This is a genomic window from Pseudomonas sp. SED1 (assembly GCF_034044025.1).
GTDB lineage: Bacteria > Pseudomonadota > Gammaproteobacteria > Pseudomonadales > Pseudomonadaceae > Aquipseudomonas.
Genome location: NZ_JAXCIS010000233.1, coordinates 1 through 42,872 on the forward strand (window position 1 = coordinate 1; position 42,872 = coordinate 42,872).

The window sequence follows — 42,872 nt, forward strand, 5'->3', positions numbered from 1 at the left end:
TTTCAAAGTTTCCTTTGTAACTTCAACCACTTGCGCTTCCGATCTCTCGTTAGCGGGAGGCGAATTCTACAGCGTTACACGCTGCTGTCAACACCTCTTTTTCTCCGCTTTCGACCGAGAAGATCGAACCGTTAATAGGGCTAAACAACACTGCCTTATTAACTCCTTCTGGGCTTCGATGATCTGAAGCAGCTCGCTGTCGAAACCTACATAACTCTTTGTTTACCAAGGAGTTTTCCGTTTCGACTGCGCCGGAAGTGGGGCGAATTATAGACTTCCAGAATCTGCCGTCAACCCTTAATTTAGGATTTCTATCAAATAGGCACTTCTGACTAAAATTCGACCAACCCCCTCCTATATAGAGAGCCTAAACAGCCCTCTATATAGAAGAGAGTCTTCAGATAACTCCAGCGTCCCTAAGTGCCGACACACTCGCCGGCGTCAAACCCAGCACCTGCTGTAGCACCTGATGGGTATGCTCACCCAATAGGGGCGGCGCACTACGGTATTCAACGGGCGTCTTGGACAGGCGCATAGGGCTGGCCACCTGGGGCACCATTCCCGCCAGCGCATGAGGCAACTCCATTGCTAAGCCGCGCGCCTTCACCTGCGGATCGGCAAACACCTGCGCCAAATCATTGATCGGCCCGCAAGGCACGCCCACCCGCTCCAACTGAGCGACCCATTCAGCAGTTGTCTTGAATACAGTCGCTTGGCGAATCAACGGGATCAGCGCCGCCCTATTGGCCACTCGCAGCTTATTAGTGGCAAACCGAGGATCATCTGCCCACTGCGGTTGCCCGGCCACCTCTGCAAACTTGCGGAACTGCCCGTCGTTACCCACAGTAAGGATGAAGTCGCCATCCGCCGTAGGAAAATCCTGATATGGCACGATATTCGGATGAGCGTTACCCAGACGCTTGGGAGAGACACCCGTCGTCAGGTAGTTCATCGCCTGATTGGCCAGACAAGCCACCTGTACATCCAGCAGCGCCATATCGATATGCTGACCGCCGCCGTCATGGTCTCGATGAGCCATGGCAGCCAGAATCGCAACCGTCGAATAGAGCCCCGTAAGGATATCCGTCAGCGCTACACCCACCTTGACCGGCCCGGCGCCGTCCTCACCCTCCGGGCGGCCAGTCAGACTCATCAGCCCGCCTAGCCCCTGAATCATGAAGTCGTAGCCCGCCCGCGTCGCATAAGGGCCCGTCTGGCCAAACCCGGTAATCGAGCAGTAGATCAACTCCGGATTGATCTCCTTGAGCGACTCATAGTCCAGCCCATAAGCCGCCAAGCCTCCCACCTTGAAATTCTCGATCAGAATGTCGGACTTCGCCGCCAGGTCACGCACCAGCTTCTGACCCTCCGGCCGCGTGAAGTCGATGGTCACCGATTCCTTGTTGCGATTGGCCGACAGGTAATACGCCGCCTCAGTGGTGTTCTCCCCATAGGCATCCTTGAGGAAAGGCGGCCCCCAGGCACGCGTGTCGTCGCCGTTGCCGGGCCGCTCGACCTTGATCACTTCAGCGCCAAGGTCCGCCAGTATCTGCCCGGCCCAAGGGCCCGCCAGCACTCGCGACAAATCCAGTACCCGCAGGTGCGATAGCGCGCCCATGGTCGCTCTCCTATTAATAGAACGCCTGAATACCGGTTTGCGCGCGCCCCAGGATCAACGCATGCACGTCGTGAGTACCCTCATAGGTATTCACCACCTCAAGGTTGACCAGGTGGCGGGCAATACCGAACTCATCGGAGATGCCGTTACCACCGAGCATGTCCCGAGCCATCCGGGCAATGTCGAGGGACTTGCCACACGAGTTGCGCTTCATGATGGAGGTGATTTCCACAGCCGCAGTGCCTTCATCCTTCATACGGCCCAACCGAAGGCAACCTTGCAGGGCGAGGGTGATCTCAGTCTGCATATCTGCCAGCTTCTTCTGGATCAACTGGGTAGCTGCCAAAGGTCGCCCGAACTGCTGACGATCAAGGGTGTACTGGCGCGCGGTATGCCAGCAGAACTCCGCAGCACCCAGCGCGCCCCACGAGATCCCGTAGCGCGCCGAGTTAAGGCAAGTGAACGGTCCTTTCAAGCCGCGCACATCCGGGAAGATGTTTTCTTCAGGCACAAACACGTTGTCCATAACGATCTCACCGGTGATCGACGCGCGCAGCCCGACCTTGCCGTGAATCGCTGGAGCACTCAGGCCTTTCCACCCCTTTTCCAGAACGAAGCCGCGGATGTCGCCTGCATCGTCCTTGCCCCACACCACGAATACATCGGCAATCGGGCTGTTGGTGATCCACATCTTGCTGCCGGTGAGGCTGTAGCCGCCATCCACCTTACGCGCACGAGTAATCATCGCGCCCGGGTCGGAACCATGGTTAGGCTCGGTCAGACCAAAGCAGCCAATCCATTCGCCAGAGGCCAGCTTCGGCAGGTATTTCTGCTTTTGCGCTTCGGTGCCGAACTCATTGATAGGCACCATCACCAGCGAGGACTGCACACTCATCATCGAACGGTAGCCAGAGTCCACACGCTCGACCTCACGTGCGATCAGGCCATAGCTGACGTAGTTCAAGCCGCTGCCACCGTACTGCTCTGGAATCATCGCCCCCAGCAGGCCGGTCTCACCCATCTCGCGGAAGATCGCAGGGTCGGTCTTTTCATGACGGAAGGCTTCGAGCACACGCGGCGCCAGCTTGTCCTGAGCGAACTGCTCGGCACTGTCGCGCACCATGCGTTCTTCTTCGGTGAGCTGTGAATCCAGCAGCAGTGGATCGATCCAGTTGAAGCTTGCCTTACCGCCCATGAGTGAGTCCTCGCGAAGTAAATCAAAAGTCGTGCATGGAGCCTAGGCCGGGCAGGCGAAGAGGGCAAACGAGGTTTTTGCATAGCCTTGTGCTAATTTCTCACTCCGTAACATCCATAAGCGCTATAGATGCTCTTTACTTGTGAGGCTACGGTACATGCGCAGAAAGATTCCCAGCACGACAGCCCTGGTCAGTTTTGAAGCAGCAGCCCGCCACGAGAGCTTTACCAAGGCTGCGCAGGAGCTTTCAATCACCCAAGGCGCAATCTGCCGACAGATCGCCAGCCTTGAGGAGTTTTTGAGTGTCGAGCTGTTTCGACGCTCGCGCCGAGGCGTAAAACTGACAGAAGCCGGGCTTTCCTACAGCCGCCGGGTGGCTACACAGCTGGACGCGGTCGAGCGCGACACCTTGTCGGTCATGGGCCAGCAGGGCACCAACGTTATCGAACTGGCGGTGGTCCCGACCTTCGGCACCCAATGGCTGATCCCGCGCCTCAAGGACTTCCAGCGCCAACACCCCGAAGTCACCGTCAACCTCACCAACCGCACACGGCCTTTCCTGTTCGCCGATACCGAATTTGATGCCGCGATCTACTTTGGCGATGCCGACTGGTCCGGTACCGAATCCCACAAACTGATGGGAGAAAACCCACTCCCGGTGTGCAGCCCTCGCTTGCTGGGCGAGCGCACGCACTTCACCGCGCAGGAAATCGCCGAACTGCCTCTTCTGCAGCAAACCACACGACCCTACGCCTGGCGCCAGTGGTTCAACGCGCAACAGCTGGACATACCCCGCGACATGACAGGGCCGCGTTACGAGCTATTCTCCATGTTGTCCCAGGCAGCCATACACGACATGGGCATTGCACTGATCCCACCGTTCCTTATTCAGAGAGAACTGAGCGAAGGGCACCTGGTGGTCGCCAGCCCTCAGATATTGGCGAGCTCAAAGGCTTACTACCTGATGATTCCCGAGAGAAAAGTCGAATCTGCCTCTCTCCACGCATTCAGAGACTGGCTGATTGATCAGTCACAACGCTATAACCCCAATATCTAAAGGATAAAATCAATAAGCTGACCCTGTAGTCAAACAATACAAATACCTACATATGTATATATATGTCGCAATTTAGAAGACCGTAACTTTCATCCAAAAACAAGGCTTAAAGCCATGTTTATATTGGCCTGTAGCCATAAAGTCCCGGCGATACACAGCCATTCACATCGGCGATGGAAAAAAGCGCTGATATCAGCTGGAACCCTTTAACTGTATGTATTTTAAAGGTTTATAACCAAGCGTTGCGACAATCAGTCACAGGGTGACTTGTAGTTAATTTTTCGTCACCCGTCATAATCTCTTGAAGGCCGTAAAGTTCGCCTGCAAAATGCCGCGCCCCGCTGTGTTTCAGCGGGATCGTGCTGATCGGCCGCCCAGATGTGCCTCTTGCGGTGCACTGGCCTTTTTACAAAATCAAAGCAAAAAGATCATGCAGGAGATTTGACGTGCACATTGGTGTTCCTCTCGAAACCCAGACCGGTGAAACGCGGGTGGCTGCCACCCCGGAAACCATCAAGAAGCTGATCGGCCAGGGCCACAAGGTCACTGTGCAAAGCGGAGCAGGCGTCAATGCCAGTGTCGTCGACAGTGCCTATGAAGCGGCAGGCGCAACCATTGGCAGCGCCAGTGATGCATTCGGCGCCGAGTTGATCCTCAAGGTGGTCGCCCCCAATGACAGCGAACTGACGCTGATCAAAAGTGGCGCCGTGCTGGTGGGCATGCTCAATCCGTTCAGCAACGAAACCATCACCCGGCTGGCCGAGCATGGCGTCACAGCCTTTGCCCTTGAGGCCGCGCCGCGTACCTCCCGCGCGCAGAGCCTGGATGTGCTGTCTTCCCAAGCCAACATCGCCGGCTACAAGGCCGTGTTGCTCGCCGCCCATCACTACCCTCGCTTTATGCCAATGCTGATGACTGCCGCCGGCACAGTGAAAGCCGCCCGCGTGCTGATTCTCGGCGCAGGCGTAGCAGGACTGCAGGCGATCGCTACCGCGAAGCGTCTGGGCGCGGTCATCGAAGCGTCCGACGTGCGTCCGGCCGTAAAGGAACAGATCGAATCCCTGGGCGCCAAGTTCGTCGACGTGCCATACGAAACCGATGAAGAGCGTGAGTGCGCCGTCGGTGTTGGCGGCTACGCGCGCCCGATGCCAACAAGCTGGATGCAGCGCCAGGCCCTGGCCGTGCATGAGCGCGCCAAGCAAGCCGACATCGTCATCACCACCGCACTGATCCCGGGCCGCAAGGCACCGACCCTGCTCAGCGCCGAGACCGTCGCACAGATGAAGCCAGGCTCGGTGGTCATCGACCTCGCCGCAGCCCAAGGCGGCAACTGCCCGCTGACTGTGGCAGACCAGGTGGTCGTGGAAAACGGCGTGACCATCTGCGGCCCGACCAACCTGGCAGGCGCCGTCGCAGCCGACGCCTCGGCGCTGTACGCACGTAACCTGCTGGACTTCCTGAAGCTGGTCTTCACCAAGGAAGGGCAGTTTGAAATCAACCTCGAAGACGACATCGTCGCCGCGTGCCTGATGTGCCGCGACGGCCAAGTCATCCGCAAAAACGCCTAAGCAGGGATTCAGACGATGGAAGAGCTTATCTCCCCCGGTATCTACAACCTGATCATCTTCGTGCTGGCAATTTATGTCGGTTATCACGTGGTCTGGAACGTCACCCCGGCCTTGCATACCCCGCTGATGGCCGTGACCAACGCGATTTCGGCGATCGTGATCGTTGGCGCCATGCTGGCTGCCGCGCTCACCGTGACGCCGCTGGGCAAGACCATGGGCACCCTGGCTGTGGCCCTCGCTGCGGTCAATGTGTTCGGTGGCTTCCTGGTTACCCGCAGGATGCTTGAGATGTTCAAGAAGAAAGCCCCGAAAGTAAAAGAAGAGGCGCCGAAGTAATGAGCATGAATCTGGTTACGACGCTCTACCTGGTCGCGTCGATCTGCTTTATCCAGGCCCTCAAGGGCTTGTCACACCCAACCACTTCGCGGCGCGGCAACCTGTTCGGCATGCTCGGCATGGCACTGGCGGTGCTCACGACTGTGGGCCTCATCTATAAGCTCGGCGCCGAGCTGGCAACGGCTGGCATCGGCTACGTCATCGTCGGCCTGCTGGTCGGCGGCACCGCGGGCTCGATCATGGCCAAGCGCGTGGAAATGACCAAGATGCCGGAGCTGGTGGCGTTCATGCACAGCATGATCGGCCTGGCCGCGGTGTTTATTGCCATCGCCGCAGTCGTGGAGCCGCAATCCCTGGGCATCGTGAAACACCTGGGGGATTCGATCCCCGCCGGTAACCGCCTGGAATTGTTCCTCGGTGCAGCCATCGGTGCAATTACCTTCTCCGGCTCGGTCATCGCCTTCGGCAAGCTGTCGGGCAAGTACAAGTTCCGCCTGTTCCAGGGCGCACCGGTACAGTTCAGCGGCCAGCACAAGCTGAACCTGGTGCTGGGACTGTTGACGCTGGGCCTGGGCCTGGCCTTCATGTTCACCGGCAACCTCGGCGCCTTCGCATTGATGCTGGCCCTGGCATTCGTGCTGGGCGTGCTGATCATCATCCCGATTGGCGGTGCCGACATGCCGGTGGTCGTCTCGATGCTCAACAGTTACTCCGGCTGGGCAGCAGCGGGTATCGGCTTCTCGCTGAACAACTCGATGCTGATCATCGCCGGCTCGCTGGTGGGTTCAAGCGGCGCGATCCTCTCGTACATCATGTGCAAGGCGATGAACCGCTCCTTCTTTAATGTGCTGCTCGGCGGTTTCGGCAATACGGCAGACGCCGCCGGCCCGGCCAGTTCGAAAGAAGCGCGCCCGGTGAAGTCCGGTTCGGCTGACGATGCGACCTTCCTGCTGACCAACGCCGACACCGTGATCATCGTCCCAGGCTACGGCCTGGCGGTAGCCCGGGCACAACATGCGCTGAAAGAGCTGACCGAGAAGCTGACTCACCGCGGCGTGACCGTGAAGTACGCGATCCACCCGGTTGCCGGTCGCATGCCTGGCCACATGAACGTGCTGCTGGCCGAGGCAGAAGTGCCTTACGACCAGGTGTTCGAGATGGAAGACATCAATTCCGAGTTCGGCCAGGCCGACGTGGTGCTGGTACTTGGCGCCAACGACGTGGTCAACCCGGCAGCCAAGAACGATCCCAAATCGCCCATTGCGGGCATGCCGATCCTCGAAGCGTTCAAAGCCAAGACCATCATCGTCAACAAGCGCTCTATGGCCAGCGGCTATGCCGGCCTGGACAACGAACTGTTCTACCTGGACAAGACCATGATGGTCTTCGGCGACGCCAAGAAGGTCATCGAAGACATGGTCAAGGCCGTCGAATAAACACTGCGCCAGCGCAATACCCAAAACCCTGGCCTTTAGTAGGCTGGGGTTTTTTATTACCGATAGAAAACCGACAAAAGGCTCTAAATCGCTGCCTGGCATTCGACCATGGTAGCGGGACGAAACTTTTTGAAATCACTAGACTGCGCATCTTGCTTCCGTAGCCCGAGATAACAATCCATGTACCGTGATCGTATCCGCTTGCCTTCGTTGTTGAACAAGGTCATGAGCGCGGCTGACGCTGCTGCACTGATCCAGGACGGCATGACCGTCGGCATGAGCGGCTTCACCCGCGCCGGTGAAGCCAAGGCCGTGCCGCACGCCTTGGCCGAACGCGCCAAGACATCACCGCTGAAAATCACTCTGATGACCGGCGCCAGCCTGGGCAACGACCTGGACAAGCAACTGACCGAAGCCGGCGTACTGTCGCGACGCATGCCATTCCAGGTGGACAGCACGCTGCGCAAGGCGATCAACGCCGGCGAAGTGATGTTTATCGACCAGCACCTGTCCGAAACCGTCGAGCAACTGCGCAACAATCAGCTCAAGCTGCCCGACATTGCGGTGATAGAGGCCGTGGCGATCACCGAGCAAGGCCACATTGTTCCGACCACGTCTGTGGGTAACTCCGCCAGTTTCGCGATTTTCGCCAAGCAGGTGATCGTCGAGATCAACATGGCGCATAACCCGAACCTGGAAGGTCTGCACGACATCTATATCCCGAGCTATCGCCCGACCCGTACGCCAATTCCGTTGGTGGCCGTGGACGACCGTATCGGCAGCACCGCGATCCCGATCCCGCCGGAGAAGATCGTCGCCATCGTCATCACTAACCAATCGGACTCGGCCTCCACTGTGACGCCGCCCGACAGCGACACCCAGTCGATCGCCAATCACCTGATCAACTTCCTTAAAGAAGAAGTGGACGCCGGGCGCATGACCAACAAGCTGGGTCCGCTGCAGGCCGGCATCGGCAACATCGCCAACGCGGTGATGTGTGGCCTGATCGAGTCGCCGTTCGAAGACCTGACGATGTATTCGGAAGTCCTGCAGGACTCCACGTTCGACCTGATCGACGCCGGTAAACTCAGCTTCGCCTCCGGTAGCTCGATCACGTTGTCGGAGCGTCGCAACGCCGACGTGTTCGGCAACCTGGAACGCTATAAAGAGAAGCTGGTGCTGCGGCCTCAGGAAATCTCCAACCACCCGGAAGTGGTGCGGCGCCTGGGCATCATTGGTATCAACACCGCACTGGAGTTCGACATCTACGGCAACGTCAACTCCACCCATGTCTGCGGCACGCGGATGATGAACGGGATTGGCGGCTCGGGCGACTTTGCGCGTAACGCGCACCTGGCGATCTTTGTCACCAAGTCGATCGCCAAGGCTGGCGCGATTTCCAGCGTGGTGCCGATGGTCAGCCATGTGGATCATACCGAGCATGACGTCGACATCCTCGTGACCGAGGTCGGCCTGGCGGATCTGCGGGGCCTGGCGCCGCGGGAGCGGGCTCGGGTCATCATCGACAACTGCGTGCACCCGGCGTACCGCGATGCCCTGAACACGTACTTCACCCAAGCCTGTGCTCTAGGCGGTCACACCCCGCATATCCTGCGAGAAGCCCTGAGTTGGCACATCAACCTGGAAGAAACCGGGCATATGCTGAAGGCGTGATTGATACAGATTCGGACTGATGCAAACACAGCTTCATCAGTCCGGGTTTCCAAACCCAATTTTTATAAAAAACTGTACTGCTGTACCGGTCATTTCCTACCGAAAAATCCTACCCGCACCTCAAAAATCACCTAAAACGCACCATTAAAGTGCTCATAGGTACAGTTGCCCCAATTTCGTACAGTACAGCCTCTATAAACAGTTAACTGGCCCCTCACAATACAGGTGAACTGTATCTAGAGAGTCTTGCGCCGGAGGAGGATCATTGGCATCAGTTAAACCACTACCTAATCCCGCCACAAGCGGAAGGATGTCATCATGGAACGTACACTCAGTTCCGATCTGTTCTTCGAAGAAAAAGCTGTAAACACCCAGGCTTCCCTGCCTCTGCGCGTTCTCGCCAACCTGATGTTGTGGCAGCGCCGCATCTCCAGCCGCCATCAACTGGCTCGCCTGGATTCGCGTCTGCTGGCTGACGCCGGTATCAGCGAAGCACAACGCTACGAAGAGCTGAGCAAGCCGTTCTGGCGCTAATTAGCGTCCGCTGGCCCTGACCCACCGGGTCCACCGCCAGCACTCCGAATTGTTGAAGCAAAACCCGCCCCGGGTAACCGGAGGCGGGTTTTGTGGTTTCTGGGGTTTGGATTTTCAAGGGCGAAAACAGTAGGCTCTCATACGGACAGGTACAGTTTAAAAACCATAACAATTAATCAGTACAATTAATCCTTGGTGTATCTGTACCGGTAATACCTTCCGGCCCAACATGGTGTTCCAGAACCTCATGAAAGGCGCTCGTCATGACGATCCAAATTCAGCAACGCCCGCTGTTGATACGGCTACTCAAGCGCACGACCGCGGCGCTCGCCCGGTGGGGGCAACGTACCCGCACACGCAGGCTGCTGGCTCAACTGGATCCGCGGGAATTATCTGACGCGGGAATCAGTCACGGGGACCGAGCATCTGAGCTGTCCAAATCGTTCTGGAGCGAGTAATCAGCTCGGGTGGCTATCCGAACGGATAAACGGCGGCTTAATATCCGGTTACCACGTGGCGAACCCTGTAGAACGGGCGTCTGATGCCCATGGTCCCGCTGCTCACTTAGCGGCTTTGTGCCACCTTTATTCGTTCATCCACAGGAGTCACCCCATGTCCCGTCTTCGCCTGCTAAGCACTGCAGCCCTGCTGGCCCTGGCTGCCAATGCCAACGCCTCCAGCCTGATCGTGACCACGGACTCGATCGTCGGCGCACTGAAAGCCACCTCAGATGCGACCTCCGACGCCACATCCTCCCTGCGTGACAACAAAGTCGTACGTGCCGCCCGCGACGACGCCGCCAGCTTTGTCGCCAGCGAAGGCGCCATCCGTGGTGTGAAACTGGAAAGCGCCCTGGCCCAGATCCGCCAACAGGCCCCACAACTGAACATCGCGACTGACGCTCAACTGGCCCAGGCGATCCTGGCCATCTGACCGCAGGCGAGGAAGAAGGGAGCGCCAAACGCTCCCTGAAACCTCCGCGCTGGCTCTCGCACGGGCATTGCGCTAGCCTTGGCGCTCGCTTTCAGTTGTCGAGTCCCATGGCTTTTTCATACCGCCTGTTGATCGTTCCCGTAATGTTTTGCGCCTGCTGGTCCACGCAAGTTCTGGCCTTTGACCTGTCCACCCAGAGCCTCGTTGTCAGTGCGTACGCCACCAGCAAAGTGACCTCCGCACCGTTCGACCATAAACTGATACTGGCCGCCCAGGATGACGCTGCCGCTTTCATTGCCACTGACGGCCAATGGCGGGGAGCCCGACTGGAATCAGCGCTGGATTATCTGCGCCATGCCCAGCCAAAACTTAAAGCCAGTGACCTTGAACTGGCGCAAGCAATTCTCGTCCAATAATCATCTTTGTATTTCGGAGTCTTTCCATGCGTAGCCCGCTGATCGCCGCCGCTCTCGGCCTGCTGTTGTTGGCCGGTGTTGCCCAGGCACAAACCCTGAAGGCCACCAGTAACATCATCGTCCGCGCCTCGGCCCGCACCATTGATTTTACCTCGGACACCACCACATCCATCCGCGACTCGAAAGTCGTACGCGAAGCCCACGACGACGCCGCCAGTTTCGTCGCCAGCGATGGCGAGATTCGTGGCGCCCAATTGGAAGCTGCTTTCGACACCCTGCGAACCCGCGTGCCAGAAGCCCGCGACGCCAGCGACCAGGTCCTCGCCGAAGCTATCCTCTCTCTGTGAGGCAAATCGCCGCCTGGCTACTGGCCGGCACGCTGCTGCTCGGCGCCAGCGCGGCTCAGGCCGACCTGCAACTACGGCTCAAGACCGATGGCTTGAGCCCTGCTCAGCAGCAAGCCAGCCAGGCATTGCTGGATGAAGCGATGCAGGCGTTACCCCCGCGGTTCATCCAGCAACTGGACCGGACCATCGACGTCGGCTGGACCGACAAGATGCCCGAGAACGCCTACGGCCAGGCCTCGCTGGTGTCCGAACTGGACCTCAACAGCAACCTGCTGGACAGCCTCACCGACGGCAGCGCCGCAACCCAAAAAACCAATCGCCCCCACGGTACCGTGCGCAGGGAAATGCTCGCCACCGTGCTGCATGAACTGACCCACATTTACGACCGCGCCCGCCTGTGGCCCAGCGCCGACCGCAAGCTGATCCAGCGCTGCAGTCGCCAGAACAACATCACTGGCCTGATCGGCCTGCCCGATCAATGCCGTGGCCAGAACGACCGCCGCTTTACCCTCAGCGATGACCCACGCCTGTTGGACCTCGCCGGGTGGCCGCAATACGTCGGTCGCCGCGGCGAACGTGAACAGAACAACCATCAGGTCGCCCGCAGCCCGGACATCTACGAAACCACCAGCCCGCTGGAATTCGTCGCGGTCAACATGGAGTACTTCCTCCTCGACCCGAGCTACGCCTGCCGCCGGCCTTCGCTGTACCGCTATTACAAGGAACACTTTGGCTGGGCGCCGCCGGCCAAGGACACCTGCGCCAAAACCTACGCCTTCCTGAATGCCGGCAACGACTTCGCCAAGACGCCACTGGGCCAGGTCGATCCCGAGCGGGTCTATGAAATCGACTACCTGCTGGCCGAAGCCAACCAGAACCTGGTGAGCCGCTGGGGCCACAGCATGTTGCGCCTGGTGATCTGCGCCCCAGGCCGGCCACGCGGCCCGGACTGCCGACTGGACCTGGACCAGCACCTGGTTCTGTCTTACCGCGCGTTTGTCGGGGACGTACAGCTTTCAAGCTGGGACGGACTGATCGGCAAGTACCCATCGCGGCTGTTCGTGCTGCCGCTGTCCCAGGTCATCGACGAGTACACCAAGACCGAACTGCGTGGCCTGGCCTCGGTGCCCCTGACACTCACGCGCCAGGAGATCAACGACACCGTTGAACACGCCGCCGAAATGCACTGGAGCTATGACGGCAACTACTTCTTCATCTCCAACAACTGCGCAGTCGAAAGCCTGAAACTGCTACGCAGCGGCAGCGCCAACCCGCAACTGACCGGCCTGGACAACATCACGCCGAATGGCCTGCTGGAAGTCCTCAAGGGCCGGGGCCTGGCCGATACCAGCGTGCTGGATGACAAAAAGCGCGCACTGCGCCTCGGCTATCACTTCGATTCCTTCCGCGAGCGTTACCAGGCGATGTTCGAGGTGCTGAAAAAGCGCCTGCCGATCAAACAGGCCGAGGTGGAAGATTGGTTGTCCCTGAGCGCGGAGGAACGTCGCCCATGGTTCGCCGAAGCGGACCTGCGCGCCAGCGCGGCCTTGCTGTTGCTGGAGCAGGCGAGTTTTCGCAAGCAGCTCATGCTGGCCCAGGATGAAGTCAAACAACGCTACCTCGGCGCCCGCGAACTGAAAAACGGCGGCATGGAGAAAGCCAACGCCACCTTGCAGCAGATCCTCGCCAACAGCGGCTTCCTCAGTCGCCCGGCAGAGCTGCTGGGCACCAGCGGTTACGGCTTGCCACAGCCCACGGAATCCCAGCGCCTGGAATCGGAAAGCGCCGCGCGCCAGAAGCAATTGCAGTCGCTGACGGGCGACCTGGACAAAGAGGTGAGGGCGCTGCTGGAGCCGTCACGCGCCGCAGAGATTGCCGCGTGTGAAGCCAACCTCAAGCTGCTGGGCGAGCACTTGCGCGCCTTGCACAAGGCCTCCGGCGGATTCGAGCTGCCCTAGAGCACCTCTTCATCCTCTTCCGGCAACTGCTCATCCAGATGCAACCACGGCAGTCGGCTCTCTACCCAGATATGCCGATCTGCCGGGGCGCGCTCCGGGTGATCCAGGGTCGCGATGGTCACATCGATACTCTCGGGGCTCAGGCGGGTCACCAATGCCAGGTGCGCCCCACAGTTCGAACAGAAATACCGCACACACGTCGATGACGATTCGTACTGGGCCGGCGTTCCCGCCACCCAGGCAAATGCGGAACGGGGCAGGGTGATCCAGGTGGTCACCAACCCTCCACTGACCCGCCGGCAAATCGAACAGTGGCAGTGGGCAATGTCCACCAACGCCCCGCTGAACTCATAGCGCACCCGGCCGCAATGGCAGCCGCCTTGGTGTTGCTCATGCATGCTTTGTCTCCCATATCCTCATTTCATATAGGACCAGTCGTCACTCAACGTAGCCTGTTTCTTAAGCGAAAGCTGGCTGAAAGCTTCCGGGACTAGGATCGCCCACCACTACCGGCAACAGACCGGTTATTAACAACAACAATGGTGATTCCCGATGTCCGCTCGTACCCGCCTGTTTGCCCCAACTCCACCCGTACGCCTCGTGCTGTTCGTTCTGCGCTGACCCCAACCGGTTCGCCATTCCCTAGCCGCGCTACGCCTGGAGTATTCCTATGCTGACTTTCCTTGGCTTTGCCATGGTCATCACGTTCATGTTCCTGATCATGACCAAGCGCCTGTCCGCGCTGATTGCCCTGATCATCGTGCCGATCCTGTTCGCGCTGTTCGGCGGCTTTGCGCCGAAGATCGGCCCGATGATGCTCGAAGGCATCACCAAGCTCGCGCCGACCGGCGTGATGCTGATGTTCGCCATTCTCTACTTTGCCCTGATGATCGACTCCGGCCTGTTCGACCCGGCCGTGCGCAAAATCCTCAAGCTGGTCAAAGGCGACCCGTTGAAGGTCTCGGTCGGCACCGCCGTACTGGCGTTGGTGGTCTCGCTGGACGGTGACGGCGCCACCACCTACATGATCTGCGTGGCCGCCATGCTGCCGCTGTACAAGCGCATCGGCATGAGCCCGCGGATCATGGCCGGCCTGATCATCCTCGCCGGCGGCGTGATGAACATGACCCCGTGGGGCGGCCCGACTGCCCGTGCAGCCAGTGCGCTGCATGTAGACCCGTCGGACATTTTCGTGCCGATGATCCCGGCGATGCTGGCGGGCGTGGTTGCGATTCTGGTGATTGCCTACATGTACGGCAAACGCGAACGTGCGCGCCTCGGCGAACTGCACCTGCACGGCGACGAGATCGACCACAGCGAAATCAGCGTTTCACAGTACCCGGATGCACGCCGTCCGAAGCTGATCTGGTTCAACGGCGCGCTCACCCTGGCCCTGATGTGCACCCTGATCGCCGGCCTGCTGCCGCTGCCCGTGCTGTTCATGGTGGCCTTCAGTATCGCGATGATCGTCAACTACCCATGCCTGCAAATGCAGAAAGACCGCGTCGCCGCCCACGCCGGCAGCGTACTGGCGGTGGTCGGGTTGATCTTCGCCGCCGGTATCTTCACCGGTATTCTGTCCGGTACCGGCATGGTCGACGCCATGTCCAAGAGCCTGCTCGCAGTGATCCCTGACGCCCTCGGCCCTTACCTGGCGGTGATCACGGCGCTGGTGAGCATGCCGTTTACGTTCTTCATGTCCAACGATGCCTTCTACTACGGCGTACTGCCGGTACTGGCCGAAGCTGCCAGCCATTACGGCATCACCGCCGTGGAGATGGCCCGCGCCTCGATCGTTGGCCAACCCGTGCACTTGTTGAGCCCACTGGTTCCATCGACCTACTTGTTGGTGGCGCTGGCGGGTATCGAATTTGGCGATCACCAGCGCTTCACCCTCAAGTGGGCGGTGCTGGTGTGCCTGTGCATAATGGTCGCAGCGTTGCTGATGGGGATTTTTCCGCTGTTCAGCACTCTGTAATCGTACAACTCACCGCGCCGGATCTTAAGGCTGGCGCGGTCCAAACTCGTTCAAAGGACTACACATGGAATGGCTGACCAATCCAGAAATCTGGATTGCCTTCTTCACCCTGACTGCCCTCGAAATCGTCTTGGGCATCGATAACATCATCATGATTTCGATCCTGGTCAGCCGCATGCCCAAGCACATGCAGGCCCGCACCCGGATCTTCGGCCTGGCCCTGGCCATGGTCACGCGAATCCTGTTGCTGCTGTCGATTACGTGGGTGATGCGCCTCACCGACGACCTGTTCATGGTGTTCGGCCAAGGCATTTCCGGCCGCGACCTGATCCTGTTCTTTGGTGGCCTGTTCCTGCTCTGGAAAAGCTCCCAGGAGATGTACCACGCGCTGGAAGGTGAAGACGAAACCCACGACGAACCGAAAGGTGCCGGTGGCCAGTTCATCTACACCATCATCCAGATCGCGATCATCGACATCGTGTTCTCGCTGGACTCGGTGATTACTGCCGTTGGTATGGTTTCCCACGTACCGGTGATGGTGGCCGCGATCATCGTCGCCGTACTGGTGATGATGATGGCCGCTGGCACCATCAGCGATTTCATCGACAAACACCCGTCGTTGAAAATGCTGGCGCTGTCGTTCCTGCTGGTGGTGGGTACCGTGCTGATCGCCGAGGCCTTCGACGTACACGTGCCAAAAGGCTACGTTTACTTCGCCATGGCGTTCTCCCTGGCGGTAGAAGCGGTGAACATCAAGATGCGCACTGCCATCAACAAAAAGAAGAAACAGCAGGACCCTGTGAAACTGCGCAAGGACATTCCGGGTCAATAACCTGGAACCCCTGTAGGAGCGAGCCTGCTCGCGAAGATCGCCAACGATAACGCGCGCAGTCTGATTGAACGCGTTGTCCTTGAGTGCTTCGCGAGCAAGCTCGCTCCTGCAAAGCCCCTTTTTTTCATCTGCAAAAAGCTGATTTCATGACAGTTTTGTTTCAATCCCGACTTTAGCTATGCGATGCTGGCGCAGAGCCCATTCGCCAACTACAGCTTAAGTACAAGACGTAGAAAGGCACGCGGCACTATTCACTTGCTCCGATTGGGGCACGACTCAACACAGGGGGCCCAGCATGCTGACCCTGCTCAATCTGCTTTCCGCGGTAACCCTGCTGATCTGGGGCACGCACATCGTCCGTACCGGGATCCTGCGGGTTTACGGCTCAAACCTGCGCCAGGTCATCGGGCAGAACATGTCCAAGCGTTGGCTGGCGTTTATCGCCGGCATCCTGGTAACGGCCATGGTGCAAAGCAGCAACGCCACGGCGATGCTGGTGACCTCGTTTGTCGGCCAGGGCTTGATGGGCCTGATGCCCGCCCTGGCGACCATGCTCGGTGCCGACGTCGGTACCGCGCTGATGGCCCGGGTGCTGACCTTTGACTTGTCGTGGCTGTCGCCGCTGTTGATTTTTCTCGGGGTGATTTTCTTCCTGTCGCGCAAACAGACGCGTGCCGGGCAGATGGGCCGCGTCGGAATCGGCCTCGGGCTGATCATCCTCGCACTGCAACTGATCGTCGAAGCTGCGGGCCCGATTACTCACGCGCAGGGCGTTAAAGTCCTGTTCGCCTCGCTGACCGGCGACATCTTGCTCGATGCCCTGGTCGGCGCACTGTTCGCGATGATTTCCTACTCCAGCCTGGCCGCCGTCCTGCTGACCGCGACCCTGGCCGGTGCCGGCGTGATCGGCCTGCACGTGGCCATCGGCCTGGTGATCGGCGCCAACATCGGCAGCGGCGTGCTGGCCTTTCTCAGCACCAGCATGCAGAACGCCGCCGGGCGCCAGGTGGCCTTGGGCAGCCTGCTGTACAAGCTGATCGGCTTGCTGCTGATCATCCCGGTACTCGACCCGCTGGTCGGTTGGATGGACGGCCTGGACTACAGCGCCCAAGGCATGGTGATCACCTTTCACCTGCTCTATAACGTCACTCGCTGCCTGATCCTGCTGCCCACCATTGGCCCGATGTCCCGCTTGTGCGCCTGGTTGCTGCCGGAGCGCGAGGAGGTCAACGGCCTGGCCAAGCCACGCCACCTGGACCTGGCAGCACTCGCCACCCCAAGCCTTGCACTGGCCAACGCCGCCCGCGAAACCCTGCGCCTGGGCGACCTGATCGACAACATGCTGACCTCAATGCTGGAAGTGCTGCGGGGCAAGCAGACCGCCATCACCCAGGAAATGCGCAGCCTGAGCGACGATGTCGAGGCGCTTTACAGCGCGATCAAACTCTACCTCGCGCAAATGCCCCGGGAAGACCTCAGCGAGCAAGACAGCCGGCGCTGGGCCGAGATCATCGAACTGTCGATCAACCTGAAACTGGCCGGCGACCTGATCGAACGCATGCTGCGCAAGGTCCAGCAGCAAAAAACCTCCCAGCGCCGCTCGTTCTCCGAAGTCGGCCTGGAGGAGCTGGCCGGCCTGCAATCTCAGTTGATCGCCAACCTGCGCCTGGGCCTGTCGGTGTTCCTCAGCGCCGACCCGGAAAGCGCCCGGCAATTGCTGCGGGAGAAACGTCGCTTTCGCGCCCAGGAGCGTCGCCTGGCCCACGCCCACGTCAGCCGCTTGCAACGTAAAATCGTACAGAGCCTGGAGACCAGTTCCCTGCACCTGGAGCTGATTGCTGACATGAAGCGTCTCAATTCTCTGTTCTGCAGCAGCGCTTATGTGGTGCTCGAAACCACCGACACCGGCGCGCTCTCGGCGGACGATATTGCCGACATCACGCATTCGCCCTGAACGTACGACGGCGAGTGAAGTCAGTTAACAACGGACCTCATTCGCCAGGAAGCCTGTTATGCGTCGCCTGCTATTCGCCTGCCTGCTCATCGGCTCGGCCCACACCTTTGCCTTTGACCGCCTGCAAGTCGAGGGCTACACACTGCCCAACGGCCTGCAATTGCTGCTCAAACCGGGCACTGAGCGCGGCCACGTAGCCATTCGCCTGGTGGTGGGCGTGGGCCTGGATGACTTCAGTTGCGAAGACAAGGAGCTGCCGCACCTGCTGGAACACCTGCTGTTCAGCGGTATCGACGGCGGTGGCGAAGGTGAGCTGGAAGAACGCATGCAAGCCCTCGGCGGCGACTGGAACGCCTACACCAGCAACGCCGACACCACCTTCGTCATCGAGGCCCCGGCGCAAAACCAGCGCAAGGTGCTCGACCTGCTGCTGGCCATCGTCACCCGCACCGAACTGACCGACGCCAACATCAACGCCGCCAAACAAGTGGTGGAACGCGAAGACGGCGGCCATTACTCACACCTGCAACGCCTGCTGGATCGCCAGGACCTCGGCCACAAGGCCAGCAGCCAGCTTGCCGTAGAGCTGGGCCTCAAATGCGCCGAGCGGGCCGAAGTTGAGCACCTGACCCGCGACCAGTTGGAAAAGCTGCGCAAGGCCTGGTACGCCCCCAACAACATGACCCTGATCATCGTCGGCGACCTCGACAAGCTGTTGCCGGCCTACCTCGAACGCACCTACGGCGCGCTTGACCCGGTTGACCCCAGCGAACATCGCCCACTGCCGGAGATTCAACACGCCGCCGCCATCCGCCGCGATCTGATCCACGGCTGGGTCGGTGACAACGCCAAGCTGCACTGGTTATTCCCCGAGCCGGTGCTGGACGATCAGTACGATGAAACCTTCGACCTGCTCAAGGACTACCTGGACTGGGCACTGTATCGCCAACTGCGGCTGCAGCATGGTTTGTCCTACGGCCCATGGAGCGAGCGCGAAGTGCTGGGCGGCGTCGGCTTCATGAGCCTCAACGCCGACCTTGAGCGCGACGACCTGCCCGAAGCTGAGCAGGTGCTGGAAACCCTCAAGGCCCAACTGCTGCAGGACGGCCTCGACCCCGCCACCTTTGCCCGCCTGCAACAAGCCGCCATCGCCCGCCAGGCCTGGGCCGTTCAAGGCAACAGCGCGTTGGCCGACTATTACTGGAGTGCGTCGGGCGACTACGCCAAAGGGCGCTTCAGTGACCCGGCCAAGCGCATCAAGGCCGTCAGCCTGGCGCAGGCCAACCAGGCGATGCGCGAGCTGTTCAAGCAGAACGGCTACTGGCGCATCGAGAAACCGTTGTTCAGTTACGACACCCTCAACTGGATCGCCGCCGGTGCGCTGGGGCTGATTGCGATTGTGTTGCTCGGCGTGTGGCGTTATCGCAAAGGGATTGCGTAATGAGGCCCCGAGAAAACGGCTAAAACGTTATTCTGTCTGGGATTTTCCCCTACAAAGACTGTGAACTGCCGAATGCCTATGCTGACCCACTACATCCAGCGCATCCTCGAGCTGATGAAGCGCTACCCAGGGGTGATTGCGCTCGGCGGCTTCATCTCGGGTGTGGGCAGCTTCATCCTGGTGGATCGCCAGCAAGGCATGGCCAGCTGGATCGCCATCATTATGCTGGTGAGCTGGTTATGGCTGATGCACGAAAACAGCCTCACCCAGCTGTTCAGCAAAGTCTTCAAACGGGAAATTCCCGAACCGCTGCTACGCTACGCCACGCAGATGATCCACCAGGAAAGCCTGTTTTTTGTCCTGCCGTTCTTTTTTGTCACCACCACCTGGAACAGCGGCCAGTCGATTTTTACCGGCCTGCTGGGCGCGGCGGCGCTGGTCTCGATCATCGACCCGCTGTACTACAAGTGGCTGGCGCCCAAACGCTCGCTGTTTCTGGCACTGCATACCCTGACCCTGTTCGCAGCCCTGCTGACCGCGCTGCCGATCATCCTGCACCTGACCACCGCCGAGAGTTACAAACTGGCCCTCGGTGTGGCTATGGCACTATCTATCCCGAGCCTGGCCGTCAGCCTGCCGCTGCGCAGCATCAAAGGCTGGGCGATGCTACTGGGGGTTACCGCGGCAATTGGTTGCGCCGGCTGGTTCCTGCGCAGTTGGGTGCCGCCCGCCACGCTGTGGATGACCGAAGTGGCCATCAGCACTCAATTGCAGGACCGCACGCCCGGCGATGACCTGAAAGAAGTCAGCGCCGCCCAACTGCGCAGCAGCGGGTTGTATGCCTACACCGCGATCAACGCGCCGCGCGGGCTGGATGAGCGGATCTACCATGTGTGGAAATTCAACGGCAAAGAAGTCGACCGTATCGCCCTGGATATCCATGGCGGGCGCAAGGAAGGTTATCGGGCCTGGACCCACAAGCAGAACTTCCCACCCGACTCGGTGGGACGCTGGCAGGTGCGGGTGCTGACCGAAGATGGTCAGGTGATCGGCGTGCTGCGCTTCAAGGTGACTGACCCCGGTCAGGGCGCTACAACGCCGGACGCGCCAAAGTAGGCAGGATCGTGCTATTACGTAGGAATTCTGGAATAGCCAAACAAGCTCGGAGCTTATGACCAGTAGCACAACGGCCGGTGCAGCCCATCTGGACACGTCCACCCAACCTCCACAACTGAGGATTACGGGGGATTGGACGCTTGCCCACTATGCCAACCTGAAGAAGCTGTCGGAAAAGCTCGACGGCCAGTACGACGCTGGCGCGCGCATCGACCTTAACGGCCTCGGCGCCCTGGACACGGCCGGCGCCTCGCTGCTGGTGGAATTGCTCGGGCCCGAGCGCATCGAACAATCCGCCGAACAGACCGACTGCAGCCTCTCGACCGCCGACCGTGCACTGCTGAAAACCGTCTATCGCTCCCTGAACGACTTCTGTGTACCGGCCAAGGAAGCGGAAGAAGCCGCTGGCATCATGTTGCTGGCGCGCATCGGCAGCGCGGTGTACACCGTCTGGCAAGACGGCCTGAAGTTGCTGGGCTTTATCGGCCTGATCCTCGAAACCTTTGCCCGTGGCGTGTTCCGGCCCAAGCGTTGGCGCGTGACGCCAATGGTCGCGCATATCGAACAGACCGGCCTCGACGCCGCGCCCATTGTGGCCTTGCTGACCTTTTTGGTGGGCGCGGTGGTCGCGTTTCTCGGCGCCACGGTGCTGGCCAGTTTTGGCGCGAGCATTTTTACCGTGGACTTGGTGGCATTCTCGTTCCTGCGGGAATTCGGCGTGTTGCTCACCGCAATCCTGATGGCCGGCCGCACCGCGAGTGCCTTCACCGCGCAAATCGGCTCGATGAAGGCCAACGAAGAAATCGACGCTATTCGCACCCTGGGCCTCGACCCGATGGAGTTGCTGGTGCTGCCCCGCGTGCTGGCATTGCTGGTGGCGCTGCCGATGCTGACGTTCCTGGCGATGATCTCGGGGATTATCGGGGGTGGTGTGGTGTGCGCAGTGGCCCTGGATATTTCACCGGCGATGTTCCTCTCGCTGCTGCAATCGGACATCGGCGTACAGCACTTTATCGTCGGCATGATCAAGGCGCCGATCTTCGCCTTCTTGATTGCTGCCATCGGCTGCCTGGAAGGCTTCAAGGTCAGCGGCAGCGCCGAGTCCGTCGGCGCCCACACCACCTCCAGCGTGGTGCAATCGATTTTCGTGGTGATCGTGCTGGATGCGGTCGCCGCGCTGTTCTTCATGGAGATGGGCTGGTGAGTCGTTTACGCCGTGCGCCCACCGAGGCGGTGATCGAAGTCCGTGGGCTGTGCAACCGCTTTGGCCCGCAAAGCGTGCACGAGAACCTCGACCTGGATTTGTACAAAGGCGAAATCCTCGCCGTAGTCGGTGGCTCCGGCAGCGGCAAGTCGGTGCTGCTGCGCAGCATCATTGGCCTGCGCCAGCCCAGCGAAGGGCAAGTGCGGGTGTTCGGGCAGAACTTGCCGAGCCTCTCGGAGCACGAGCGCTCAATGGTGGAACGACGCTTCGGTGTGCTGTTCCAGAAGGGCGCGCTGTTTTCCTCGCTGACGGTTACCGAAAACGTCGCCTTGCCGCTGATCGAACATGCTGGCCTCAGCCGTCCCGATGCCGAACACCTGGCGGCGGTTAAGCTGGCGCTGGCCGGGTTGCCGCTGTCGGCCGCGGACAAATATCCATCGTCACTCTCCGGCGGCATGATCAAGCGTGCGGCCCTGGCCCGTGCCCTGGCGCTGGACCCGGACATTCTGTTTCTCGACGAACCCACCGCCGGCCTTGACCCGATCGGCGCCGCCGCCTTCGACCAACTGATCCTGACCCTTCGCGATGCGTTGGGCCTGAGCGTGTTCCTGGTCACCCACGACCTCGACACGCTGTACACCATCACCGACCGTGTGGCGGTGCTGGCGCAGAAAAAGGTACTGGTGGCGGATGCCATCGATGTCGTCTCGGAAACCGACGACGCCTGGATTCACGAATACTTCCATGGCCCACGGGGCCGCGCGGCATTGGATGCCGCTCAACTGCTCAACGAGGTATGACATGGAAACCCGAGCCCATCATGTGATGATCGGTCTGTTCAGCGTGATCGTCGTGGTCGGCGCCATGCTGTTTGGCCTGTGGCTGGCCAAATCCAGCGTCGACAGCGCGTTTCAGGATTACGAAGTGATCTTCAACGAGGCGGTCAGTGGCCTTTCCCAGGGCAGTGCGGTGCAGTACAGCGGGATCAAGGTCGGCGATGTCACCAGCCTGCGCCTCGACCCGAAAGACCCGCGCCGGGTGTTGGCGCGCATCCGCCTGGCCGGGCAAACGCCGATCAAGGAAGACACCCAGGCCAAGCTGGCGCTGACCGGCATCACCGGTACCTCGATCATCCAGCTCAGCGGCGGCACTCCCCAAAGCCCGGAGCTCAAGGGCAAGGACGGCGAACTGCCGCAGATCATTGCCTCGCCGTCGCCTATCGCTCGCCTGCTGAACAACAGCAATGACCTGATGACCAGCATCAACCTGCTGCTGCACAACGCCAACCACATGTTCTCCCGGGAGAACGTCGACCGCCTCAGCAACACCCTGGATAACCTGCAACAGACCACCGGCGCGATTGCCGATCAACGCGGCGATATCAAGGTGGTGATGCAGCAATTGATGCAGGTGAGCAAACAGGCCAGCGCCACCCTGGAGCAAACCACCGCATTGATGCGCAACGCCAATGGTTTGCTCAATGATCAGGGCAAGCAGGTGTTCGGCAGCGCAGAAAAGGCCATGCAGTCCCTTCAACAAAGCACGGCCACCATCGACACCTTGCTGGCTAACAACAAGGACTCCCTCAACAGCGGCATGCAGGGTCTAAACGAACTGGCGCCAGCGGTGCGCGAGCTGCGGGAAACCCTGGGCTCGTTGCGCGCCATTTCCCGCCGCCTGGAAGCCAACCCCAGCGGTTACCTGCTGGGCAGCGACAAGAACAAGGAGTTCACGCCATGAAGCGTGCTTACCAAGTGATCGCCCCCGTCGCCCTGGCATTGGTCAGTGCGTGTTCGATCTTGCCCAAGGCGGACCCTTCGGACGTATACCGGTTGCCTTCGGCGCAGACCACCACACAAGCCAGCCCCGTGACCTGGTCACTGCGCGTGGCCAAGCCGCAGACCAGCGAATTCCTCGACAGCCCGCGGATTGCGGTGGTGCCCAATGGCGACCTGATCAGCAGCTATGCGAATTCCCGCTGGAGCGATCCGTCACCGGTGCTGTTGCGTAACCGGTTGCTGGACGGGTTCCAGCGGGATGGGCGGGTGACATTGCTGAGTACCGATGAGACCAATCTGCAGGCGGACTTTGAGCTGGGCGGGCAGTTACAGGCGTTTCAGAGTGAGTATCGCGGCAGTGCGGTTGAGGTGGTGATACGGCTGGATGCGCGGCTGGTTCGCGGCAGTGATCAGCGGATTATTGCCAGCAAGCGGTTTGAGGTGAGGCAGCCGGTGGGGGATACCAAGGTGCCGGCGGTGGTGGCCGGGTTTGGTCAGGCTGGAGATGTACTGAATAAACAGGTGGTGGATTGGGTGGTGGGCCAAGGTCGCCCACCAATGTAGGAGCGAGCTTGCTCGCGAAAATCGTCAACGATAACGCGGGGAACCTGATACCCCGCGTCGCTCTCCGGCTTTTCGCGAGCAAGCTCGCTCCTACACGGACAGCGATTTAGCCGAAGAACCAGTAGCACACTGCAATCGCCGCAACCACGCCGGCAAACTCCGCCAACAACGCACACCCCACCGCATGCCGCGCCCGCTGGATTCCCACCGAGCCAAAGTACACCGCCAACACATAAAACGTGGTCTCGGTACTGCCCTGAATCGTCGCTGCTACCAGCGCAGGGAAGCTGTCCACGCCCTGGGTCTGCATCGTCTCAATCAGCATCGCCCGCGCCGCGCTGCCGGAGAACGGCTTGACCATCGCCGTCGGCAACGCATCAACAAAGCGTGTATCCATGCCGGTCCAGGCCACCAGATGGCGAATCCCTTCCAGGCCGAAATCCAGCGCACCGGACGCCCGCAACACGCCCACCGCGCAGAGCATCGCCACCAGGTACGGCAGCAGATTCTTGGCCACGTCGAAGCCTTCTTTGGCCCCTTCGACAAACGCCTCGTAGACCTTGACCTTGCGCAGCGCGCCAATCACCAGGAACAACATGATCAGCCCGAACAGCGTCAGGTTGCCGAGGATCGACGACAGCCCCGCCAGCGCAGTGGCTGAGAGCGTCGCCAGCAAGGCCATGAAGCCACCCAGTACCAGCGCACCCGGAATCAGATACGCAAGCACCACCGGGTCCCACAGCCGCAGGCGTTGCATCACCGCCACCGACAGCAGGCCCACCAGCGTCGAGGCGCTGGTGGCCAGCAGGATCGGCAGGAATACCAGCGTCGGGTCCGGTGCACCTTGCTGGGCGCGGTACATGAAGATGGTGACCGGCAGCAGGGTCAGGGAGGACGCGTTGAGCACCAGGAACAGGATTTGCGCGTTACTGGCGGTGTTGGGGATGGGGTTGAGCTCTTGCAGCGCCTTCATGGCCTTGAGGCCGATGGGCGTGGCCGCATTGTCGAGGCCCAGGCCGTTGGCGGCAAAGTTGAGGGTGATCAAGCCGATGGCCGGGTGGCCGGCGGGCACCTCCGGCATCAGGCGCCGGAACAGTGGCCCCAGGGCCTTGGCCAGCCAATCGACGATCCCGGCTTTCTCGGCGATGCGCAGGAAGCCCAGCCACAAGGTCAGCGTGCCGAACAGCAACACCATGACCTCGACCGACAGCTTGGCCATGGCGAATATGCTTTCCACCATCGCCGCAAAAATGCCGGCGTTACCGCCAATCAGCCATTGCGCCAGCGCGGACACCATCGCCACGATAAAAAAGCCAAGCCACAGGCCATTGAGCATCAGTTGAATCCCCCGAAAGATGGGGCGAATGATAGCGGGGCTGGCAGAAACGACAAACCCCGGAATTTTCCGGGGTTTGTGTAGGAGCCAACTCTGGCAATCAGCCGCGAGAGGTCTCGCCGGCCGGCATCACTTGCTTGGTACGCCAATGCGGCAGGGAGTTCCAGTAACGCTCGCCCTTGGCGTCGTCGTACATGCCTTCCCAGCGGGAGATGACCAGTACGGCCAGGGCGTTGCCGATCACGTTCAGTGCAGTACGCGCCATGTCCATGATGCGGTCGACACCGGCGATGAACGCCAGGCCTTCCAGCGGAATACCTACGCTGCCCAGGGTCGCCAGCAGCACCACGAACGACACACCCGGCACGCCGGCGATGCCTTTGGAGGTAACCATCAGGGTCAGCACCAGCATCAGTTGCTGGCCAATCGACAGGTCGATGCCATACAACTGCGCGATAAAGATCGCCGCAATGCTCTGGTACAGGGTCGAGCCGTCGAGGTTGAACGAGTAGCCGGTCGGCACCACAAAGCTGCAGATCGCCTTCGGCGCGCCGTAGGCTTCCATCTTCTCGATCACACGCGGCAGCACGGTTTCGGAACTGGCGGTGGAGTAGGCCAGCACCAGCTCATCCTTGAAGATGCGCATCAGCTTGATCACCGAGAAGCCGAACAGACGGGCGATCAGGCCGAGCACCACAAAGGCGAAGAACAGGATGGCGACGTAAACCAGGATCACCAACTTGGCCAGCGGCAGCAGCGAGGCGAAACCGAAGTTGGCGACGGTCACCGCGATCAGGGCAAATACACCAATCGGGGCGTATTTCATGATCATGTGGGTGACTTTGAACATGCTCTCGGACACGCCCTGGAACATGGTGACCAGAGGCTCGCGCAGTTCAGGCTTGAGGCTCGACAAGCCGAGGCCGAACAACACCGAGAAGAAGATGATCGGCAGCATGTCGCCACGGGCGACGGCGGCGAAGATATTCGACGGGATCAGGTTGAGGATCGTCTCGATGAACGCGTGCTCGTGCTGGACCTCAGCGGCAGTGGCCGTATATTTGGAGATGTCGACGGTACCCAGGGTACTCATGTCGATGCCGGTACCCGGATGGAACAGGTTGGCCAGCAGCAGGCCGACCACAATGGCAATGGTGGTGACTACTTCGAAGTAAAGGATGGTTTTCACGCCGATCCGACCGAGCTTTTTCGCATCCCCAACACCGGCGATTCCGACAATCAGCGACGAAATCACGATCGGGATAACGATCATCTTGATCAGGCGGATAAAGATATCGCCAGCGGGCTGCAACACGTTGCTGATCCACCAGGCCTTTTCAGCACTGAAATGGTTAAGCACCGCACCGATTGCAATCCCCAGCACCAGACCGATGAGGATCTGCCAGGCGAGGCTTAGCTTTGCCTTCTTCATGTCATTACCCTTACTTCAAGTGGACTCAGGCAGATGCGCCAGCAGCTGGAACGCTCGGAAGCGAAAAAGTGTGTGCATCTGCCCCCGTAGAAGGTCACCGCAGTTGGCCGATATGGCTCACTGGCAGGCGAAAAAAGGCGCAACTATTCCGATGCAAGGAGGCGACGTCTAATGCCGTAAACGCCTACCCTATGCCGAATCGGCATGAGTTTTTTTGAGTTTTTCTGTCTGAACGGTCAGTTCGAATGTGACATTTCGGCAGGCATAAATGCCGCGAACCGGCCATTTCAGGCTCGCGCAGGGTTTTTTGAAAATCTACGGCTGCGGCTGAAAACTGCTGTAAATTCCTACGCATACCATCGAAAAACTTGTCTGGCAGGAGACAAACTTTCTCGATAGATGGTCACGCGGAAACACCAAGAAATGGTTGAGGCGACGCAAAAAGGGAAATTGCCGCTATGGGCGGTATGACAGAAGCGGGCATAAGAGCCGCAAGCCCGTCGCAAGTTCCACAAACCATCGGCTTGGGAACTTGCGTCGCAGCTTTTCACCTGACCCGGCCCTTGCGCAGGCACTCCATGTACCCGTAGGTCACGCCGATCCGAACGATCAGAGCAACCCGACCCCTTGGTCATGCAGCGCCCTCGTCGGGCGTTGCAAACAGAAAGAAGCATGGTGCTTCTTTCTATGGACGATAAGCCGGCAGACGACAGCGTCGTCAGACCGAACCTAGTACCAATTCGGATCTTTCTTGAGCTGTTCCATCAACAGCTTCTGCATGCCTTCGTTCGGCTTGCCAAGATAGCGGTAGTCGGCGTGCCGCGTTGGCGATTTGTCCGCAGGCAGGCCTGCAGGAACTTCCACCAACATGGCGTACGCATCTTCTTTGTCGAAGCTGAAAGCGACGATCAGGCGCTTGTTAAGGCACGTGTCTGCGGTTTCGCAGAGCGGCCCTACCAAGTACTTGTCACCGTCCTCTTCAACGGCATTCATTTGTTCCGCGCTGCCCGACAGGTTCATCACCCATTCCGGCAAGCGCTCTTCCTTCTTGACCACGCTCTGCCAGGTTTCGCGGTACTGCGGGTCCGCGCTCAGCATTTCGTTGGCCCGGGACTGGCCGTCATTGGCAGCCAGCGCCAGGCCGCTGCCGCCCAACAACAGGGCGGCAGCCAGGGCTTTAAGGGACGAATTGAACATGCTTAGCCTCGGCCACGACGGCCAAAGAAGAAGGAAGCGATGAACATCACCAGGAAGACCACAAACAGAATCTTGGCGATACCCGTGGCGGTGCCCGCGATACCACCGAAGCCCAGGACTGCAGCCACAATGGCGATGATCAGAAATGTGATTGCCCAACTCAACATGGTGATTCTCCTTACGCTTCTTTTAGGGGTAACAGCGGTGATGCTTGCGGTCGCTTGGTTCAAGGACCGTGTCTTGCCTAGAACACCCAGCGTTCCTGATAAGGCAGGTCGCCGAGGGTGGAGTCTTGTTCAACCGCCGTCAGTTGCGGGGTTGTCACGTCGGCGGTGGTGCTGCCGACGGAACGGAAATGGGTCTGGGTCATCATCGGACGTTCAAAATGCGCGACTTGCTGTTGACTCTGCTGCCAATGCGCCAATTGCTGACCGCCGATCAAAGTCACCAACAGGGCCAGGCTGGCAAACAGCCCCTGTTGCAGACGCAGTGGCGATACACGCAGTTGAGTGAGGCTTTGGCGAGTCATGCTGTGTGTCTCCCGCATTCTGATCTGATTATTCGTTGGTGACGCTCGTATGAGGTGTATTGCAGCCTGCGTGCCAGTTTTTTAACAAAATAAAACTCAATAAAATCAATTAGTTAAAAACAAAAGCGCTTTGACACCACGAGCATCCTGCACGATGCCCCTATCCTTACCGTGCGAAATGCACGATGGTCACTGGTCGGATCAGGGGATAGGAAAGCAACGTTCGACTGCCGAAGTGGCTACAGGGAGATAAAAACGCCATGAATCGGCGTCTCTGTAAGAAGAAGCGCAGATAGCTGCGCGATGACGGCTTTAATCAATCAGAATAAACCATGCAACTTGCCCGATTATTCCGGGACTAAACAACATCATTCATTCTTAGTGGGAGCGCGGGACAGATGGAATCAGCCAAGGAACTTCAAGGCCGTATTCTTTTAGTGGATGACGAATCCGCGATCCTTCGCACCTTCCGTTACTGCCTGGAAGATGAAGGCTACACAGTAGCCACCGCCAACAGCGCCGCCCAAGCGGACGCCTTGCTGCAACGCCAGGTGTTTGACCTGTGCTTCCTGGACCTGCGCCTGGGCGAAGACAACGGCCTCGACGTACTGGCGCAAATGCGCGTCCAGGCGCCGTGGATGCGCGTGGTGATCGTCACCGCCCATTCGGCCGTCGACACCGCCGTGGATGCGATCCAGGCCGGCGCGGCCGACTACTTGGTCAAGCCATGCAGCCCCGACCAATTGCGCCTGGCCACCGCCAAGCAGCTGGAGGTGCGCCAACTGTCGGCGCGCCTGGAAGCCCTCGAAGGCGAAGTGCGCAAACCCAAGGACGGTCTCGACTCTCACAGCCCGGCAATGATGGTGGTGCTGGAAACGGCACGCCAGGTGGCGGGTACAGATGCGAACATCCTGATCCTCGGCGAGTCCGGCACCGGTAAAGGTGAGCTGGCCCGTGCGATACACGGTTGGAGCAAGCGGGCGAAAAAATCCTGCGTCACCATCAACTGCCCGTCGCTGACGGCGGAGCTGATGGAAAGCGAGCTGTTCGGCCATAGTCGTGGTGCGTTTACGGGCGCCAGCGAAAGCACCCTGGGCCGGGTCAACCAGGCAGATGGTGGCACGCTGTTTCTCGACGAGATCGGCGACTTTCCGCTTACCTTGCAACCCAAGTTGCTGCGTTTTATCCAGGACAAGGAATACGAGCGCGTCGGCGATCCAGTGACTCGCCGCGCCGACGTGCGAATTCTCGCCGCTACCAACCTGAACCTGGAAGACATGGTCCGCGACGGTCGTTTCCGCGAAGACCTGCTGTATCGCCTGAATGTCATCACCTTGCACCTGCCGCCCCTGCGCGAGCGCAGCGAAGACATCCTGACCCTGGCCGACCGCTTCCTGGCGCGCTTTGTGAAGGAATATGCGCGGCCGGCGCGCGGATTCAGCGATGAAGCCCGCGAGGCGCTGCTCAACTACCGCTGGCCGGGGAACATTCGCGAGCTGCGCAACGTGGTAGAGCGAGCCAGCATCATCTGCCCGCAGGAAAAGGTTGAGATCAGCCACCTCGGCATGGCCGAACAGCCGACCAACAACGCCCCGCGTATTGGTGCGGCGTTAAGCCTGGATGAACTGGAAAAGGCCCATATCGGCGCCGTACTGGCCACCAGTGACACCCTGGACCAGGCGGCACGAACCCTCGGCATTGATGCGTCAACGCTGTACCGCAAACGCAAACAATACAACCTGTGAGCTGTAGCCTATGAAGCTTGCGATGAAGCTGCGCACTCGGCTGTTCCTGAGCATTTCCGCGCTGATCACCGTTGCCCTGCTGGGATTGTTGCTGGGCCTGGTGAGTGTCATGCAAATGGCCAAGACCCAGGAATCGCTGATTCGCAGCAACTTCATCACCCTGGACCTGGGCCTCAAGCTGCGGCAGACCCTCGGCGACCAGCTGATGATCATGCTCAACGAGCAGCCAAATACCGCTGCGCTGGAAGATTCCAAGCAACGTTATTTCGCGCTGCTGCAGCAAGGCATCGAACACGAAGAAAAGGATGCGGCAACCAGCGGTTTCACCCAGGCCAAGACTGATTACCTGAGCTTTCTCGAGGCATTCGATAAAAAGGAGAACGCTCCGGCGCAGTTGCGCAACAACGACGAGTTGACTAAGCGTTTCAACATTTTGCGCAACGGCCTGATCGCCGAGCACAAAAAAGCCCTGGATAACATCAACGACACCGAACACAAGTCCCGTGAGCGCGCGCTGTTGATCGCCGGCTTGCTGGGTTTGGTCGGGCTGGCGGTGCTGATCATAGGCTTCGTCACCGCCCACGGGATCGCCCGGCGCTTTGGCGGTCCGATCGAAGCGTTGGCCAAGGCCGCCGACAAGATCGGCCAGGGCAACTTCGAAGTCACGCTGCCCATTTCGTCAGCCGCCGAGATGAACTTGCTGACCCGGCGTTTCGGCATCATGGCCGAAGCGTTGCGCCAACATCAGGCAACCAATGTCGATGAGCTGCTCGCCGGGCAGCAACGCCTGCAGGCGGTGCTCGACAGCATCGACGACGGCCTGCTGATGATCGACCGCCAAGGTCGCCTGGAGCACCTTAACCCGGTAGCGCAGCGCCAACTGGGTTGGGACGAGAACCGCCTGGGCCAAGGCCTTGGCGAAGCATTGGGCCGCCCGGAACTGGATGAGCAACTGCATCTGGTGCTGCGCGGCGGCAACCTCGAACGCGCACCTGAAGACCTGGAAGTGGAGGTTGAGGGTGAGCTGCGCCTGCTGACGTACAGCCTGACGCCGGTGAGCCATACCCAGGGGCACATTCTGGGCGCAGTGATGGTGCTGCATGACGTTACCGAACAACGCGCCTTTGAACGGGTGCGCAGTGAGTTCGTGTTGCGCGCGTCCCATGAATTACGCACGCCAGTCACGGGCATGCACATGGCATTCGGCTTGTTCCGGGAACGGGCGAAGTTTCCTGCGGAATCCCGCGAAGCGGACCTGCTGGATACCGTCAATGAGGAAATGCAGCGCCTGATGCAGTTGATCAACGACTTGCTCAACTTCTCGCGCTATCAGAATGGCTTACAGAAACTGACCCTCGGCCCGTGCGATATCAGCGACCTGCTGGAACATGCCCGCGCGCGTTTCGCAGAGCAGGCGAACGCGCAGAACATCGAGCTGCTGGTTGAGGAGCAATCCCCGCTGCCAAGGTTGCATGCTGATCGAGCGCAGCTGGAGCGGGTGCTCGACAACCTTTTAGGCAATGCCCTGCGGCACACGGCCGACGGTGGACAGATCCGCTTGCAGGCGCGTCGTCATGGCGAACGGGTAATTGTCAGCGTCGAAGACAACGGTGAAGGCATTGCCTACGGCCAGCAGGGACGAATCTTCGAACCATTTGTGCAGGTAGGCCGCAAGAAAGGCGGCGCCGGGCTGGGCCTGGCGCTGTGCAAGGAGATTGTGCAATTGCACGGTGGCCGGATGGGGGTTTATTCACGGCCAGGGCAGGGAACACAGTTCTATATGGCGCTGCCCCTGTAGGATCACGCGCCAACCGTTATTGGTGATTCAACGCCTGCAGGATCGCGGCACTCTCGGCATCCGGCGTCCCATCAAACAGAGACGCCCGGAAATGCATCTGGAACGCGGCCACCACATGCCGCGTTGCCACACCCAGCTCGCCCGTCTGCGGCGTCGGATAGCCCAGCTTCGCCAACTCTTCCTGGAACCAGGTAATGCTCGGCAGCTCGGCTGCGTACTGCACCTGGTAACGGGCAACCGCCTTGGCGTCCGGCCATATGCCCAGCCCTTCATCCGCCAGGCGCTTCCACGGGAACAATGGCCCCGGATCCAGCTTGCGCAGCGGGGCGATGTCGCTATGGCCAATGATGTTTCGTGGGTCGATGCCGTTGCGCTTGCTGATGTCCTTGAGCAGCACCACCAGCGACTGCACCTGCGCTTCGGAGTACGGATACCACACGCGGCCCGTCGGCAGGTCTCGATAGCCCGGGTTCACAATCTCGATCCCGATGGAGCTGGAGTTGAGCCAGGTGCGGCCCATCCACTCGCTTTCCCCGGCATGCCAGGCGCGTTGGCTTTCATCCACGAGTTTATAGATGGTGGCCGAGGCGTCATCACCGATCAGGTAATGACTGCTGACCTGGCCATGGGTCAGCAGTGCCAGGGAACGCTCAAGGGACGCCGAGGTGTAGTGCACGATGACGAACTGAACACGATTGTCGTGGTTCACCGACGGATGGCTGGTGTCCAGTCGAGGGCCACTCGCGCAGCCGGCGAGCAGGAGAAACAGAAAAGCGGAGCACAGAAATTTCATGGCAGCAGACAATACGCTTAAGACGATAATGCAACAGTGTAACGTACCGTTTGCTGCCGGGCGGCCAAATGCAAAGTTTTAAACAAAATGGAACATTTTCAGGCCGCCTGCACCTGATTGCGTCCGGCAGCCTTGGCACGGTAAAGCGCCTCGTCGGCACGTTTAAGCGCCAGATCACTGCGCTCACCCGGCTGAAACTGCGCCACGCCCATGGAGACCGTGATGGTCACCGGCTCGCCCTTGAAGTGAAACGGGCACGCTTCGATGGCTGCACGCAGGGTTTCACCCACGGCCAACGCATCTGACAGTGATGAGTTGGGCACCAGCAACACAAACTCTTCACCGCCAAAGCGTGCGATGAAGTCGTTGGGCCGCAGGCGTTTTCGCAGCACCGTGGCGATGATCTTCAGCACCTTGTCGCCAGCCAGATGGCCATAGCCGTCATTGATGCGCTTGAAGTGATCCAGGTCCAGCATCGCCAATGACAGGCTGTTGCCACGCTGGTGCCAGGTGTTGACCTCTTGCTCCAGGCGCTCGGTCCAGGCAGCACGGTTGGGCAAGCCGGTGAGCGGATCGATCAAGGCTTTTTGGCGCTGAACCTCCAAATGCTCTCGGTAGCCCTGAGCCTCTTGCTCCATATTGGCGACCCGTTCGGCCAGGCTTTTGAGGCGTGCAGCCACTTCCTGCTCGCGCTGGTCACGCTGGTGCTGGTGTTGGTCCATGGTGCCCAGCAGCCCTTCGAGATGGCTCTCCAGCACGTGCTTGAGGCTGTCCAGATCCGCGGCATCCTGGACGCTGGTTTGCAAACCATCCACCTGTTCGCGGATCTGAGTATCCAGCTCTCTGGCGGCCGAGCGACTGTCGGCGTGGCCGTCGCTGGCGACCTGCAGATGCCCCTGGAATGCCTCGAGACGCTCGTTGAGTTGCTTGAGGTAGGCTTCAAACTCGTGCTGGCCGCTGTCGGTAATCGCCAGCATCAACACCGCCAGGTCATCGAGAATCGGCAGCAGTTCGTACCAGTTCAATCCGTGGGCCAGGCGCTCACGCATGGCTTCGGCCTGGGGCCTGTGACGCTCGGGCAGCGACAGGTCTTCCAACAAGCCGAGCAGGGTGTCTTCGATGTGTTTGGCCACCGAACTGTAAGACGGCTCGGGGGTGTCGGGCAGGGCGTAGGTCTGATCCGCTTGCAGCTCGTCGGGATTGAGCTCTGGCGACTCTTCGGGCTCGTCGGACATGACCGGTGGCAAGGAAAGACTGCCGATTTCCGTCTGCTCCGGCTCACAGGCCTGAACCTCTGGTGCCTCGACCATGGCGGCAAGAGCACTCTCGAGCGCTGGCTCAACCTCCGGCTCAAGCGGTTGTTCGGGCTCCAGTGGTTCGATAATCGCAGCAGATGCCTCGATGACGGGCGCTTTGGCCACGACGGCGGGTGCCACTGGCGCCGCTTCGCTGATAACCTCGACAGGCTTTACTTGCGGTACGGGCTCAGGGGACGACTCGACAGGGGCCGTGACCTTCGGCTGCGGTGCAAAAGCCCGCAGCGCCTGGGTCAGCTCCGCCGATTGCGCCGGCGCTTCAACTTCATCCACCGGCTTTGGCACAGCAGGCGCCTGAACAGCCGGGCGGGATGGCGCGGGCGGCTCGACCTCCGAGGCTTCGGTCGCTGCTTCTTTGGCGCCAAACAGACGCTGCAACAGGCCAGGGCTCGAGCGACTCGTTTCGCCCTCTGGTTCCAGGTTACTCAACGCCTGCCCCTGAAGGCCGCTCAACTCACTCAGCAACAGCGGGATCTCCCGCGCCTGGCCGACCCGACCATCCAGCTGTTTGGCGAACGCCTTCAGCGGGCGACTCACCTCACGCGGCAAGGGCAGTTTCTGCAACTGGGTGACCAAGGCCGTCAACGCGCTGCCGATCTGGTCAACCCGGGTTTCGCGGCGCTGCTCAGAATCCAGCACCGCCTTTTCCAGACGCGGCAACAATGCGGCGAGGGCGGCGTCCATGTCGTCGGTGCGCACCACGTCGCGCATTTCCTTCATGCATTGGTCAACCGCGCGGTCGGTCCCTTCTGCCGCCAGGGTGCTGCGTACCAGCCCCCGGCGCAGCAGGTCGAGGCGGGCGGCCCAGCGGCGCTCGAGCTTTTCTTGTTGCTCGACGCTTTTAAGGTATTTTTCTTTCCAACGCTGGGCGTCGTCGCTCATGCAAGAGGTCCGCGAGGGCCGGGGCTCAACGCGGGCAATGCATCAGCCGTGAGCGAACCCGGCAGACGAATCTCTACCGCGACGGGCAGGTGATCGGAGATGGGCTGCGCCAGTACCTGCACACTTTCGAGTGTCAGGGTCGGGCTGAGCAGGATGTGATCAAGACAGCGCTGCGGACGCCAGCTGGGAAAGGTGGCTTCGACTTGCGGCGCCAGCAACCCAAGGTCGCGCAACGGGGAATTCTGTAGCAGGTCTGTGGCATGGGTGTTCATGTCACCCATCAGCACCTGGTGTTTGTAGTTGCCAATCAGCTCACGGATGTAGGCCAACTGCAGGGTGCGGGTTCGAGCCCCCAACGCGAGGTGCATCATCACCACTACCAACGCTTCCGGCCCTTCGCCGAACCGCACGAGAATCGCCCCTCGGCCTTTTGGGCCCGGTAATGGGTGATCCTCGATCGCCCACGGCTTCAGGCGGCTGAGCACACCATTGCTGTGTTGGCCGAGTTTGCCGAGGTTGCGATTGAGCTGTTGGTACCAGTAGGGAAAGGCACCCAGCTGGGCCAGATGCTCGACCTGGTTGATGTAGCCCGAACGCAGGCTGCCACCATCGGCCTCCTGCAGGGCTACCAGGTCGAAGTCGCCCAGCAGGTCACCGATCTTCTGCAGATTACCGGCACGCCCATTGTGGGGCAGCAGGTGCTGCCAGCCACGGGTCAGGTAATGCCGGTATTTCTCGGTGCTGATGCCCACCTGGATATTGAAACTGAGCAGGCGCAACCGGCTGTCTGCCGGCAGGCCTGTGGATTCCAAGTGGTGTTCGTTGACCTTCGGGTCATGCAGGCCAACGACACGTTCAGTACCCCAGCGACGCATGACAGGCCCCTTACTTGGCTGCGCGCTCTTTGGCGATCAACTGATCGGCCACGTTCAGCGCTTGCTCTTCGCCGCCGGCACTGCCGATGTCAAAGCGGTATTTGCCGTTGACGATCAGCGTCGGTACGCCTTGCACGCCGTATTTCTGGGCCAGTTCCTTGTATTGGGCCATCTTGCCCTTCACAGCGAACGAGTTGAATGTCTCCAGGAACTTGGTTTTGTCGACGCCTTGGGTGGCGACGAAATCGGCCATGTCTTCAGGCTTCACCAGGCGCTTGCCTTCTTTCTGGATGGCATTGAACACAGCCGCGTGAACCTTGTGTTCTACACCCATGGTGTCCAGGGTAATGAACAGCTGGCCGTGGGCGTCCCATGGGCCGCCGAACAGGGCAGGAATACGTTTGAAATTCACGTCCTGAGGCAGCTTATCGACCCACGGATTGATGACTGGCTCAAAAGCGTAGCAATGCGGGCAGCCATACCAGAACAGCTCCACCACTTCGATCTTGCCCGGTACGGAAACCGGCACAGGATTGGTCAGTTCGACATAGGTTTTACCGGCTTCAAGCGGCACGTCGGCTGCTTGTGCGGTCATGCCGAAAAGGCTGGCAGTGACGAGAGCGGCGCTGAGGATCAGATTACGCATGCTTTACTCCTGGACAAATAAAGTCGCCTCACGCGACCTTTGTTGTGACAGGTCTACGCGGGCATGAGTTCGTTAGTGTAACGGCACCGGCCACAAAAAAGGGCGGCCTGGGCCACCCTTTTTATGCTTGCATCGACGGATTAATCGAGCGTTAACGTAGCCGGGGCACTTAGTGCAGGCCTTGGATGTATTGGGACACGGCTTCGATGTCCTTGTTGCTGAGTTTCCCGGCGATGCTCTGCATGATTTTGGTGTCGCCGTCGTTGGTGCGATTGCCTTCGCGGAAGTCTGTCAGCTGTTTGCCGATGTACTGCGCATGCTGCCCGCTCAAGTGCGGGAAGCCCGCTGCAGCAAGGCCTGCGCCGTTAGGCGAGTGGCAGCCGATGCAGGAAGGCATGCCTTTTTCCAGGTTGCCGCCGCGGAACAATTCTTCACCGCGGGTCACCAGTTTCGCATCAGCAGCTCCCACACTGCCTTTCTGGCTGGCAAAATACGCCGCGATATCCGCCAGGTCCTGATCGCTGAGGTTGGTCAGCAAGCCGGTCATTTCCAGGACCGTACGCTTGCCGTCCTTGATGTCGTGCATCTGCTTGGTCAGGTAACGCTCACCCTGGCCGGCCAGTTTTGGAAAGTTTGGCGCCGGGCTATTACCGTCCGGTCCATGGCAAGCACCACATACGGCAGCTTTCGCCTGGCCGGCTGTGGCGTCGCCTGCGGCATGGGCAACACCGGTGATGCCCAAGGTCAACAGCAGACTCACGATCAGTTTGTTCATCAGCTAATCCAACTACGGCTAAGGGTTAAAGAGTTATGGACCGGGTTCACTCACCATCAACTGAATGACGGCATGGTAATCCTCGGTACTGCAGTCCATGCACAAACCACGCGGCGGCATCGCCTTGAAACCCTGGGTCACGTGTTGCACCAGCGTGTCCATACCTTGAGCCAGTCTTGGCTTCCAGGCTGCCTGGTCACCCCGTTTCGGGGCGTTGGGCAACTGTCCGGCATGGCAGGCCCCGCAAACGCGGTTGTACACAGCCTCCGGATCCTGTGTAGCCTGAGCACTGTAAAGTGGCATCAAGACACCGACGGCTAGCAACCACCTGGTCATACATCGACCTTTTCAGGGTTTGAGAGCGTTTTGCGTTCTAATGCGCAATAAAGGTCTATCGCTCCCGTGAACTTCATCCTTCGCTGGGACAAAGCACACACAAAATCTGCGGCATTATATACTGGCGCTACTGAAACGGAAACGACACCGCTTGCCGCACCCATTCCCGGCACCGCCCACATCGGAAAACTCATGCAACTCAAGAATCCCATCCTCGGCCTGTGCCAACAGTCCACCTTCATGCTCAGCGCCGCCAAAGTCGACCAATGCCCCGATGACGAAGGCTTCGAAGTCGCATTCGCCGGCCGTTCCAACGCCGGTAAATCCAGCGCGCTGAACACCCTGACCCACGCCAGCCTGGCCCGCACCTCGAAAACCCCGGGGCGCACACAGCTCCTCAACTTCTTCAAGCTAGACGATGATCGGCGTCTGGTCGACCTTCCGGGCTACGGTTACGCAAAAGTACCTATCCCGCTGAAGCTGCACTGGCAGCGTCACCTGGAAGCTTATCTGGGTGGCCGGGAGAGTTTGAAGGGTCTGATTCTGATGATGGACATCCGTCATCCAATGACCGACTTCGACCTGTTGATGCTCGATTGGGCCGTCGCCAGCGGCATGCCGATGCATGTCCTGCTGACCAAGGCCGACAAATTGACCTACGGCGCAGCGAAAAACACCCTGCTCAAAGTGCAGGCAGAAATCCGTAAAGGTTGGGGCGATGCGGTGACTATCCAGCTGTTCTCGGCGCCAAAACGCATGGGCCTGGAAGATGCCTACACAGTACTGGCAGGCTGGATGGAACTGGCTGACAAGGGTTCGGAAGCCGCCGAGTAAAAACTCGGGGCAAAAAAAACCCCGGACTTCGTATGGGGAGGGGAAGTTCGGGGTCCAAGTTCCGGACCGCTAGGGCGGGGTCCAGATATCTGCCAACACTTAACACAACATAGGAGCATTGAAGGGCTTCACCACCCATTCAGTAACTCTGAGTAGCAATTCACGGGTTAAGTTCCAGCACGCTAAAAAAACTATTGGAAATAACTCGCCGCGTTTTCCGATCTAAAGCGCTGCCGCGGCATGACGCCGCGGCCCAGGCCCGTGCTTAGTGCGCCTCGTCCCAGTTGTCGCCCACGCCGACGTCCACCACCAGCGGCACATCCAGCTTCGCCGCATCGCTCATGTGCTCACGAATCTTCGCGCTGACTTCAGCCACCAGATCCTCACGCACTTCCAGCACCAATTCATCGTGCACCTGAAGGATGACCTTGGCATCCAGGCCCGAGGCCGTCAGCCAGTTGTCGACCTTGACCATGGCCTTCTTGATGATATCGGCTGCGGTACCCTGCATCGGCGCGTTGATCGCCGTTCGCTCGGCGCCAGCACGCTCCTGAGGCTTGTTGGAGTTGATCTCAGGCAAGTACAGGCGGCGCCCGAACAGGGTTTCCACGTAGCCCTGATCAGCCGCCTGGGCGCGGGTGCGGTCCATGTACTCGCGAACCCCCGGGTAGCGGGCGAAATACACATCGATGTAAGCCTTGGCGGTCTTGGTGTCGACACCAATGTCCTTGCCGAGCTTCTGGGCACCCATGCCGTAGATCAGGCCAAAGTTGATCGCCTTGGCACTGCGACGCTGATTGGACGTGACCTCAGCCAACTCAACCTTGAACACCTCGGCCGCCGTGGCGGTGTGCACGTCCAGGTCGTCGCGGAACGCATTCAGCAACCCTTCGTCCTTGGACAAATGCGCCATGATGCGCAGCTCGATCTGCGAATAGTCCGCCGCCAGCAGTTTGTAGCCTTTCGGTGCGACAAACGCCTGGCGAATCCGCCGGCCTTCGGCGGTACGCACCGGAATGTTCTGCAGGTTTGGATCGCTGGAAGACAGACGCCCGGTAGCCGCGACGGCCTGGTGATAGGACGTGTGAACCCGCCCGGTGCGCGGGTTGATCTGCTCGGGCAGGCGGTCGGTGTAAGTGCTTTTCAGCTTGCTCATACTGCGGTACTGCATCAGCACTTTCGGCAGCGGATAGTCGTCTTCAGCCAATTTGGCCAAGACTTCCTCGGCCGTCGAGGCCTGGCCCTTGCCGGTCTTCTTCAGCACCGGCAGCCCTAGCTTCTCGTAGAGGATCGCGCCCAACTGCTTGGGCGAACCCAGGTTGAATTCCTCGCCTGCGATCTCGTAGGCCTGGCGCTCCAGGTCGACCATCTTGTTGCCCAGCTCGATGCTCTGGATACCCAGCAAGGCGGCATCCACCAGGGCGCCCTGGCGTTCAATGCGCGCCAACACCGGCACCAGCGGCATCTCGATGTCGGACACGACGCTGGCCAAGGTAGGAATGGCCGACAGTTGCTTATGCAGTTCCTGGTGCAGGCGCAGGGTTACATCAGCGTCTTCCGCCGCGTAAGGCCCGGCTTGCTCCAAGGCAATCTGGTCAAAGGTAAGCTGCTTGGCGCCTTTGCCGGCGATGTCCTGGAAGCTGACGGTGTCGTAGTCCAGGTACTTCTTCGCCAGGCTGTCCATGTCGTGGCGGGTCGCGACGGAGTTCAGCACGTAGGATTCAAGCATGGTGTCGAAGGCGATTCCGCGCACGGTGATGCCGTGTGCCGGGTCGCCACCGATGGCGCAGTTGGCCAGGATGTTCATGTCGAACTTGGCGTGCTGGCCGACCTTGAGTTTTTCCGGGTCTTCGAGCAACGGCTTCAGGGCCAGCAGCACAGTGTCGCGATCCAGCTGTTCCGGCGCGCCGATGTAGGAATGGGTCAGCGGAATGTAGGCCGCTTCATGGGCCTGCACGGCAAACGAAACACCCACCAGTTGCGCTTTCTGGGCGTCGATCCCGGTGGTTTCGGTATCGAAGGCGAACAGCTTGGCGTCGTTGAGCTTCTTCAGCCAGGCATCAAACTGAGCCTGAGTGAGGATGGTTTCGTACACCGGCTCTACAGAAACCGGAGCGACTGCTTCAATCGCTTCCTCCGCGACTGCGGCCGATGGGGCGGCGCTCAGCTCAACACGCTTGGCATCGCGCTGAATCTCGTCAATCCAGCTCTTGAACTCCAGCAGCGTGTACAGCTCCAGCAGCTTCTCGCGATCCGGCTCGATCAGGTGCAAGTCGTCCAGGCCCACATCCAGCGGCACGTCGATCTTGATCGTCGCCAACTCGTAGGACAGGAACGCACTCGCCTTATGCTCTTCGAGTTTGGCGACCAAGGTCTTGGCACCACGAATCGGCAAGGTCGGCACGATATCGAGCTGCTCGTAGAGCTCTTTCAAACCGCCGTTCACGCCTACCAGCAAGCCGGACGCTGTCTTCGGACCAATGCCGGGAACGCCCGGAATGTTGTCGGACGAGTCGCCCATCAACGCCAGGTAATCGATGATCTGCTCGGGAGCGACACCGAATTTCTCCTTCACGCCCTCAACGTCCATGGCGCTACCGGTCATGGTGTTGACCAAGGTAATGTGCCCGTCCACCAGTTGCGCCATGTCCTTGTCACCGGTGGAAATCACCACCGGCCGGTCGGCGGCCGCGCTGCTGCGGGCCAGGGTGCCGATCACGTCATCCGCTTCCACGCCTTCGACGCACAGCAGCGGGAAGCCCAGGGCGATCACGCTCTGGTGCAGCGGCTCGATCTGCACGCGCATGTCATCGGGCATGCTCGCGCGGTTGGCCTTGTATTCGGCGTACAGCTCATCGCGAAATGTCCCGCCCTTGGCGTCGAACACTACCGCGAACGGGCTGTTCGGGTATTGCTTGCGCAGGCTTTTGAGCATGTTCAACACGCCCTTGACCGCGCCGGTAGGCAGGCCTTTGGACGTGGTGAGCGGCGGCAGCGCGTGAAAGGCGCGGTACAGGTAAGAAGAACCGTCCACCAGGACGAGGGGGGCGTGGCTCATGAGCAGGATCAACCTTTTCGGCGGGTCAGGCGCTAGAATAGCCGGACCAATGACGACAAAGGGACAAGGTTATCATGCGTACAGTAAATCGCCTGTTGTTGACCGGCTTGATTGCACTCACTCCGATGGTGGCCATGGCGGCAGATACTGCCCCTTCAGGCGACCCGGAAGTCACCATTCGCACGGAAGGCGACAAGACCATCCAGGAATACCGCCAAAATGGCTTCCTGTACGCAATCAAGGTGACTCAGAAAGGCTTTCCGCCTTACTTCCTGGTGCGCGCGGACGGAACCGATGCGAACTTCATCCGCTCTGACCAGCCGGATATGCTGATCCCGTCATGGAAGATCTTCGAATGGAAATGATTTCTTAACTTTAATCGGCGCTGCTCCCCGCAGCGCCCGTAACGGCAGTTTTAACCATGTCTGTGTTCACCCCCCTGGCTCGGCCCGAGCTGGAAACCTTTCTTGCCCCTTACGGGCTCGGCCGCCTGCTTGATTTCCAGGGGATTGCCGCTGGTAGTGAAAACACCAATTTCTTTATCAGCCTGGAACAGGGCGAGTTTGTCCTGACCCTGGTCGAGCGCGGCCCCGTGCAGGAAATGCCGTTCTTCATCGAACTGCTGGACGTGCTCCACGACGCCGACCTGCCAGTGCCTTACGCCCTGCGTACCACCGACGGCGTGGCCTTGCGCACGCTTGCCGGCAAACCGGCGCTGCTGCAACCGCGCCTGGCGGGCAAGCACATCAAGGACGCCAACGCCCAGCATTGCGTGCAAGTGGGCGAATTGCTCGGTCACCTGCACTTGGCCACCCAAGGCGACAAGGTACTGGAACGCAAGACCGATCGCGGGCTGGACTGGATGCTCAGCGAAGGCGCGCAACTGATTTCGCACCTCGACACAGAACAACAGCGCCTGCTGCAAGCCGCGCTGGATGAGATCGAGGCGCATAAGGCGCAGATCCTCGCGCTGCCCCGGGCGAATATCCACGCCGACCTGTTTCGCGACAATGCGATGTTCGAAGGCACGCACCTGACCGGGCTGATCGACTTCTACAATGCCTGCTCCGGACCAATGCTGTATGACGTGGCGATCGCCTTGAATGACTGGTGCTCGGACGCCGACGGCGTGATCGACGGCCAACGGGCGCGGGCATTGTTGGGGGCTTATGCGGGCTTGCGACCGTTTACCGCCAAGGAAGCGGAGCTGTGGCCGACCATGTTGCGCGTGGCCTGTGTGCGGTTCTGGCTGTCACGCCTGATTGCGGCGGAATCGTTCGCCGGGCAGGACGTGCTGATTCACGACCCGCGGGAGTTTCAAGTGCGCCTGGCGCAACGCCAGCAGGTCAAGACACCACTGCCGTTCGCGTTGTAAAGGTCG

At 60.0% G+C, this 42,872-nt stretch carries 40 protein-coding genes; 25 read left to right on the top strand and 15 right to left on the bottom strand.

The genetic code is table 11. From position 1 onward, the window contains the following. Window positions 1-397: 397 nt before the first annotated feature. Window positions 398-1,618, bottom strand: coding sequence for a CaiB/BaiF CoA transferase family protein (locus tag SNL23_RS29890; protein ID WP_076013350.1), 1,221 nt, complete (start codon window positions 1,616-1,618; stop codon window positions 398-400). Between the two features lie 13 nt (window positions 1,619-1,631). Beyond that, window positions 1,632-2,813, bottom strand: a complete 1,182-nt coding sequence (locus tag SNL23_RS29895; RefSeq protein WP_010168706.1) for an acyl-CoA dehydrogenase — start codon at window positions 2,811-2,813, stop codon at window positions 1,632-1,634. Window positions 2,814-2,970: 157 nt separating this feature from the next. Here SNL23_RS29895 and SNL23_RS29900 point away from each other — a divergent pair, with 157 nt between their 5' ends. From SNL23_RS29900 to SNL23_RS29950, 11 genes are all read left to right on the top strand, one after another. Then, window positions 2,971-3,870 (top strand): LysR family transcriptional regulator, encoded by a 900-nt coding sequence (locus SNL23_RS29900; protein ID WP_076013349.1) that lies wholly within the window; start codon window positions 2,971-2,973, stop codon window positions 3,868-3,870. Between the two features lie 446 nt (window positions 3,871-4,316). Then, window positions 4,317-5,438 carry a Re/Si-specific NAD(P)(+) transhydrogenase subunit alpha gene (locus tag SNL23_RS29905; protein ID WP_063033683.1) on the top strand — a complete coding sequence of 374 codons (1,122 nt, stop codon included), beginning with the start codon at window positions 4,317-4,319 and terminating at the stop codon, window positions 5,436-5,438. Between the two features lie 15 nt (window positions 5,439-5,453). Beyond that, on the top strand, window positions 5,454-5,774 hold the full coding sequence (locus SNL23_RS29910; protein ID WP_003187417.1) for an NAD(P) transhydrogenase subunit alpha: 321 nt from the start codon (window positions 5,454-5,456) through the stop codon (window positions 5,772-5,774). Further along, window positions 5,774-7,210, top strand: a complete 1,437-nt coding sequence (locus tag SNL23_RS29915; protein ID WP_076013348.1) for an NAD(P)(+) transhydrogenase (Re/Si-specific) subunit beta — start codon at window positions 5,774-5,776, stop codon at window positions 7,208-7,210. The genes SNL23_RS29910 and SNL23_RS29915 overlap by 1 nt, the downstream gene beginning before the upstream one ends. A gap of 180 nt (window positions 7,211-7,390) precedes the next feature. Further along, window positions 7,391-8,884, top strand: a complete 1,494-nt coding sequence (locus tag SNL23_RS29920) for an acetyl-CoA hydrolase/transferase family protein (RefSeq protein WP_076013347.1) — start codon at window positions 7,391-7,393, stop codon at window positions 8,882-8,884. A 318-nt stretch (window positions 8,885-9,202) separates the two neighbouring features. Then, window positions 9,203-9,418, top strand: coding sequence for a DUF1127 domain-containing protein (locus SNL23_RS29925; protein WP_003214752.1), 216 nt, complete (start codon window positions 9,203-9,205; stop codon window positions 9,416-9,418). A gap of 263 nt (window positions 9,419-9,681) precedes the next feature. After that, window positions 9,682-9,876, top strand: a complete 195-nt coding sequence (locus tag SNL23_RS29930; protein ID WP_167664667.1) for a DUF1127 domain-containing protein — start codon at window positions 9,682-9,684, stop codon at window positions 9,874-9,876. A 154-nt stretch (window positions 9,877-10,030) separates the two neighbouring features. Beyond that, window positions 10,031-10,351, top strand: coding sequence for a DUF2388 domain-containing protein (locus SNL23_RS29935; protein WP_318304548.1), 321 nt, complete (start codon window positions 10,031-10,033; stop codon window positions 10,349-10,351). A 107-nt stretch (window positions 10,352-10,458) separates the two neighbouring features. Beyond that, window positions 10,459-10,767, top strand: coding sequence for a DUF2388 domain-containing protein (locus SNL23_RS29940; protein ID WP_318304549.1), 309 nt, complete (start codon window positions 10,459-10,461; stop codon window positions 10,765-10,767). Between the two features lie 26 nt (window positions 10,768-10,793). Further along, window positions 10,794-11,114 (top strand): DUF2388 domain-containing protein, encoded by a 321-nt coding sequence (locus SNL23_RS29945; protein ID WP_076013343.1) that lies wholly within the window; start codon window positions 10,794-10,796, stop codon window positions 11,112-11,114. After that, a complete protein-coding gene (locus SNL23_RS29950) occupies window positions 11,111-13,072 on the top strand; it encodes a DUF7844 domain-containing protein (protein WP_318304550.1) in 1,962 nt (653 codons plus the stop codon). The genes SNL23_RS29945 and SNL23_RS29950 overlap by 4 nt, the downstream gene beginning before the upstream one ends. Here the strand turns inward: SNL23_RS29950 and SNL23_RS29955 are convergent. Continuing rightward, entirely contained in the window at window positions 13,069-13,470 is a 402-nt protein-coding gene (locus SNL23_RS29955; protein ID WP_076013341.1) for a GFA family protein, read from the bottom strand. The two genes, SNL23_RS29950 and SNL23_RS29955, sit on opposite strands and share 4 nt — an antisense overlap. A gap of 272 nt (window positions 13,471-13,742) precedes the next feature. On the opposite strand from SNL23_RS29955, the gene SNL23_RS29960 reads away from it, so the two are divergent. From SNL23_RS29960 to SNL23_RS30000, 9 genes are all read left to right on the top strand, one after another. Beyond that, a complete protein-coding gene (locus SNL23_RS29960) occupies window positions 13,743-15,050 on the top strand; it encodes a CitMHS family transporter (protein WP_076013340.1) in 1,308 nt (435 codons plus the stop codon). A gap of 64 nt (window positions 15,051-15,114) precedes the next feature. Then, a complete protein-coding gene (locus tag SNL23_RS29965; RefSeq protein ID WP_076013339.1) occupies window positions 15,115-15,882 on the top strand; it encodes a TerC family protein in 768 nt (255 codons plus the stop codon). A gap of 295 nt (window positions 15,883-16,177) precedes the next feature. Beyond that, on the top strand, window positions 16,178-17,836 hold the full coding sequence (locus tag SNL23_RS29970) for a Na/Pi cotransporter family protein (protein WP_076013338.1): 1,659 nt from the start codon (window positions 16,178-16,180) through the stop codon (window positions 17,834-17,836). Between the two features lie 58 nt (window positions 17,837-17,894). Then, complete coding sequence (locus SNL23_RS29975) at window positions 17,895-19,277, top strand: M16 family metallopeptidase (RefSeq protein ID WP_318304551.1); 1,383 nt, start codon at window positions 17,895-17,897, stop codon at window positions 19,275-19,277. Between the two features lie 72 nt (window positions 19,278-19,349). Continuing rightward, on the top strand, window positions 19,350-20,393 hold the full coding sequence (locus SNL23_RS29980) for a DUF5924 family protein (protein ID WP_318304552.1): 1,044 nt from the start codon (window positions 19,350-19,352) through the stop codon (window positions 20,391-20,393). A gap of 55 nt (window positions 20,394-20,448) precedes the next feature. Further along, complete coding sequence (locus SNL23_RS29985) at window positions 20,449-21,597, top strand: ABC transporter permease (protein WP_076013335.1); 1,149 nt, start codon at window positions 20,449-20,451, stop codon at window positions 21,595-21,597. Then, window positions 21,594-22,397, top strand: coding sequence for an ABC transporter ATP-binding protein (locus SNL23_RS29990; protein WP_010168669.1), 804 nt, complete (start codon window positions 21,594-21,596; stop codon window positions 22,395-22,397). Before SNL23_RS29985 ends, SNL23_RS29990 begins: the two co-directional genes overlap by 4 nt. 1 nt (window position 22,398) lies before the next feature. Further along, complete coding sequence (locus tag SNL23_RS29995) at window positions 22,399-23,337, top strand: MlaD family protein (protein WP_076013334.1); 939 nt, start codon at window positions 22,399-22,401, stop codon at window positions 23,335-23,337. Then, window positions 23,334-23,939, top strand: coding sequence for an ABC-type transport auxiliary lipoprotein family protein (locus SNL23_RS30000; protein WP_318304553.1), 606 nt, complete (start codon window positions 23,334-23,336; stop codon window positions 23,937-23,939). The genes SNL23_RS29995 and SNL23_RS30000 overlap by 4 nt, the downstream gene beginning before the upstream one ends. A gap of 106 nt (window positions 23,940-24,045) precedes the next feature. On the opposite strand, the gene SNL23_RS30005 is transcribed toward SNL23_RS30000, so the two are convergent. The 5 genes from SNL23_RS30005 to SNL23_RS30025 all read right to left on the bottom strand — a co-directional run bounded on the left by SNL23_RS30005 (window position 24,046) and on the right by SNL23_RS30025 (window position 28,433). Next, window positions 24,046-25,275, bottom strand: coding sequence for a nucleoside recognition domain-containing protein (locus SNL23_RS30005; RefSeq protein ID WP_167664657.1), 1,230 nt, complete (start codon window positions 25,273-25,275; stop codon window positions 24,046-24,048). 100 nt (window positions 25,276-25,375) lie between these two features. Further along, entirely contained in the window at window positions 25,376-26,707 is a 1,332-nt protein-coding gene (gene gltP, locus SNL23_RS30010) for a glutamate/aspartate:proton symporter GltP (protein ID WP_167664656.1), read from the bottom strand. A 729-nt stretch (window positions 26,708-27,436) separates the two neighbouring features. Then, window positions 27,437-27,904, bottom strand: a complete 468-nt coding sequence (locus SNL23_RS30015) for an inhibitor of vertebrate lysozyme family protein (protein WP_318304554.1) — start codon at window positions 27,902-27,904, stop codon at window positions 27,437-27,439. 2 nt (window positions 27,905-27,906) lie between these two features. Further along, complete coding sequence (locus SNL23_RS30020) at window positions 27,907-28,071, bottom strand: DUF1328 domain-containing protein (protein WP_003170804.1); 165 nt, start codon at window positions 28,069-28,071, stop codon at window positions 27,907-27,909. Between the two features lie 77 nt (window positions 28,072-28,148). After that, entirely contained in the window at window positions 28,149-28,433 is a 285-nt protein-coding gene (locus SNL23_RS30025) for a hypothetical protein (protein ID WP_318304555.1), read from the bottom strand. 398 nt (window positions 28,434-28,831) lie between these two features. Here SNL23_RS30025 and algB point away from each other — a divergent pair, with 398 nt between their 5' ends. Both algB and SNL23_RS30035 read left to right on the top strand, forming a co-directional pair. Beyond that, window positions 28,832-30,178, top strand: a complete 1,347-nt coding sequence (algB, locus tag SNL23_RS30030; protein WP_076013329.1) for a sigma-54-dependent response regulator transcription factor AlgB — start codon at window positions 28,832-28,834, stop codon at window positions 30,176-30,178. A 10-nt stretch (window positions 30,179-30,188) separates the two neighbouring features. Next, window positions 30,189-31,976 (top strand): KinB sensor domain-containing domain, encoded by a 1,788-nt coding sequence (locus tag SNL23_RS30035; RefSeq protein ID WP_318304556.1) that lies wholly within the window; start codon window positions 30,189-30,191, stop codon window positions 31,974-31,976. 16 nt (window positions 31,977-31,992) lie between these two features. Here the strand turns inward: SNL23_RS30035 and SNL23_RS30040 are convergent, their stop codons facing one another. The 6 genes from SNL23_RS30040 to SNL23_RS30065 form a co-directional block, all read right to left on the bottom strand. Next, complete coding sequence (locus SNL23_RS30040; protein WP_318304557.1) at window positions 31,993-32,769, bottom strand: N-acetylmuramoyl-L-alanine amidase; 777 nt, start codon at window positions 32,767-32,769, stop codon at window positions 31,993-31,995. 98 nt (window positions 32,770-32,867) lie between these two features. Further along, on the bottom strand, window positions 32,868-34,967 hold the full coding sequence (locus tag SNL23_RS30045; RefSeq protein ID WP_318304558.1) for a diguanylate cyclase: 2,100 nt from the start codon (window positions 34,965-34,967) through the stop codon (window positions 32,868-32,870). Further along, window positions 34,964-35,842 (bottom strand): endonuclease/exonuclease/phosphatase family protein, encoded by an 879-nt coding sequence (locus SNL23_RS30050; protein WP_010168652.1) that lies wholly within the window; start codon window positions 35,840-35,842, stop codon window positions 34,964-34,966. Before SNL23_RS30050 ends, SNL23_RS30045 begins: the two co-directional genes overlap by 4 nt. Before the next feature lie 10 nt (window positions 35,843-35,852). Then, complete coding sequence (locus SNL23_RS30055) at window positions 35,853-36,488, bottom strand: thiol:disulfide interchange protein DsbA/DsbL (protein ID WP_008439638.1); 636 nt, start codon at window positions 36,486-36,488, stop codon at window positions 35,853-35,855. A 169-nt stretch (window positions 36,489-36,657) separates the two neighbouring features. Beyond that, complete coding sequence (locus tag SNL23_RS30060) at window positions 36,658-37,263, bottom strand: c-type cytochrome (RefSeq protein WP_076013325.1); 606 nt, start codon at window positions 37,261-37,263, stop codon at window positions 36,658-36,660. 33 nt (window positions 37,264-37,296) lie between these two features. Continuing rightward, window positions 37,297-37,599, bottom strand: a complete 303-nt coding sequence (locus tag SNL23_RS30065; RefSeq protein WP_076013324.1) for a c-type cytochrome — start codon at window positions 37,597-37,599, stop codon at window positions 37,297-37,299. A gap of 192 nt (window positions 37,600-37,791) precedes the next feature. Here SNL23_RS30065 and yihA point away from each other — a divergent pair, with 192 nt between their 5' ends. Continuing rightward, entirely contained in the window at window positions 37,792-38,433 is a 642-nt protein-coding gene (gene yihA, locus SNL23_RS30070; RefSeq protein ID WP_003214811.1) for a ribosome biogenesis GTP-binding protein YihA/YsxC, read from the top strand. A 265-nt stretch (window positions 38,434-38,698) separates the two neighbouring features. Here yihA and polA read toward each other — a convergent pair whose 3' ends face one another. Continuing rightward, window positions 38,699-41,491, bottom strand: a complete 2,793-nt coding sequence (polA, locus tag SNL23_RS30075; RefSeq protein ID WP_318304559.1) for a DNA polymerase I — start codon at window positions 41,489-41,491, stop codon at window positions 38,699-38,701. Window positions 41,492-41,565: 74 nt separating this feature from the next. On the opposite strand from polA, the gene SNL23_RS30080 reads away from it, so the two are divergent. Next, a complete protein-coding gene (locus SNL23_RS30080) occupies window positions 41,566-41,856 on the top strand; it encodes a DUF2782 domain-containing protein (protein WP_003214814.1) in 291 nt (96 codons plus the stop codon). 56 nt (window positions 41,857-41,912) lie between these two features. Further along, entirely contained in the window at window positions 41,913-42,866 is a 954-nt protein-coding gene (locus SNL23_RS30085; protein ID WP_076013322.1) for a homoserine kinase, read from the top strand. Window positions 42,867-42,872 lie beyond the last annotated feature (6 nt).

Coding starts and splice junctions, on each gene's coding strand:
- SNL23_RS29890 (WP_076013350.1), bottom strand. CDS start 1,618: ATGGGCGCGCTATCGCACCTGCGGGTACTGGATTTGTCGCGAGTGCTG.
- SNL23_RS29895 (WP_010168706.1), bottom strand. CDS start 2,813: ATGGGCGGTAAGGCAAGCTTCAACTGGATCGATCCACTGCTGCTGGAT.
- SNL23_RS29900 (WP_076013349.1), top strand. CDS start 2,971: ATGCGCAGAAAGATTCCCAGCACGACAGCCCTGGTCAGTTTTGAAGCA.
- SNL23_RS29910 (WP_003187417.1), top strand. CDS start 5,454: ATGGAAGAGCTTATCTCCCCCGGTATCTACAACCTGATCATCTTCGTG.
- SNL23_RS29915 (WP_076013348.1), top strand. CDS start 5,774: ATGAGCATGAATCTGGTTACGACGCTCTACCTGGTCGCGTCGATCTGC.
- SNL23_RS29920 (WP_076013347.1), top strand. CDS start 7,391: ATGTACCGTGATCGTATCCGCTTGCCTTCGTTGTTGAACAAGGTCATG.
- SNL23_RS29925 (WP_003214752.1), top strand. CDS start 9,203: ATGGAACGTACACTCAGTTCCGATCTGTTCTTCGAAGAAAAAGCTGTA.
- SNL23_RS29930 (WP_167664667.1), top strand. CDS start 9,682: ATGACGATCCAAATTCAGCAACGCCCGCTGTTGATACGGCTACTCAAG.
- SNL23_RS29935 (WP_318304548.1), top strand. CDS start 10,031: ATGTCCCGTCTTCGCCTGCTAAGCACTGCAGCCCTGCTGGCCCTGGCT.
- SNL23_RS29940 (WP_318304549.1), top strand. CDS start 10,459: ATGGCTTTTTCATACCGCCTGTTGATCGTTCCCGTAATGTTTTGCGCC.
- SNL23_RS29945 (WP_076013343.1), top strand. CDS start 10,794: ATGCGTAGCCCGCTGATCGCCGCCGCTCTCGGCCTGCTGTTGTTGGCC.
- SNL23_RS29955 (WP_076013341.1), bottom strand. CDS start 13,470: ATGCATGAGCAACACCAAGGCGGCTGCCATTGCGGCCGGGTGCGCTAT.
- SNL23_RS29960 (WP_076013340.1), top strand. CDS start 13,743: ATGCTGACTTTCCTTGGCTTTGCCATGGTCATCACGTTCATGTTCCTG.
- SNL23_RS29965 (WP_076013339.1), top strand. CDS start 15,115: ATGGAATGGCTGACCAATCCAGAAATCTGGATTGCCTTCTTCACCCTG.
- SNL23_RS29970 (WP_076013338.1), top strand. CDS start 16,178: ATGCTGACCCTGCTCAATCTGCTTTCCGCGGTAACCCTGCTGATCTGG.
- SNL23_RS29975 (WP_318304551.1), top strand. CDS start 17,895: ATGCGTCGCCTGCTATTCGCCTGCCTGCTCATCGGCTCGGCCCACACC.
- SNL23_RS29980 (WP_318304552.1), top strand. CDS start 19,350: ATGCCTATGCTGACCCACTACATCCAGCGCATCCTCGAGCTGATGAAG.
- SNL23_RS29985 (WP_076013335.1), top strand. CDS start 20,449: ATGACCAGTAGCACAACGGCCGGTGCAGCCCATCTGGACACGTCCACC.
- SNL23_RS29995 (WP_076013334.1), top strand. CDS start 22,399: ATGGAAACCCGAGCCCATCATGTGATGATCGGTCTGTTCAGCGTGATC.
- SNL23_RS30000 (WP_318304553.1), top strand. CDS start 23,334: ATGAAGCGTGCTTACCAAGTGATCGCCCCCGTCGCCCTGGCATTGGTC.
- SNL23_RS30005 (WP_167664657.1), bottom strand. CDS start 25,275: ATGCTCAATGGCCTGTGGCTTGGCTTTTTTATCGTGGCGATGGTGTCC.
- gltP (WP_167664656.1), bottom strand. CDS start 26,707: ATGAAGAAGGCAAAGCTAAGCCTCGCCTGGCAGATCCTCATCGGTCTG.
- SNL23_RS30015 (WP_318304554.1), bottom strand. CDS start 27,904: ATGTTCAATTCGTCCCTTAAAGCCCTGGCTGCCGCCCTGTTGTTGGGC.
- SNL23_RS30020 (WP_003170804.1), bottom strand. CDS start 28,071: ATGTTGAGTTGGGCAATCACATTTCTGATCATCGCCATTGTGGCTGCA.
- SNL23_RS30025 (WP_318304555.1), bottom strand. CDS start 28,433: ATGACTCGCCAAAGCCTCACTCAACTGCGTGTATCGCCACTGCGTCTG.
- algB (WP_076013329.1), top strand. CDS start 28,832: ATGGAATCAGCCAAGGAACTTCAAGGCCGTATTCTTTTAGTGGATGAC.
- SNL23_RS30035 (WP_318304556.1), top strand. CDS start 30,189: ATGAAGCTTGCGATGAAGCTGCGCACTCGGCTGTTCCTGAGCATTTCC.
- SNL23_RS30040 (WP_318304557.1), bottom strand. CDS start 32,769: ATGAAATTTCTGTGCTCCGCTTTTCTGTTTCTCCTGCTCGCCGGCTGC.
- SNL23_RS30045 (WP_318304558.1), bottom strand. CDS start 34,967: ATGAGCGACGACGCCCAGCGTTGGAAAGAAAAATACCTTAAAAGCGTC.
- SNL23_RS30050 (WP_010168652.1), bottom strand. CDS start 35,842: ATGCGTCGCTGGGGTACTGAACGTGTCGTTGGCCTGCATGACCCGAAG.
- SNL23_RS30055 (WP_008439638.1), bottom strand. CDS start 36,488: ATGCGTAATCTGATCCTCAGCGCCGCTCTCGTCACTGCCAGCCTTTTC.
- SNL23_RS30060 (WP_076013325.1), bottom strand. CDS start 37,263: ATGAACAAACTGATCGTGAGTCTGCTGTTGACCTTGGGCATCACCGGT.
- SNL23_RS30065 (WP_076013324.1), bottom strand. CDS start 37,599: ATGACCAGGTGGTTGCTAGCCGTCGGTGTCTTGATGCCACTTTACAGT.
- yihA (WP_003214811.1), top strand. CDS start 37,792: ATGCAACTCAAGAATCCCATCCTCGGCCTGTGCCAACAGTCCACCTTC.
- polA (WP_318304559.1), bottom strand. CDS start 41,491: ATGAGCCACGCCCCCCTCGTCCTGGTGGACGGTTCTTCTTACCTGTAC.
- SNL23_RS30080 (WP_003214814.1), top strand. CDS start 41,566: ATGCGTACAGTAAATCGCCTGTTGTTGACCGGCTTGATTGCACTCACT.
- SNL23_RS30085 (WP_076013322.1), top strand. CDS start 41,913: ATGTCTGTGTTCACCCCCCTGGCTCGGCCCGAGCTGGAAACCTTTCTT.